39 protein-coding genes and 1 pseudogene (2 of these 40 cut by a window edge) are annotated in these 57,671 nt (G+C 39.6%); 11 read left to right on the top strand and 29 right to left on the bottom strand.

All coding sequences use genetic code 11. The features are described from left to right. The 6 genes from OVA16_RS09260 to OVA16_RS09235 all read right to left on the bottom strand — a co-directional run. Positions 1 to 1,290, bottom strand: partial view of a hypothetical protein gene (locus OVA16_RS09260; RefSeq protein ID WP_267765074.1) — the start only. It extends 1,824 nt beyond the left edge of the window; 1,290 of the gene's 3,114 nt are visible here — the first part of the coding sequence; it begins with the start codon at positions 1,288 to 1,290; its stop codon lies beyond the left edge, outside the window. A 286-nt stretch (positions 1,291 to 1,576) separates the two neighbouring features. Further along, positions 1,577 to 5,875: a beta strand repeat-containing protein gene (locus tag OVA16_RS09255; RefSeq protein WP_267765072.1), complete on the bottom strand. Its 4,299-nt coding sequence runs from the start codon at positions 5,873 to 5,875 to the stop codon at positions 1,577 to 1,579. After that, a complete protein-coding gene (locus tag OVA16_RS09250; RefSeq protein ID WP_267765070.1) occupies positions 5,865 to 6,074 on the bottom strand; it encodes a hypothetical protein in 210 nt (69 codons plus the stop codon). The genes OVA16_RS09255 and OVA16_RS09250 overlap by 11 nt, the downstream gene beginning before the upstream one ends. Before the next feature lie 641 nt (positions 6,075 to 6,715). Further along, on the bottom strand, positions 6,716 to 11,353 hold the full coding sequence (locus tag OVA16_RS09245; protein WP_267765069.1) for an immunoglobulin domain-containing protein: 4,638 nt from the start codon (positions 11,351 to 11,353) through the stop codon (positions 6,716 to 6,718). Positions 11,354 to 11,476: 123 nt separating this feature from the next. Next, positions 11,477 to 13,498 (bottom strand): hypothetical protein, encoded by a 2,022-nt coding sequence (locus tag OVA16_RS09240; protein ID WP_267765068.1) that lies wholly within the window; start codon positions 13,496 to 13,498, stop codon positions 11,477 to 11,479. Between the two features lie 111 nt (positions 13,499 to 13,609). Then, positions 13,610 to 15,067, bottom strand: a complete 1,458-nt coding sequence (locus tag OVA16_RS09235) for a hypothetical protein (RefSeq protein WP_267765067.1) — start codon at positions 15,065 to 15,067, stop codon at positions 13,610 to 13,612. A 436-nt stretch (positions 15,068 to 15,503) separates the two neighbouring features. Here OVA16_RS09235 and OVA16_RS09230 point away from each other — a divergent pair, with 436 nt between their 5' ends. Further along, a complete protein-coding gene (locus OVA16_RS09230; RefSeq protein ID WP_267765065.1) occupies positions 15,504 to 15,965 on the top strand; it encodes an SRPBCC domain-containing protein in 462 nt (153 codons plus the stop codon). A gap of 328 nt (positions 15,966 to 16,293) precedes the next feature. On the opposite strand, the gene OVA16_RS09225 is transcribed toward OVA16_RS09230, so the two are convergent. Further along, positions 16,294 to 16,899, bottom strand: a complete 606-nt coding sequence (locus OVA16_RS09225; protein ID WP_267765064.1) for a MarR family winged helix-turn-helix transcriptional regulator — start codon at positions 16,897 to 16,899, stop codon at positions 16,294 to 16,296. 156 nt (positions 16,900 to 17,055) lie between these two features. Here OVA16_RS09225 and OVA16_RS09220 point away from each other — a divergent pair, with 156 nt between their 5' ends. The 4 genes from OVA16_RS09220 (at position 17,056) to OVA16_RS09205 (ending at position 21,357) form a co-directional block, all read left to right on the top strand. Then, complete coding sequence (locus OVA16_RS09220) at positions 17,056 to 18,003, top strand: fasciclin domain-containing protein (protein WP_267765063.1); 948 nt, start codon at positions 17,056 to 17,058, stop codon at positions 18,001 to 18,003. Between the two features lie 115 nt (positions 18,004 to 18,118). Continuing rightward, positions 18,119 to 18,577, top strand: a complete 459-nt coding sequence (locus tag OVA16_RS09215; RefSeq protein ID WP_267765062.1) for a carboxypeptidase-like regulatory domain-containing protein — start codon at positions 18,119 to 18,121, stop codon at positions 18,575 to 18,577. Further along, on the top strand, positions 18,577 to 20,553 hold the full coding sequence (locus OVA16_RS09210) for a TonB-dependent receptor plug domain-containing protein (protein WP_267765060.1): 1,977 nt from the start codon (positions 18,577 to 18,579) through the stop codon (positions 20,551 to 20,553). The genes OVA16_RS09215 and OVA16_RS09210 overlap by 1 nt, the downstream gene beginning before the upstream one ends. A 45-nt stretch (positions 20,554 to 20,598) precedes the next feature. Beyond that, positions 20,599 to 21,357 carry a hypothetical protein gene (locus OVA16_RS09205; protein WP_267765059.1) on the top strand — a complete coding sequence of 253 codons (759 nt, stop codon included), beginning with the start codon at positions 20,599 to 20,601 and terminating at the stop codon, positions 21,355 to 21,357. A gap of 327 nt (positions 21,358 to 21,684) precedes the next feature. On the opposite strand, the gene OVA16_RS09200 is transcribed toward OVA16_RS09205, so the two are convergent. The 3 genes from OVA16_RS09200 to OVA16_RS09190 all read right to left on the bottom strand — a co-directional run bounded on the left by OVA16_RS09200 (position 21,685) and on the right by OVA16_RS09190 (position 24,859). Then, the gene (locus OVA16_RS09200) at positions 21,685 to 23,655 is read right to left on the bottom strand and encodes a M1 family metallopeptidase (protein ID WP_267765058.1); all 1,971 of its coding nucleotides are present in this window, start codon (positions 23,653 to 23,655) and stop codon (positions 21,685 to 21,687) included. A 73-nt stretch (positions 23,656 to 23,728) separates the two neighbouring features. Then, positions 23,729 to 24,448 (bottom strand): hypothetical protein, encoded by a 720-nt coding sequence (locus OVA16_RS09195; RefSeq protein ID WP_267765057.1) that lies wholly within the window; start codon positions 24,446 to 24,448, stop codon positions 23,729 to 23,731. Between the two features lie 60 nt (positions 24,449 to 24,508). Beyond that, positions 24,509 to 24,859, bottom strand: coding sequence for a Spx/MgsR family RNA polymerase-binding regulatory protein (locus tag OVA16_RS09190; protein WP_267765056.1), 351 nt, complete (start codon positions 24,857 to 24,859; stop codon positions 24,509 to 24,511). Between the two features lie 143 nt (positions 24,860 to 25,002). Between OVA16_RS09190 and OVA16_RS09185 the strand changes: the two genes are divergently transcribed. From OVA16_RS09185 to OVA16_RS09165, 5 genes are read left to right on the top strand one after another with little or no spacing between them, the layout of a single operon-like run. Then, entirely contained in the window at positions 25,003 to 28,494 is a 3,492-nt protein-coding gene (locus OVA16_RS09185) for a response regulator (RefSeq protein ID WP_267765055.1), read from the top strand. 10 nt (positions 28,495 to 28,504) lie between these two features. Then, the gene (locus OVA16_RS09180) at positions 28,505 to 28,675 is read left to right on the top strand and encodes a hypothetical protein (protein WP_267765054.1); all 171 of its coding nucleotides are present in this window, start codon (positions 28,505 to 28,507) and stop codon (positions 28,673 to 28,675) included. A gap of 59 nt (positions 28,676 to 28,734) precedes the next feature. After that, the gene (locus OVA16_RS09175) at positions 28,735 to 29,103 is read left to right on the top strand and encodes a CheR family methyltransferase (protein ID WP_267765053.1); all 369 of its coding nucleotides are present in this window, start codon (positions 28,735 to 28,737) and stop codon (positions 29,101 to 29,103) included. Further along, positions 29,040 to 29,327 (top strand): CheR family methyltransferase, encoded by a 288-nt coding sequence (locus tag OVA16_RS09170; protein ID WP_420712343.1) that lies wholly within the window; start codon positions 29,040 to 29,042, stop codon positions 29,325 to 29,327. Before OVA16_RS09175 ends, OVA16_RS09170 begins: the two co-directional genes overlap by 64 nt. A gap of 12 nt (positions 29,328 to 29,339) precedes the next feature. Beyond that, entirely contained in the window at positions 29,340 to 30,929 is a 1,590-nt protein-coding gene (locus tag OVA16_RS09165; RefSeq protein WP_267765052.1) for a response regulator, read from the top strand. 446 nt (positions 30,930 to 31,375) lie between these two features. Here the strand turns inward: OVA16_RS09165 and pth are convergent, their stop codons facing one another. The 3 genes from pth to OVA16_RS09150 all read right to left on the bottom strand — a co-directional run bounded on the left by pth (position 31,376) and on the right by OVA16_RS09150 (position 33,725). Beyond that, positions 31,376 to 31,936: an aminoacyl-tRNA hydrolase gene (gene pth, locus OVA16_RS09160; protein ID WP_267765051.1), complete on the bottom strand. Its 561-nt coding sequence runs from the start codon at positions 31,934 to 31,936 to the stop codon at positions 31,376 to 31,378. 183 nt (positions 31,937 to 32,119) lie between these two features. Beyond that, positions 32,120 to 32,701, bottom strand: a complete 582-nt coding sequence (locus OVA16_RS09155) for a 50S ribosomal protein L25/general stress protein Ctc (RefSeq protein ID WP_267765049.1) — start codon at positions 32,699 to 32,701, stop codon at positions 32,120 to 32,122. Positions 32,702 to 32,783: 82 nt separating this feature from the next. Continuing rightward, entirely contained in the window at positions 32,784 to 33,725 is a 942-nt protein-coding gene (locus OVA16_RS09150) for a ribose-phosphate pyrophosphokinase (protein ID WP_267765047.1), read from the bottom strand. Between the two features lie 392 nt (positions 33,726 to 34,117). Between OVA16_RS09150 and OVA16_RS09145 the strand changes: the two genes are divergently transcribed. Beyond that, entirely contained in the window at positions 34,118 to 37,237 is a 3,120-nt protein-coding gene (locus OVA16_RS09145; RefSeq protein ID WP_267765045.1) for a protein O-mannosyl-transferase family, read from the top strand. Between the two features lie 373 nt (positions 37,238 to 37,610). On the opposite strand, the pseudogene OVA16_RS09140 reads toward OVA16_RS09145, so the two are convergent. The 16 genes and pseudogenes from OVA16_RS09140 to OVA16_RS09065 form a co-directional block, all read right to left on the bottom strand. Beyond that, positions 37,611 to 38,574: pseudogene (locus OVA16_RS09140) on the bottom strand (acetyl-CoA carboxylase carboxyltransferase subunit alpha). Positions 38,575 to 38,597: 23 nt separating this feature from the next. Further along, complete coding sequence (locus tag OVA16_RS09135; protein WP_267765044.1) at positions 38,598 to 38,807, bottom strand: hypothetical protein; 210 nt, start codon at positions 38,805 to 38,807, stop codon at positions 38,598 to 38,600. Between the two features lie 263 nt (positions 38,808 to 39,070). Then, a complete protein-coding gene (locus tag OVA16_RS09130; RefSeq protein WP_267765042.1) occupies positions 39,071 to 40,645 on the bottom strand; it encodes a S10 family peptidase in 1,575 nt (524 codons plus the stop codon). A 114-nt stretch (positions 40,646 to 40,759) separates the two neighbouring features. Continuing rightward, positions 40,760 to 42,016: an ectonucleotide pyrophosphatase/phosphodiesterase gene (locus OVA16_RS09125; RefSeq protein ID WP_267765041.1), complete on the bottom strand. Its 1,257-nt coding sequence runs from the start codon at positions 42,014 to 42,016 to the stop codon at positions 40,760 to 40,762. Between the two features lie 126 nt (positions 42,017 to 42,142). Next, positions 42,143 to 43,108: a TonB-dependent receptor plug domain-containing protein gene (locus OVA16_RS09120; protein WP_267765040.1), complete on the bottom strand. Its 966-nt coding sequence runs from the start codon at positions 43,106 to 43,108 to the stop codon at positions 42,143 to 42,145. After that, a complete protein-coding gene (locus tag OVA16_RS09115; protein WP_267765039.1) occupies positions 43,092 to 44,312 on the bottom strand; it encodes a TonB-dependent receptor in 1,221 nt (406 codons plus the stop codon). The genes OVA16_RS09120 and OVA16_RS09115 overlap by 17 nt, the downstream gene beginning before the upstream one ends. Before the next feature lie 86 nt (positions 44,313 to 44,398). Then, positions 44,399 to 44,704 (bottom strand): hypothetical protein, encoded by a 306-nt coding sequence (locus OVA16_RS09110; protein ID WP_267765038.1) that lies wholly within the window; start codon positions 44,702 to 44,704, stop codon positions 44,399 to 44,401. Between the two features lie 90 nt (positions 44,705 to 44,794). Next, positions 44,795 to 46,693, bottom strand: a complete 1,899-nt coding sequence (locus OVA16_RS09105; RefSeq protein ID WP_267765037.1) for an alpha-amylase family glycosyl hydrolase — start codon at positions 46,691 to 46,693, stop codon at positions 44,795 to 44,797. A 36-nt stretch (positions 46,694 to 46,729) separates the two neighbouring features. Further along, positions 46,730 to 48,097 (bottom strand): MFS transporter, encoded by a 1,368-nt coding sequence (locus tag OVA16_RS09100; protein WP_267765036.1) that lies wholly within the window; start codon positions 48,095 to 48,097, stop codon positions 46,730 to 46,732. A gap of 24 nt (positions 48,098 to 48,121) precedes the next feature. Beyond that, positions 48,122 to 49,891, bottom strand: coding sequence for an alpha-amylase family protein (locus OVA16_RS09095; protein ID WP_267765035.1), 1,770 nt, complete (start codon positions 49,889 to 49,891; stop codon positions 48,122 to 48,124). A 10-nt stretch (positions 49,892 to 49,901) separates the two neighbouring features. Next, the gene (locus OVA16_RS09090) at positions 49,902 to 52,220 is read right to left on the bottom strand and encodes a glycoside hydrolase family 65 protein (protein WP_267765034.1); all 2,319 of its coding nucleotides are present in this window, start codon (positions 52,218 to 52,220) and stop codon (positions 49,902 to 49,904) included. A gap of 19 nt (positions 52,221 to 52,239) precedes the next feature. Then, positions 52,240 to 52,650 (bottom strand): HAD-IA family hydrolase, encoded by a 411-nt coding sequence (locus OVA16_RS09085; protein ID WP_267765032.1) that lies wholly within the window; start codon positions 52,648 to 52,650, stop codon positions 52,240 to 52,242. Beyond that, complete coding sequence (locus tag OVA16_RS09080) at positions 52,647 to 52,913, bottom strand: HAD hydrolase-like protein (RefSeq protein ID WP_267765030.1); 267 nt, start codon at positions 52,911 to 52,913, stop codon at positions 52,647 to 52,649. Before OVA16_RS09080 ends, OVA16_RS09085 begins: the two co-directional genes overlap by 4 nt. Then, positions 52,913 to 54,757, bottom strand: a complete 1,845-nt coding sequence (locus OVA16_RS09075) for a glycoside hydrolase family 13 protein (RefSeq protein WP_267765029.1) — start codon at positions 54,755 to 54,757, stop codon at positions 52,913 to 52,915. Before OVA16_RS09075 ends, OVA16_RS09080 begins: the two co-directional genes overlap by 1 nt. A gap of 3 nt (positions 54,758 to 54,760) precedes the next feature. After that, positions 54,761 to 57,262, bottom strand: a complete 2,502-nt coding sequence (locus tag OVA16_RS09070; protein ID WP_267765028.1) for a glycoside hydrolase family 31 protein — start codon at positions 57,260 to 57,262, stop codon at positions 54,761 to 54,763. A 22-nt stretch (positions 57,263 to 57,284) separates the two neighbouring features. Next, positions 57,285 to 57,671, bottom strand: partial view of a SusE domain-containing protein gene (locus OVA16_RS09065; protein WP_267765026.1) — the final stretch only. Its footprint extends 1,383 nt past the window's final position; the window shows 387 of its 1,770 coding nt (coding positions 1,384-1,770); the start codon falls outside the window, past its right edge — the gene reads right to left on this strand; the stop codon is at positions 57,285 to 57,287.

Genomic DNA, 57,671 nt, shown 5'->3' with positions numbered 1-57,671 from the left:
CGCTACCGAGCCTAAACCAGAAGCCGTGTTTCCTGTACCAAAAGCTACAGAGTTTGCACCTACTGTGCCAGACACCACACCTGTTCCTTGAGTTGAACCGCCACGCACTGCACCTTCCACATCCAGTGCTGCACCGGTTTGCACGGCGTTTTTGCCAATAGCTACGCTACCTGTTTGGTAAATATTATCAGTATTTGATGTTGCTTTTTGCCCCGCATTAGCTTGGTTAAACCAAGGTTCTACGGCTAACGCCGACTGATCTATTTGTTTAAGTACTCCTGTTGTAGGATCGGAAACTAAGATTTTATCTGGTGTTGCACCTGTAGTTACCCCTAGTTGTAAACCTGCAATGGCTAACGTATTGCTACCTGCCGTTGTGTTGGTAGTAATTGTTGTAACTGGGCGTGTTAAAATACCTCCCAATTGAATGTTTGTTTTGGCGGGGTCAGAAAACTCCAAACCATTGTCTACCGTAGCTACAAAAGTTCCTGTAGCGCCTGTTGCACCAGTTGCTCCCATTGGACCAACCTCGCCTTGCGCACCAGTAGCACCTGTTAAGCCTTGGATGCCCTGCGGACCTTGCGCTCCCGTTGCTCCCATTGGGCCAACCTCGCCTTGCGCACCTGTTGCACCAGTTAAGCCTTGGATACCCTGCGGACCTTGGGCGCCTGTTGCTCCCATTGGGCCAACTTCGCCTTGCGCACCAGTGGCACCTGTTAAACCTTGGATGCCCTGCGGACCCTGTGCGCCCGTTGCTCCCATTGGGCCAACATCGCCTTGCGCACCAGTAGCACCTGTTAAGCCTTGGATGCCCTGCGGACCTTGCGCTCCCGTTGCTCCCATTGGGCCAACCTCGCCTTGCGCACCAGTAGCACCTGTTAAACCTTGGATGCCCTGCGGACCTTGTGCGCCCGTTGCTCCTTGTGCTCCTGTATCTCCTTTTATTCCCTTTGCACCAACCCAGCCAGTACCATCCCAATAATAAAGACCAGTTCCATCTGGCAATAACGCTGGATAAGTTGCTGTTCCTGTAAAGCCGGCAGCTGTTGTTTTAATATTATACACCACCATACCAGCCATTGGCACACTACCTGCAGCCAAGCCCCAAGTAGTGGTATTGGTAAGGTTTACCCTTGGAAATAGCAAGCCTTTGCTGTTATGCTCTAACTCAAGAATAGCAGCTTTGTTAATAGTTGTTGGGTTGTCGCCAATTTTAACCTGCGCATTAACTGTTTGCAAGCCTGCAACCGAGAATAAAATGCTTGCTATAATTTTTATGTAATTCTTCATAATTATGGAAGTTTTGCTAAAACACTGATATAGCCATAGCCAATAGTTGTACCAAAAAAAAATCTTTTAAAACGGTGTGATATAGCGTTACAAGGCAATTTTTAAAAAGTAAAAATTCCCCATTTTGAGCAATAGTATACTCATAAGCCCCTTGATTACTACTCAATTAATCCGTTTTAACTTTCAACAAACTAGAAGAAATACTTTCAAAATTAACCGTAGGCATGTACTTAAATAGTAAACCCAAATTGTTTTCCCTATGTTGCTGTTAAACCCAATTGAGTTGCTATTTTATTGCCCTAGCCCTGATAGATGGATTGACTAACGCACAATTTTCTAACCTTACCGTTATAGCAATTCTATCGCTCTCACAGCCGTTTACGGTTTGTGTAGCATAATACGTAGCGCCATTTACCAATAAAGTACTTGTAGGCAATGCCGTTGTGCTTGTTGCATCGGCGTACCACTTTATATCAGTTCCAGTAATTGTAATCTTAGCGAGTGTAGTATGCACCGTTGCACATATTTTTTGGTTGGCTGCCGCCGTTGGCAATACCTTTGGTCTAACGGTTAACACCACATTCCTAGTGCTAAAACAGCCAGTAGCGGTTTCTACAACCCTAACATAAATAGTTTTGCTGGTACTTACATAAGCCAACGATAACGGATTGGCATTTGCAATGGCATCAGCCGATGTGGCGTGATAAGTAAAGCTATAGTTGCTGGGATTAGATACCAACAGCGCATTAGCATCACTTAAACTAAAAGTACCACTACCCGTTCCAGTGGTAGTCTCGCAAGCAAAAATCTCTGCTGCATTTAGCACCGGACTAGGTGTTAGCCCTAGCGTAATGGCATCTGTTAAATTACAGCCAGACCCATAAGTAACCGTTACACTGTAAGTACCCGGACCAGTTACATCATAGGTTGCATTGGTTGCACCTGCAATTGGCGTTGCACCATTAAACCATTGGTAAGCGGTAGCATCTTGGTTAAAACTTGCGGTACTTAAAGTGTATGGGTATTGGTTACAGGTTAAAACTTGGTCTGCCCCTAAATATTCGAAACCGCTAACGTTAGAAAATGTCCAATTGCTGTTACCACCCGCATCATCCCCTATTACCTTATTTTGTGCAGACGTACAAGTACCACCAGCGGTAATGTCTGTTAAACGGGCAAATTTAATATCAAAATTACACAACGTGGATATCAAAGTTGCAGGTGTACCCGCCGTACCCGATCTAAACCTGATAGGATTACATGGCGTACCATTTGCAGTTAACGTATTGGTAACGGTTACTGTACTGCCTGCTCCAATTATATTATCAGAAGAATTTGTATAACGTAAATTATCTACAATAAAACGACCACTAAGCATACTGGTTGGTCTTAAAAAATTGAGATTGGTAAACTTTACAGTCCCGCTACCACTACTTAAATTAGCCAATATACTTTGGTTCACATTCATAGTACCGTATTCGATAGTTACTCCTGCTGGAACCGAAATCGGAATACCCCTAACATTTACATTAATTGTACTACCTGTAGCATTCCAATTGGTTGTTGAGCTATGAGCTGCGACATAGGTATTTGTCCCGTCAGTACCATTTAATGTAATTGTGGAATTTGAAATATCTGCACTGTTACTACTCGTAACCTGCAAATTTAAAGATGTCGCTGTAATATTGTTTCCATTGGCATAAAACTGACCAAAAAGAAACCTAATGTTACGATTAGAATTATAACTATCCAAAACATCGTATCTACCACCTCCATCTAGCAACAGTATGCTTCTTACCGATACACCATTGGTAGTAATGGCATTAGCGTTTACTGCCAAAGAGTTTCCTCTCATCACCCATACACCTTCAAATGGAAAAGTCATATTAGGCGCTAGTGTAACCGAGCCATAAACGTACAAGTTTAAGCCATTAACGCCAGCAAAAATAGGTGTTCTTGCGCTAACTGTATTTTCCCAAAGCATGTTTCTGCAACTGGCATTATTGTCAATGGTTACAGTTTGGCTATTGACTGTAAATGAGTTTGAATCAAAGAAAACATCATCACTCAAACCAGGAATACAATTGTTGATATTTGTTACAGCAGGATTGCCACCAGAAACATCGATACTCCAATGCGCAGGATCGGTCCAATTTCCTGTACCACCTACCCAATAAAAATTTTGTGAGGCATTTGCAGTGATAGCTACATTTAGGTTATTGCCCAAATCTTCTCCACCCGGAACACTTAAAGTTACACCTGTTGAGTTGATGTCTTTTAAAATCGCATTGTTCACTGTAAATGGCAGAGCTGCCTTATATAACTTCACTCTTCCACCAGCTGTTGAAGACTGCAAGGATATTTTGGGAGCGCAACTACCTACACTGTTGCTATTGATGCTATTTACAACCGTATATGTAGGCGCAGCACTAGATGTAGAAGAAGAAAAAGTATATACTCGGCCTGCAGTAAAATTGTAATTATTTACGCTATGCGATGCCGTTGTTCCATTCATTTGACCAATTCTGCCATTGGAATTAAAACTTACGTTATTGGCAGAAAAATTAAGCACGCCCGCATGAGAAAATAATGGGTTACCTGTAGTAGCCGTAAAATTAAGATCATTAATAGCTAGGCTAGTTAACATAACTGTACTATTATTAACATAACCATTAATAATAAACTGTGGATTGTCTGCGCTGGTGATATTAATGACAGAACCTGTGGCGTTAAATGAACCTAAATAGGCTGTTGACAATGTAAACGGACCTATACCTGATGCATCGCCCCTGCTAAAAGTTAAAACAGAATTAGAAAAATCAATATGCCGTAAATTATTAGCAACAGCAGGTAATGAACTGCTTGAAAATCTATCGGCAGTGATGGTTTTGCCATTACTATTAAAAGTACCAGCAGCAATTTGTAGCCCTGTATTTGATCCGCCAATTAAGTTGTCTGTTAAGGTATAAGTACCTGTTCCAAAAAACTGCATTAAGCCTGAGGTGTAAACCGTATTGCCAGATTTTATGGTGTGGCTACCACCACCCACATACACTAAAGCAGCCGCTACAGCTGTACTTCCAGAAAAATCTGCACTACCATTAATGTTTAATGCACCGCCTGTTAATCTTCCTCTAATATTTGGATCTATCCAGTAAACATTACGGGCATAAGCTTGATTACTGCTCGTACCGCCACCGCCTATGGTTACGGTTTGGCCTGCCGTAGTAAACGAAGCGGCATCAAAATATACATCATCATTGTAAGTGGGCAAACAGCCAGCAGTAGTTTGTGCGGCACCCCCACTTCCTAAAATAGACCATTTAGTGGGGTCGTTCCAATTTCCGGTACCGCCCACCCAATAAAACGAGCGTGAAGTGGCTGTTGCCGTTGTGGTATAAGTACCCGTATTTAAGCCCAAATCATTATTGATAGGCATGGTAAGCGTACTCCCCGAAAAAGCTACGCTTTTAAAACCAATATTTGAAGTATTGATAGGGGCCGTAGCATTGAAAGCAATAGGCGTAGCACCTTCTGAACGTAAACTTGATTGCCCTACACAACTAGCCACTTCGTTAATTGCATTTACGTTTAACTTTAAAGCACCTGTTGATGCAATATCTACAGGCTTTTGCAAATTAAGGTTGGTAATATTGAGCATTAAACCATTGCCGCTGGTATTAAATGCAGCTACGTTGATGTTAAAATCAGTTACGCCAAAAACAAAGTTAGAATTGTTGCGAATATGTTCTGATGCAATACCTGGGGTGGTTTCGTTAAAAGTTATGGATTTAATGCCGTTAATTATCGTACCATTGGTTGTTGAATTACTGCCCGTATTGATAAATGTGCTGTTACCTGCTTGGTTAATATAAATTTCTGCATTTGCCCAGTTGTAGCTGGTGGTGGCTGGGCTTGCGCCAAAAACTAATGCGCCAACGTTACTTGCACCTCCATTTACGCTTAGCTTACTATTGGCTAAATTAATGGTTTTAGTACCAGTAATAGTAGGTGAAATTGTAAACCGATTTACCTGTATCCAAAAACCGTTGGCCACAAACGTGGTATTGCTAATTGCGATGGCTGTACCCGGCAAATTCAAATCGCTCAATAACGTATAGGTTCCTGTTCCGTTAAAAGTAATAGATGCAGTTGTACTATGAGCGGCATTATCACCCATATTTATAGTATGGTTATCGGCACCTAAAAAATTAAAACCAACTCCGCCAGTAAACATGTGCTTACCATTAGAAGTGAAGTTGCCGTAAACACTTATTGCGTTAGTAGTAGTAAAAGTAATTACTCCCGTAGCCAACACATTGAAATTTCTCGCCGCCGCTCCAGCTACCATATTTACAGTTTGCGTTGCATTACCTACCGGGAAATAAACATCATCTGTAGATTGTGGTGCCAATGCTCCATTGGCAGGTATACCAGAACCAGGTGCACTCTCCCAGTTGGCTGCATTGGTATAGTTTTGATCGGCACGGCCGGTGCTTTTCCAGTAGAAGTCAATAGCAAAAGCAACTTGCGTTAAAAGTAAAAGCAAGCCAAATAAGGCCGTTTTTAATAAGTTAATTTTCATAGGTAGATGAATAATTTGGATTTTTTGGCAGAGGGTTAAATTTTAAACTAGGTAGCACTAAAAGAGTATAGACATAAGGATACCATAACCTATTGTCGTACTCGGAAAGACCTGTAAAACTAGGGTAGCGACTTAAATCAATAATTAATTGCAGCGAAGCCCTTAAAATGGTTTCTTTTTTATCAATAATGTTTTTCATAGGTATAGGCTATATTTAACTTTGAGATCTAATGCAGACGCCACAAGTGTAAGTTTTGTTTCAATAAACAAAAGCTATACCTATATAGCGACAACGGGGGCAAACAGCTAAAAAACACTGAAAATCAAATATTTAAAGCCACAATCATCTTTAACCAACGAAACAATACCCTAATTAATTGGGGAAAATTGAGGAATTTCAAGGATGTTGACGGAGTAGATATTTATCATATTCTTCTGAAATGAAATGTTTAGAAAAAAGATGAAATGAAGATCAAAAAACCAATTTAATTCAGCTAAAGTTCAATGTAATTTAGTTAACTTGAATTCTGGACGTTTTTAATTGATTATCTATTCATTGCATTAAGAATTGAGTGAAAATGGTCGTCATTTTCGACGATAGGAAAAATCTTTGGAATAACTTTTACCAAAGAAACCTATTTAAAGATTTACTTTGCAGATCATTAGCATCCACTCGCTACCGATAAATCGATACGGGGCACGCTGCGTTCTAAAAGAAGAATTTACACCCATATTCAGATTACATTAAAAAAGAGTTAAGATTTCATAGAATTAGCTATTCCTAAAATCTTAACTCTTTTTATCAATTAAATGTAATTGCGATATCTGCGAGAGTTTGGCCTACTGCATAGCTCTGCTTCTTATAGCTGGGTTAGTAGCCACCCCTTTTACAATAAATAATTTTACCTCATCTGCTACCATACAACCATTGTTGTTTACGCTCCATCGTAGCTCTACTTTATCTCCAGAAGTAATAGTTACCGAGGTGTTATAGGCAGATGGGTTGGCAATAGTTGCGCTACCTGTAACTACCGACCAAGTCCCTGTACCCACAGCTGGTTGATTGGCGACCATGGTAAATACAGTATTAAATCTACGCTGATCTGGGCCAGCATTGGCCGTAGGTTTCGCATAAAAAGTTACGGTTACGGGTGTTCTAATAGCGCTATAACAATTATTTACAGACTTTAAGCTAGCGTAATACATTCCGTTTGTTAATGGAGTATTGCTTGCTAATGGTGATCCGCCAGTGGATGCTGCATACCATTCTAGTATTGCACTAGTACTCGTCATAAAACTGGTAGTGGCAGGATCTATTTGCAGATTGCCAATGGTGGGAGTGGCATCATCGCAGAAGGCCAAATTATCGGCACCTGCTGAAATACCTACAATGTTAGGCGTATAGCTTACGGTTATTTCATCAGCTTGCGGACATCTCTCGGCCACTACTGGATTTAAAGGATCGTATAATAATTCTACCCTATACACCCCATCATATCCAAAATTGCGAACATCAATTGCTCGGGTGGTACTTGGTAAGTTTAGATTTTGAAACACGCCCCCCATTCGTTTATACCACACAAAAGTAGCTTCGGGCCCGGCAGAAAATTGATCTGCGGTAATCGTATAAGTGCTGGCATTAGCCGGATCAATTACCTGACAGTTTACATCTGGGCCTAAGCCTACTAACCCTGGCATACCTGCAAGATTTTCTACATTGGTATTTAAGCCCAATTGGGTAGCATTTACCTGCAAAAATAATTTAGAGTTACTTGCGTTTATACCACCAACACGCACATAATCAAAGGTATTACCTACATTAGCAACTGTTGGTGTGGCATTGGTATAGTTGATAGTAGCTATTGCCGAGGCCTGTGTAGCGCCTGTTTCGGTACCGGCTCTTAATACATTTGTTAAACATGGCGTACCACTTAAGTACAAGTGCTCAGTAACGGTTTGGGTAGAGTTATTACCTAACCATAAGGTATAGCCCCTTGGTTTTAAAAACAAGGTTCCGAAGGTATTATTATCCAATATCGATTTAGAATGGTTAACCACCACTCTATTAGCTTTAATACCACCCCTTAAATACCAAGCAGAACCTGCTCCGTAGGTGGTTTCTCCTGTTTCAATAGTGCCATACTCATGACCGCTTTGTCCCCAAAAGTTTCGGCCAAATTTAATGGTTGAGCCAGTAGCTTGCAAGGTAGCACTTGCCAAATTGTAATATAACCAATCTACCGCTACCGTGATGTTTGAGTTACGGATATCTAAAGAACGTGCGTTTGCTGTAGCATTGTTTCCTGCTCCAGAAAAAATATCTGTTAAAGTCATCGTTAAATCTGAAGCTTTTAACGCTCCTTTAGTTAGTATGATCTGGTTAGCCGTAACTGTTTGTACATTCAAATTTAAAGCGATACCATTGATTTGTATATTCCCACCAGTCCACGATGTACCATTTACCGTTACCGTTGCACCTATTTGGGAATAGGTACTGGTTACCCTTGTATTACCCGTAAACACCCAATTGGCATTGGCATTATTTACAGTAAGGTGACCAAAAGCGGAAGTACCATTATTAATTAACTGTCCGTTGTTCGCATCGCCCATCAAATTCAATCTCACAAAGGTCATGTTTGGTGCCATTTGTATCAAATTACCGTAAGCATAGCCTTCGATACCCAATACAGAAGTAATGGTAATACCCGATGGAGCATCGCTATGACCAATTAGGTTATTGAAATAAGCGGGTTGATCTAAGATATTAATTGGCAAATTACCCGTTGAAAAACTATTGAAATGCACATTATCGTATTTGGTAGGCACACATCCGCCAGGAGAAGGCACACCATTACTGTTGGTAGTCCAGTTTAAACCGTTGTTCCAATTGTTATCGGCTACACCAATCCAATACAATTCTTTGGCTGGCGGCACGGTAAAGGTCCAATTGGTTACATCGGTATCTTCTAAACCAGTTGCAGTGTAAGTGGCGCCCGAAGTTAAATCGGCACTAACGCCCGTCATCCAAACATTGGGTACAAAAACATTATTGGCCGACCGGAACCTAAAAAACTGACCAGGAGTTTTGCCGTTTACATACATTTCCATTAAACCTTGGCAATCTAAGGTATGGGTAATAAAATTCTGATTAACGGTAACCAATACATTATTGAAAGCTCTAAAAAGCCCATTTTTTTGAATTTCTAAAATATTGGTAGTTACCGAACCTCTAAACAATAAACTAGCTCGCAACTGCACTGGCATGATCCTAATTTCGTTGGCGGTAATGGTATTCTGAAAATCTGCCAATTGATTAAAAACATGGAAATTATGGTAAGTAACATTTGCACCAAGAATAGTAAGACTGGTGGTAGTTGTTGGTGTTGGTATGTTAGAGGTAACGTCATAATACACATGATTGGCAAGTGCATAAAACTGGTCTCCATTTCTTAGCGTAATGTGAGATGTACCTGCATTTAAGGTATTAACAGTTGCATTATATAGCCATTGTGTTACCAAAGAAATTTGTGAGCTACCTAAAATTAAATTTCTGGTAACAGCGGGAGTAATTGTCTCATTACCAATAAAGTTGCCACCTATAAAAACCGTTTGGTTGTTGGTGTTTAAGCTAGCTCCTCTAAAATACAGGTGGTAATTATTGTTAGCTTGCGTTTGAAAGCTGTCTTGAAATGTCCAACCACCTAAACCTTGAAAATAAGTGATCCGAAAAAACGAACCATTACTGGTAATAGTTTCGCCCATATCAGCAGAGCGGAACTGGACATTATCTACAGCAACTACCATACCCGAACGCATGTACCAAGAACCGTAGCAGGTCATATTTGTGGCACCAGTACCGCCACGCACAAAATTGAATACTGGTGCATTGTTTTGTACAGTAATGTCATGAAAGAAAGCATTGTTTGCGGTAATTTTCACTGAGCCCGATGCAACTACCGAATTATTATCGAAGATCACATCGTCGTATTGTGTGGGTAAACAAAAACCTCCTGCACCACCAGAAGTTGCCGACCAATTGGCCTGATTGTTCCATTCATCATCGCCAGCAGCACCCACCCAATAAATGGTTTTTGCAGGTGGCTCTACAAAATTTAAGGTAGTACCAATGGTAGAATTGTTGCCATTATCAACCCCCACCACATTAATTACCCCATTGGTAACATTAATACGGGTTAAAATGGCGTTTTCTAAGTTAATTGGATTACCCGAGGCATTGTTAATGCGGGCAATAAATGCTGTTTCGCTACTGTAAATCTGCCAAAAAGGTTGGCAGTCTGGTGTGCTGTCTATAATGTTTTCTGTAATGGTAAGCATACTATTACGGTAAATAGTATACGCTCGTGAAGGAGCTAAATACAATTTACCAATGGTCATTCCGTTTTGAAAGTAACCATTTGAACTTACAAAGTGTAATTCATTGATGGTAGAACCTGTGCCATAAATATTCGCAGCAGTTGTAGCAACAGGGTTTTCCATAAACACTTTATTTACTGCCGTAGCGGCCTTTGTACGAAACTCCGTGCCCTCTACATGAAACTCGGAAGTACCAGCATTGAGGTTTCCCACAAAACTCCAATTACCTCTGGCGGTTACCACAGTAGCGTCCGGAATAGTAATGGTAGCGGTAGCTGTGCCTGGTGCCATATTGGCAAACTCCCAGGTTTTTAATGCTGGTAAGTTGAGATGAACATTGTCCAAAATAGAAATCGTATTATTATTTGCTCCTGTTCTGATCCAATGTTCAAGCAGGGGTGCATTAAATTGAGCCGTACCCGAAATCTGTACGTTACCTCTGGTATCTAAATTGGTGAGGTTGGGTGCATTTAAGATGGCGCTGTTTACTACAGTTAGCGAAAAACTTGCTAAACCAACGTTAAAAGTTGCCGTAGGTGCTAAATAATTTGCAATACCTTGTGCAAAGTTATATCTGCCACTGGTAATTACACCGTTGATATTTAAGGTACCTGCCCCTCCTTTACTAAATAAAGGGACTACTGCTCCGTTTAAGGTTAAAGTAGTTGTGGTAGCCACTACTGGCTCCATGGCTATGGCAAATGATGCATTAAGTATAGAAACACCAGCTTGCAGGGTTACATCTTCGGTTACACGGATATTAAAACCGTTGCTAATTCTTGGATTGGCGGTTGCGATACTCGCATCAAAAGTTAAAGATCTAATTACTACCTCAGAACCTAAGGTAACGGTGCGTGCCGCCAACTGAGCAGTTGTTGTACCTGTTGCATTTAAACCCGAGTTACCATCAAAAATTACATGGGTATCGGCAGTAGGTACAGATGAAGGTAATCCCAACGTAGGGTGCACCCCTCCACCAGATTGAAACGACCAATGCGATAAATCGTTCCAGTTTCCTGCTCCCCCGAACCAATACATGGTTTGTTGTGAGAAAGCAATTTTGCTTACCAACAAACAAAAAATTACTAAAAGTATCTTTTTCATTTAGTTACATTTTTTTTGACTGACTAAATCTCTCTCCACAGTCCAATTTTATTAGGTTTTGTTAATTAAAATTCCTGCAAGCTTTAAAACTTACAGGAATTAAACCTAGTCGATCTATTAAGGTTATTTTATTTTAAACACAATATTCATATACGTTTTTTCAGTAACCGCGGCCGAACCCAAAACCTGATAAGTTAAAATACCAGCGTCGGATAATGTAATGCTATTTGGATCAAATACGGTATTATCGAAATAAGTTACAAAATATTCTAAGGCAGCAGCCCCAAGTGCTGGCAAAGTAGTTGCCGAAGCACTTTTAATTGCCGAACGCGTTGGGCCAGCCACATTACCTGTCATCCCGAATTGGTTAGCATAAACGGCGTGTAAGTCTACCGTAAATGTACCACCCGCAAAGGTTACATAGCTTGGCAAATCGGTACTAGTTGTTGGCAACACCAATGATGGGGTGTAGAAAAATTGAGGTGCAGCTGCGGTAGCCGTTTTTAACACGCCATTGGCATCGGCTACAACTATTTTATCTGCAGCATTGGTACTGGTATAAGCAGCCGAGTTGATGTTTCTAATCCTTAAACCACCACTACCTATATTGGCACTACCACCTAAATCTAATAATTCTGTTGGCATCGCCAAGTTTCCAGCTGCAGAAACCCCGAAAACTGCTTTACCATTGCGAAGTAAAGTTAATGCATTTGACCTATCACTTTGAGTACCATTACCTACTTGTAATATTGGATCATTTGGTTCGACAGAAGTTGAAGGAAATGCTGCTGTTATGGCATTAAATCTACCAAACACTAACTGACTGGTTGCCGATGCCTTATTGCCAAAACCGAACATTGTACCTAGAAGCCCTTCGTTTTCGTTAGACCATCCGTAAGTTGTAGTAAGAAAGCCTGTTGATTTATTGTATTGTCCCCAAGCCATAGAAACGTCACCAGTTATTATATTCTCTTGACCAAAAGAACTAGACACATCTGATGGAACCTTATTATGAACTCCAGTAGCAATAGAGTAATTACCTACAGGCGATGAGCCATTCAATTCATCAGCGTGAGGCAGTCCAACACGTAGCGTTCCGTTACCACGAATATCTAAATCAGCAATAGGGTTAGCCGTAGCGAAATTACCAATTCCTACTTTACCATCTTGATAAATATTCTGAGTATTAGAAGTTGCTTTGGTAGTAGCAGTTGTAGCTTGGTTCCAAGGTTCTATAGCTAAACCGGTTACGTCAGTAGTTTTCAAAACGCCATCAGCATCGGCTACTATTATTTTATCGGCGGCATCGCTACTGGTATAGGCGGACGAATTGATATCCTTAATCCAAAGCCCGCCAGAGCCGATATTAAATGTTTCTTTAAAAACATTATCAGTCGGTGAACTATAAAAATAATCACCCACCAAGGTTCTAGCTTTACCTGTATTGCTGTCATATAAACCATATAAAAAATTGCCTATTCTTAAACTGTTAGAAAGCGTAATTGCATTGCCTCCACCATCGGTACCGCTTAAGGAAGCCATTGAATTACCAATAATGATGTTATTACTTTCGTTCTGAAGATAACCTCCGGAGTTATTTCCAATTACAATATTATCGTTTCCATTTTCCAAATCTCCAAGAGAACTACCTATTGCAATATTTCTACTACCCGCTGCAATAAAGCGCATTGCCGACCTGCCTATGGCAATATTGTCTTGCCCTGAGCCTAGGCTTGTACCATTTTCGTTAACTCCGGCGTCTTGTGTTACGTGGTTGTTTCTTCCTACAAAGCGTAAATCTTGCACAGGCTCTTTATCCAATAACCTGATCCATTTATTATCAGTAGCACTCCAGTAGTAATAACCTGGGATTACATTATTTGGCGCCACACCATTAAAGGCCGTATTAAAAACCGTTAAGGCGTCTGCAGGGTTGGCAATGGTAGTTACATCTGTTAAACTGGTTAAAGCTACCCTAGGCAATAACATCCCTTTGTTGGCACTTTCAACTTCAAATACTGCAGAAGGCTCTTTAATGGTAGGGTTTGTACCCACTTTTAACTCTTTATTTTGTGCGTTTGCGCTATAGCCAGCCATGGTTATTAGGGCTCCACATAGTGCTGTTCTCAACGTATTATTTTTCATCGTTCCTTTGTAATGGTTTGAACCAATTGATTATTAAAAAGATTAGGAGTAGTTATAAGTTATGCATTGCAGGAAGCCCTGTGTGTGAAGGCAACCTGCAACTGATAACTTCTAGTCGATCATATACCAATCAGTACCATCGCTTTGGATACGGATTGTTGTACTATAATTTACGCCTGTAAAAGTATCCACCTCATTTAATTTGATGGTTTGGCTAAACGTGAGCAGGTTGGAGGTAACATCTACCTTACGGATGGTTATAATTCTGCCCGCACTGCTTGCTGCCGTTGGTATGGTTAAAGTAAAAGGAGCTGAGGTTGCATCAGCTAATATGGTTGCATCATCTGCCAAAGCACTGTAAGCTGTATTAATTTTTACCACTTTGCTGGCATTGGCATCTTTAACCCTTAAAACTCCAGTTGTAGCATCAGCCACTACAATTTTATCTGTAGTATTATTGCTAGCCTGTAAACCAGCGATAGCTAAAGTGTTACTACCAGCAGTTGTGTTTGTAGTTATTGTTGTGATTGGTTGTGTTAAAACACCTCCCAATTGAATATTGGTTGGTGTAGAGAAATTTAAACCATTGTCTACCGTAGCTACAAATGTACCTGTTGCACCAGTTGCTCCTGCTACGCCAGTTGCACCTTTAATGTTTCCAGTTACGTTCCATGTAGTACCATTATAAGTATACACATCGCCGTTGGTTACATCTATATAGCTATCGCCACTGGTACCCGTTGCACCTGTAGCACCCGGTGTACCTGCACCGCCAGTTACCGATTTACCATCTGCACCGTTAGCGCCAGTAGCGCCTTGAGGGCCAGCAGCGCCAGTTGCACCTTTAATGTTTCCTGTTACGTTCCATGTAGTACCGTTATAAGTATACACATCGCCATTAGTAACATCTATATAAGTATCGCCATTGGTTCCTGTTGCACCTGTAGCACCTGGTGTACCTGCGCCGCCAGTTACAGATTTACCATCTGCACCGTTAGCGCCTGTAGCGCCTTGAGGGCCAGCAGCACCAGTTGCCCCAGCAGCACCTGCACTACCGTTAATATTAGTCCAAGTATTGGTTGTAGGGTTATAAACCCATGTTCCTGTGTCATTAGTTACAATGGTAATGCCCGCCGCTGGCCCTCCCGGTGTACCTGGAGTACCTGGTGTACCAGTTGTGCCCGGCATACCTTGCACTCCTACTACACCTGCGTCACCTTTCATTCCTTTTGCAGCAACCCATCCATTACCATCCCAATAATAAAGGCCGGTACCATCTGGCAATAATGCCGGATAAGCTACAGTTCCAGAAAAACCAGTAGCCACAGTTTTAGTATTATATACCACCATACCAGCAACAGGCGTACTGCCCGCGGCCAAGCCCCAACTGGTGGTATTGGTAAGATTTACCCTTGGAAAAAGCAAACCCTTACTGCTATGTTCTAACTCAAGAATAGAGGCTTTGTTAACGGTTGTTGGATTGTCGCCAATTTTAACCTGTGCACTAACTGTTTGCACACCTATTGCTAGCATTACGCATAGCCCAAAACTTAATAAAATTTTTTTCATACTTGCTCTATATAAAAACTAGGTGCAAGCGAACCCGCACACGTTAACTCCTCTTTGCCAAATTTTGTGCCTTTATAAAATTTATGTGATTTTACACCACAAAGCCACTTTTTATGCTTGGCAAAAAAATTCCCCAAGTATAATTGCGTTGTCATTTTTACCCAATTAGAGTAAGTAGATGCACAAACTATTGATATGATACTGTAATTGTTACATCGCTTTTTATTTCATAAGAGCCGCTAAAAAACCATCAAAAGGTTTCATTTGCTCAGCATAATATAGCGCTAACGGCGTCAATGATGATGTTTTTGAGATGATAAAAGAATATCTTTTTATGAGAGTTAAATTTTAGATGATGAATAAAAATTTTAAGTTTGAAATTAAACAAGTGACAAATACCTGCAACAAGAAAAGTGTTTACAGTTAACAAAAAGCTATGAATGAAGAAACAAGCTTTGAAATATACAGCTCTAGAGTGCTAAACGCACCCTTAGAAACAGTTTATGAAGCATTTGCCAATCCTTTGCATTTAAAAACGTGGTGGGGACCAGAAGGATTTACGAACACCATACATGAATTTGATTTACGCCCAGAAGGAAAGTGGCTACTCACTATGCATGGTCCCGAAAAAGGCAACTATGAAAATTCTTCTATATTTAAAACTGTAATACCCAACCAACTGGTAGCTTGGACCAGACATTCTAAACCCTTTTTTGATATGGAAATAGGTTTTGAAGCAACTACCCCTTCCACATCTTGTATTTCGTTTCGTATGATTTTTGCCACGGCAGAGGAGTGCGCCAAAATGAAAAATTTCGTAATCCCCAAAAACGAAGAAAATTTTGACCGATTGGAAAGAACGCTAATGGAAATGTTAAACGGTGGACATACCCGCTAAGTAGGCACTATTTTAATGGATTCTGCTGGCTGATGTTATCATCAATCTACCTAGCCACAGAAACTAATTGGTTGGAAATAGAGGCTAATTTTTCAAGGATCATTACGTTGCTATTTTTATACAGCTGGTGTAAAATCGTAGCAAGGCGGCTAATGCGTTGATCAGTTGGTTGGTTTTTTGGGTTTTGGTTTTTTGGAGATTTGCCTAGCCTCCCTATCATCGAACTTTCAGACTTCCCTGACTTTCGGACTATTTAAAAATTTGCCTAGCCGCGTTATCGTCGAACTTTCAGACTTGCCTAACTTTCGGACTTCCCTAACTATCAAGCCTAAACACGAAATTTACCTTCATGAAAGTCTTCCAATTTAAGCAGTAAACGAATTAGCTCTGCTTTTTCTATTGCAGTAAGTGGTTCTGTAACAAGTTTTGAAGCTACACGCATTTCATTTAAGCTATTATCGATGGCAATTTGTCCTTGTGCTGTAAGTTGGATTAGCCTGCTACGCTTGTCTTTTTCATTTGCCTCTTGAATTACAAATCCCGCTGAAATTAACCTATTGATAATTTGAATTCCGGCAGATTTTTCATGTACGTTATCTTTAATTAAGGTACTTTTAGTCATTGCACCATTGTTAGCTAGGCTAAGTAGGTAAAACATCTCGTCGGGAGTAGAAAAAGCAGATCCCGAAATGGCCTCTTTTGCATAAAGTTTGGCATACCTATACAAATGTACTAATGAAGTATTGATCACACCATCGGCAGAACGACCTTGGTGTTTGTCGGCCAAATTTGGCTCTTCCATTTGCACCAAGTGGGGTCTTCTTTGTTGCAACCACGATAAAAAACCGTTTAAATTATGTCGTGATGAAGGAACTTCTTCGCCTTCAAAAATTTCTAGCAACGAAACTATTTCTTTAACCAAGCTGTAAGACATTCCCTTAAAGTTTAAATTCAAAAGTAGAAAAATAGTACAATAAAAAACCATTAAGCTGTGAATTATACTTTTTTTCAAAAAAATTAGTGTAATAAAAAACTTTTTAAAACCATTATTGTTGTTGCCATAGTACAAAATAAAACTAATTTAAAAAATATGAAAACACTTCAATTCTCTAAGTTTACGGCAGTAGTACTACTATGCTTTTTTGCACTATTTACTTCTTGCAAAAAGAACAATGACAACCCTCAAGACCAAACCATTACTGGTGTGGTTGTTGGTAATGCAGATTTCTCTCTTCTAGAAGCAGCTCTTATAAGAGCCAATCTTACTGCTACCTTACAGGGTAATGGGCCATTTACGGTTTTTGCCCCAAACAATGCCGCTTTTGTAGCCGCTGGGCTAGATACCGAGGCAAAAATTAATGCGATGCCGGTAGAAACACTAGCAAAAATTTTATTGTACCACGTTCTACCTAATCGCACACCTTCGTCTGCCATTCCTATGGCAAGCAACACCGCTGTAGCTACCGCCGCAAACCTTAATGTGTTTGTGACGAAAAACTCGTCGGGTGTTTTTGTAAACGGAGCGGCAGTAACTACAGCCGATATCAATGCTAGCAATGGCGTTATCCATGTAATTAACAAGGTAATTATGCCGCCAAGTGGCAACATTGTTGAAACAGCTCAGGCAAACGAAAATTTTAGCTTTTTAGTTGCTGCAGTTTTAAGAGCTAGCCAAGGCAATACCAATGTAGCGCAGATACTTTCTGGCGCAGGCCCTTACACTGTTTTTGCACCAACCAACCAAGCCTTTATTAATGCAGGCTTTGCCTCTACTGCCGCTATAGCTGCCGCAGATCCAGCAGTACTTGCCAATATTCTTACCTATCATGTAGTGGCAGGTAGAGTATTTTCTAGTGATTTAACAGAAGGTGCAAGACCTACTACTTTACAATCTGGAAATTTAACGATTACCTTAACTGGCGGTGCCAAAGTTAAAGGAAACGGCAATCCCTCTGCATCTACCATTACATCAGCAAATTTAGTTACTACCAATGGAGTAATTCATGTAATTGATCAAGTATTATTACCAAGCAATTAACTAAAAAATATTTAAGGCTGATATTTGCCGGAGTTGGGGCTTAATCCTGCTCCGGCTTTTTAGCGTTGGCCCAAATGCTTTCCTATATTTGTAATTCACTTTTATTCCATTTAAGTTGACTACTAAAAAGATTATCGTTTTTGTACTATTGAGTTTTAGCCAACTGGTAAAAGCCCAAACTAACGGCCTAATTACTGGCAACGTTCAGAATGCAAACACTAGTTTTGGTATTGCTGGCGCAACAATTCTAGTGAACGAAATTAATTTAAAAGCTGTTACCGACAGTGCTGGCAATTACAAACTGCAGGTGCCAGTAGGTACTTATAGGGTGTCTGTAAGCAGCATTGGCTTTACCAGTCAAATTAAATACAACATTGTGCTAGGTAGTGGCACGCCACAGATCGTTAACTTCGAGCTACAGCCAGAGTCAAAAAACCTACAAGAAGTAAATATTAAATTCAGCCGTCAAAAATCTGCGGCAGCAGCCGATTTGGTAACACCGCTATCCGTACAGCAACTTACTACCGAAGAAATCAAGGCTAATCCGGGGGCAACTTTGACGTATCTAAAGTAGTGCAAACTTTGCCCGGGGTAGGCATTAGCAACGGTACCGGCGAACGAAACGACATCATTATTAGAGGTGGTGCGCCTAACGAAAATGTCTACTATCTGGATGGCATTGAAATCCCTGTGCTCAACCACTTCCAAACTCAAGGCAGTTCGGGCGGAGCCCAAGGCATTTTAAATGTTTATTTTATTGAAAGTTTAAAGTTAAGCTCTTCTGCTTTTGATGCACGCTATGATAACCCACTGGCCTCTACATTTGTAATTAAACAGCGAGATGGCAATTCGGAACGTTTGTCTGGAAATGCCCGGGTAAGTTTTACAGAAACAGCGCTAACTTTAGAAGGTCCGCTATCTAGAAACACCACTTTTTTGGCCTCTGCCCGCAAGTCTTATCTCAGTTTTTTATTTAAGCTGATTGACCTACCCATTCGCCCAGATTTTGATGATTTTCAATTCAAGGTTAGCCACAAATTCAATGAAAAAACCAAGCTTACCGCAATTGGCTTAGGCGCAATAGATCGCTTTCGTTTTGCGCCAACCAAAAAATCGACACTAGAAAATACTTACGTACTACGCTCTACACCTTACATTAACCAATGGAACTACACCTTCGGTCTCAATATCAACCACAAAATAGAAGATGGATTTTTAAACTTTACGCTAAGCAGAAATATGTTTGACAATAGCTTAGATAAGTTTGAAGACCAGGTAATGGATGAATCTAAACGCGTACTAAAGGTAGAATCGCAGGAAGCAGAAAATAAATTTAGGTTTGACTACAACAAGTTTGTGAATGGTTGGAAAATTGGTGCTGGTGTAATGGCACAGCTAGTGGGCTACAATGCTGATTTGTTCAATAAATTAGCCAATGCCGTTTACGATGGCGGCGGCAATTTAATTAGCCCAGAGCGTACCATTATATTTAACAACAACATAGATTTCTTGAAATATGGCGCTTTTTTTCAGGCATCGAAAAACTTGTTTAACGAACGTTTATTGATTTCTGGCGGCATTAGAACCGACATGAACTCGTTTACCAACGGTGGTAACAATCCACTCAGCACCTTGTCGCCCAGGTTATCTTTAAGCTACCATTTAAATCCAAAATGGGATATCAATGCTTCAATTGGAAGTTATTTTAAAATACCACCTTACACTACCCTCGGTTACCTAGATGCGAGCGGTACAGCTAGCAATAAAAATTTAGACTATATCCAGTCTACACATTATGTATTAGGTACGCAGTTTTTGCCAAAGAGCGATCTTAGGTTTACGTTAGAAACTTTTTATAAACGTTACAGCAATTACCCCGTTTCTAACAATAACGGAATTTCGTTAGCCAACCAAGGCGCAGAATACACATCATTTGGCAGTGAACCACTATCGAGCATTGGCGATGGGCGCACCTACGGTATTGAAGTATTTGCACAACAAAAATTAATGAAGCAATTGTTCTACGTGGCGAGTTATTCGTATGTAGTAAGCAAATTTTCTGGTGCTGATGGTCGTTTGGTATCATCATCATGGGACAATAGGCACCTTTTATCGCTAACGTTGGGCTACAAGTTAAAAACCAACTGGGATTTTGGGTTAAAATACCGTTACGCGGGCGGTACGCCTTACACTCCGTTTGATTTGGTGGCTTCTCAACTTAATTACCTTAGTCTGGGCACTGGCGTAGCCAATTTTAGTCAGCTAAATTCGCAACGTTTGGGGGCTTTTAGTCAGCTAGATTTTAGGGTAGATAAACGCATTAACTTTAGGCGAACAGCCATTAATTTGTACGTGGATATACAAAACGTGCTAAAATCTAAAAATGATGACTTGCCTAAATATACTTTTCAACGTACGGCAGACAATGGCAACTTCTTAACTACCGACGGCCAGCCAATTAAAGCCGATGGCGCAAATGCAGTTCCTTTTATCCTGAATACAAGCTCTGGAAACTTAATCCCTTCGTTGGGGGCAATTTTCGAATTCTAACAAATTTTAGACCTAATGGTGATCAATGATATCAACTTAAAAATGATGAAAAAAACACTAGCAATTGTTAACGGTATTGCCCTAGTAAGCACTATTTTTATAAATTACCTTTCCAACACTGGCGCCTTTAATGGCAATACCATGAAAACTGTTTCTGATCGGTATTTCAATCTTTTTACGCCCGCTGGCTATGCGTTCTCTATTTGGGGGCTAATTTACGTGGGTTTACTTGCATTTACGATATACACGGGCAAAAATTTGTTTAACAAGCAAGAAACGCACCCTGCGTTAGCTAAAATTGGATGGTGGTTTTTAGTTTCCTGCTTGGCCAACTCTTTTTGGGTACTGGCTTGGTTGTATAACTACACTTTACTAAGTGTAGTTTTAATGACAGTTATTTTAGTTTCATTACTTCGCATCGTGTTAAACTTGAATATCCGCTTAACGAAACAGATTAAATTAGACTATATTTTTATTGGCCTTCCTTTTACGATGTATGTTGGTTGGATTTCGGTAGCGATTATTGCAAATATGGCTGCGTTTTTAACAAAAATTCAATGGGATGGTTTCGGTATTAACGCTACTACTTGGACTGTAGCGATGATCGTAATTGCCGGACTAATTAACATTTACATGGTTGCAAAGCGTAACATGATTGCTTACGGCATGGTAGGCATTTGGGCATTAATTGCCATTGCCGATAACCAGTCTGCCGATACAAAAACTATAATTTACAGCTGCTACGCTGTGTCTGCGGCCATTCTACTTGCTATTTTTGCCAACTTCAGGAAAGCGTTAATTTAACCTAAAGAAAAACCAACGAAACTACTGCACTAAAGCTACCAATTGCCGAGCGCTATGGCCTAGTTAAGTGAAATTAGGCTTTATTCGAAACCATTTTTCACAGCAAAACCTAAACTTTAGCAACTTGAAATTGCAAAAACTAGGCGCCGTTTCGGTATTGTTGCACTGCCCAAAGTTAACTAGACCTAATTGGAGCGAGCATGCAGCCCATGTAATGGGCAAATAAAGCGGAAAGTAGGACCGAATTAAAATCGTTGAACTGCAAGTGCTCTTCAAAAAAAATCCCGTAAAGTTTAACCTTACGGGATTTACTCTTTATGGGGCTAACTAATTAGCAGTCCATTTATTGTTCTCTGTATTGCTATCTGGCAATACTTGCTGCGGATCTAACACCACTTCTACCACTTCTTCTGTTGTTGGGTAATTAACCAACCAACTGGTATTTTTCATCCAAACATCTGCAGCTATTTTTACGATTTCTGTTTTACCGCTTTTTGTTTTGATGCCCAAGATGATTGGCATTGGCATTTTATCTAAATTATCTACCTTAATGGTGTAAGCCGAAATAGTACCATTGTTTTTAACTGCTTTTACATCGGCAATACCTTGGTCCATTTTCCAGTTGTTTAAGAACCAACTTTTCCAGAACCAGCTTAAATCTTCTCCAGCTGCATTTTCCATGGTACGGAAAAAATCCCAAGGTGTTGGATGCTTGTAAGCCCAGTTGTTGATATACTGTCTAAATGCAAAATCAAAACGATCTTTGCCTAAAATTTGGTCTCTTAAAATGTGTAGCCCCCAACTTGGTTTATAGTATAAGTTAATCCCAATGTTTGCCTCGGCCATTCCATCAGGCATTAACATGATGTTTTCATATTTCGGATTACCAATTACCGCTTTACCTATGGCATTCATGTTCATTGGACGTGGCTTGTACTCGCCGTTGTTAAATTCGGTGCTCGATAAATCGTTGATGAAGGTATTGAAGCCTTCGTCCATCCAACCGAACTTGCGTTCGTTAGAGCCCACAATCATTGGGAACCAAATGTGGCCAAACTCGTGGTCTATTACGCCCCACGCATCGCCTTTTTTAGCTTGCCAACCACAAAATACAATACCAGGATATTCCATACCACCAATATTAGTAGCCACATTTACGGCCATTGGGTAAGGATATTCGTACCACATTTTAGAGTAGTGCTCTATAGAAGCTTTTACATACTCTACCGCTCTTCCATAGCCATCTACGCCATTACTCTCTACCGGATGGGCAGAAACAGCTAAAGATTTTTTTCCGCTCGGCAAATTGATACGTGCAGCATCTAATACAAATGCTTTTGATGAAGACCAAGCCGCATCACGGGTGTTGGTCATTTTAAACTTCCAAGTTAATTTATCTTTTGCAGGGCGAGATTTTGGATCAGTTACTTCAGCCTCTGATCTGATGTGTACCGTTTTGTCGCTGCTTTTTGCTTCGTTCCAACGTTTCAGTTGTTCTGCGGTAAACACTTCTTGCGGGTTCAATAATTCTCCAGACCCCATTACAATGTGATTTCCGGGTACGGTAACATCAAAGGTAATATCGCCATACTCACAGTAGAACTCGCCAGCGCCCCAATAAGGCAAAGTATTCCATCCTAAAACATCATCGTAAACACTCATGCGTGGAAACCACTGTGCCACTGCAAAAATTTCGCCGTTTTTGGTTGTCAAGTGCCCTGTTCTGTCTGATCCTAGTACCGGAATTTCGTAAACATAATCCATCTTAATAACTACCACATCGCCATTGGCTGCCATAGGCTGGTCTAAACGGATTTGCATACGGGTATCTTCTACCAACGATGTAAATTTTACCGCCTTAGCTTTTTGCGAAACAGACAGGTTGGTAATGTTGTAACCGCCCATAAATTTTTCGCCCTGCGCACCGTACCTACTTTTAGCTGGTGTAATAGCCAAGCCACGAGAAGTAGACTTAAAAGAATTTTGATCTAATTGCAACCATAAGTATGGTAATTTCTCTGGACTGTTGTTTTTGTAAGTGATGGTAATGGTAGCCTTAACTTTGTTGGTAGCTTCGTCTAAATTTGCACTAATGTTATAATCTACCCTATTTTGCCAATATTTTGGACCTGGCGCACCACTGGCAGAACGATATTCGTTACCGTTTTGGGTGTAAAACAAGGGGCTAAAAGCCTCTTCGGGCACATATTTACCAGTTAATTTTTCTTGGGCAAAAGCAATTTGCCCGTATAAAACGGTTAGCACAACCGCTAAGGTTTTAAAAAATGTTTTTTGCATGTTTGATGATTTTAATGCTAAGGTAATTTGAAAAGCAATAATTTTCAAAAATAGCACACTAATATTACCAAAATTAAGGATTGCCTTTTAGCTTAGGTAAAGCGGGCATTTTTCTTGATTCTGCCGGCAGCTTTTTCCATTCGTTAAAAGTGGTGGCAATATAATAGGTATAATTAAAAGGTGTTTCTGTTTTAACTTGCGCTACGGTTGGGCGGTACATCCCAATATAATCGTCTAAATCTTTTTCTTTATAGTTTACTAGTTTCTGAATAACCGCTTTATTGAAGTTTTTCGAAATTTCCTCATTAATATCAGCAGCTTCTTCCAACTCAGCCTCTTTAGCCTGTTGCCTACGCCATTTGCCATAGCCTAAGTTTAGGCGTAAACCTCCTCTATTTTTAGAGGCATCTACCCTTTTTGCTGCCACCGCTTCTGGATCTTTTGTGTCTAACAAAGGCGAAACCTTTGCTGTAGTTACATTGACAGTATTTAAGGTGTTTACTGCAGCCCTTAAATAAATGTTTTTTGCAAAAAGATTGGTTAGATAAACCGTATCTGTTTGGTAACCAGACAAGCCAAATGAAATTACATCGCCTTTTTTAGCAACTAATGCAAACCGCCCATTTTTATCGGTAACCGCCAATGCTTTGGTGCTTAAATTCCTAACGGCAACGTCTTGCAAAGCCAAACCTCGTTGCTCATTATCAAAAACATTTCCAGTAATGTAGGAGTCCTGTGCCCATACAACTAAAGGCAACAGCAAAAAACCCAATAAATATAGTTTCTTCAACATAATCAAATGTAAGGCACTTTAGCCGCTATATTATCCTTTTAACAAAATTTAACAAGCCTATTATTTGGCTAATAAAACTTGGTATTCATCTTCTTTAAAACCTAACAAAACAGGTTTACCATTAACCTCGGCAACTGGCCGCTTTATTGCGCTAGTGTTGTTTATTAAATAAGCAAGGGCAGTATCGGCAGAGTTAATAGCGGCTTGTTCTTCTTTACTCAATTTTTTAAAAGTTAAACCTGCCTTATTTATCACTTTTTCCCAACCAAAGGTATTAAACCATTCGGTTAACTTTTCGGCAGTAATTCCCTTTTTCTTAAAATCATGAAATTCAAATTCCTTTTCGTTGCTCTTTAGCCAATCTTGCGCTTTCTTAACTGTATTACAATTTGGGATGCCGTATAGTTTCATTATTTTTTATTCTTTTGAGTGCATAAAGTTAATAAAAACAACCACTTTATAACCCTTTAAAATACAGATACAATTATCATGTTATATTTTACTCCTTTATTGATTATCTTAGCTGCAATTTTCCATATTAATTTAGAGTTTATATGCTCAAACTTTCCTTTAAGCAACAATTACTTACAGGCTTTGCTGTTACTTTAATTTTTGTACTTATTTCTGCGGGTGCATCTTATTTAAGTATCAAATCGTTAAACGAAAGCTACGCTTGGGTTGACCATACGCAAAATGTGGCAAAAACAGCCGAAAGATTAGAAATAAGGCTACTCCACAGTGAGGCGTCTTTAAGAGGTTTTATACTTACCGAAAAAGATAGCTACAGAGCACCTTACGATGAAAACATCAACAAAATTTTACCAATGGTAGATGAGTTGATTAAGTTGGTAAATGATAATCCGGAGCAGCTAAAAAGGTTAGACAGCATTAAATTTTATGCAGTTGAAAAGGTTTCTGACATGAAACAAATTGCAGCAAAGGGAATTGTAGGAAATTTTGCTGCCGCTAAACAACAGTTTTTAACAGATAAAGGCAGGGTAGATAAAATCAAATTTTTAGGCTTTACCGATCAATTTATTGATGTAGAATATCATTTATTAAAACAGCGCCAAGAAACTAGCACCGCACGTGGCACGCAAACGATCTCCATCATCATCATTACTTCGCTCATCATTTTTGGGTTAGTCTTATTTCTGCTGAAATATATTCGCCAAACTTTTGATCAGCAGAAAGAGAGCGAAAGACAAATACTGCTTGCCAACAAAGAATTGGAAGCTTTATCGGCCAAAAACGAGCAACATAACTGGATTTTAAGTGGAGAGGCTAAAATAAACGAAACCATAAGGGGCGAGTTTGAAATGGACGACCTCGCAAGAAACGTAATTACGGCAATTTGCGATTTGTTAAACTACCCGGTGGGTGCTTTTTATTTAGCAAACAGAGGTCAAAAAACCTTAAAACTAAGAGGAGGTTTTGCCATTGACAATTCGATGCAAGGCAAAGCATATCGCTTTGGCGAAGGCTTAATTGGGCAGGTAGCATTAGAGAAAAAAACAAAGATCCTTCATCCGGTTCCCGAAAATTATTTAAAAATTACTTCGGGACTGGGAGAAAGTAGACCTACCCATATCATTTGCTTGCCCGTTTTATTTGAGGACGAAACCATTGCTGTTTTAGAAATGGGACTTCTTTCGGCACCTACAGCTGTTCATTTAGATTTCTTGGCTGTAGTAGCACATGATGTTGGGGTGGCCACAAATAGCATGGTTGCCAAAGTTAAGCTACAGGCTTTGCTAGAAAAAACCCAGCAGCAAGCAGAAGAATTGACCAGCCAGCAAGAAGAGCTGAGGGTAACTAACGAAGACCTGATGCACAAAACAGAAGAACTACAGGCATCTGAAGAAGAACTGCGGGTACAACAGGAAGAACTACAGCAGGCCAATTCTGAACTGGAAGAAAAAGCACAGCTGCTAGAAGAGAAAAATATCTCTATTAACCAAGCCAAAGAAGCCATTGGCTTAAAGGCCGAAGAACTAGAGTTAAGTAGCAAGTATAAATCTGAATTTTTGGCCAATATGAGCCACGAGTTGCGTACGCCTTTAAACAGTATCTTGATATTGGCCAGAATTTTAAAAGAAAACAAACAAGCCAATTTATCAGAAGAGCAAATTAAATATGCTGGCGTAATTCACAATGCAGGCTCAGATTTGTTGGCTTTAATTAACGATATCTTAGACCTTTCTAAAATAGAATCTGGCAACATAGATTTGGTAATAGAGCAAGTAAGACTAAGCACCATACAAAGCCATACCAAGGCACTATTTAGCGAAGTTGCCAATCAAAAAGAGATTAATTTTGAATTTAACTTGGCAAACAACCTACCAGAAACCATTGCCACAGACCAAACTCGCTTAGAGCAGATCATCAAAAACCTATTATCCAATGCTTTTAAATTTACTAAAGCAAAAGGAACAATTACCATTGAAGCTGGCTTGGCCAGAAAAGATCAAATTAAGCAGAACAAATCTTTAATTGATGATGAACTAGACCCAATTTATTTTTCGGTTACGGATACCGGAATTGGCATACCAAAAGACAAGCTACAGGTTATTTTCGAAGCTTTTCAGCAAGAAGACGGTTCTACCAGTCGCAAATATGGTGGTACTGGCTTAGGTTTATCTATAAGCAGAGAATTAGCTAATTTACTTGGCGGCGAAATCCAACTAACTAGCGAGGTTGGCGTAGGGAGTACTTTTACGTTGTTTATTCCGCAAAGTTTGGGCAGCAAAAAAGACAGCAAGCCTGCCGTAGAGATTGAAAAAGAAGCTGTAGTTACCTACCAAGAAAGAAAAGCTACTACCCCAGAAAACACGCCTACGCCAGTTAAAAGCGGCGAGGGTAACAGACTGCTTATTGTAGAAGACGACGAGAATTTTGCAGAAATATTAAAAGCCTACGCCATAGAAAAAGGTTTTGAGCCCATTTTAGCGCATAGCGGAGACGATGGCTTAGAACTGGCAATTAGCGAACTGCCCGATGCCATTGTACTGGATGTGATGTTGCCGGTAATGGATGGCTGGAGCATCTTAAAACAGCTTAAAGCCAATCCGGCTACGCAGCACATTCCAATTCACATGATGTCTGCCGGCGATGAAAAAGCGAGTAAAGCCAAAAAAGAAGGCGCTATCGGTTTCCTTAAAAAACCTGTAGACAAAGAAAAATTAGACCATGCTTTTGAGTTGCTTTCTAACCAGTATACTTACGATTTCCATAACGTTTTAGTTATTGAAGACCAAATCTTGCAAAGCAACGAACTTACCGAGCAACTAATTAAAAAAGGAGCCAAAGTTTCGCAAGCTTACACTGGTGCCGAGGCTAGGCAAATGTTAACGGAAAGCATTTTCGACTGTATCATTCTGGATTTGAAACTTCCAGACATTTCTGGTTTCGATTTGTTGGACGAAATTAAATCAAACCCCGAAACCAAAGAAGTTCCGGTAATTATTAATACCGCCATGGAGCTTGATAAGGATAAAATGGCCCACATTATGCGCTACTCGCAAGCCATGGTATTAAAGAGCAACAAATCTAATGATAGGCTGTTAGACGAGGTAAGTTTATTCATGAACAAGCTACAGGCTAATGCCCCTAAACAAGATCAGGCAGTAAAAATTAACAAAGAGCCAAAAAACTATGCGCCAACCATAGAAAAGGCACTACAAAACAAAACCATTTTAATTACTGATGATGACATGCGTAATATTTTTGCGCTATCTTCTGCCCTTCAAGATTACGACATCAAAGTAATTATAGCCAACAACGGTGTAGAAGCGCTAGAAAAATTGGAGGCACACCAAGAGATTGATTTGGTATTGATGGATATTATGATGCCCGAAATGGATGGCTATGAAGCCATGAGACAAATTAGAGCCAAAAGGCAGTGGGCTAACCTGCCCGTAATTGCTCTTACCGCAAAAGCAATGAAAATGGATAGAGAGAAATGTATGGAGGCAGGCGCTAGCGATTATATTTCTAAACCTGTAGATATAGACAAGCTTTTATTCTATGTTAAGAGTGTGGCTTAGTTAAGCATTTATGACGAAAGATTTAATAACAGACGAGCAAGTAGAAGAAATAGTAGTAATTACAAGAAATATCTACGGATTTGATTTTGAAGGCTACTCTAGAGCGTCATTAAAACGAAGACTAGACCGAGTAATGCTCTTAAAAAGGATGGATTTTTTTGATCTGAGAAGCTTACTTTAACCAACAACAGTGATTTTTTTCATGATTTTTTGAACGAAATTACCGTAAACGTTACAGAAATGTTCAGAGATCCAAAATTTTTTAAATCACTGAAAGAAAATGTGATACCTTACTTAAATTCTTATCCGCATATTAAAGTTTGGAACGCAGGTTGCTCTACGGGAGAAGAACTCTACTCTTTTGCCATCTTGTTTGAAGAACTAGGGCTATATAATCGCAGTTTCTTTTATGGAACGGATATTAACCACAAAGTATTAGAAACCGCTAGAGAGGGCATTTACGACCTACAAAAAATGAAACAGTACTCAGAGAACTACCACGCCATAGATGGAGGAAAGTCTTTAGCAAACTATTACACTGCAAAATACGATGCCGCTTCTATTGCCAGACCTTTAAAAAAAATGTACTGTTCTCTATGCACAACCTAGTATCCGATGGGCCATTTAATGAGTTTCAGGTAATTTCTTGCCGAAATGTACTGATTTATTTTAATCCAGAGTTACAGCGTACAGTAATTAACCTTTTTTACAATAGCCTTGCTAACTTTGGCTTTTTATGTTTGGGTGGCAAAGAAGCAATTAGAGATTATCAGATTGCTAAAAAATTTAAAGTAGTAGATAAGAAGAACAACATTTACCAAAAAGTAAGCTAATTCCCATACCTAATGAGCAAAATCAATCTTTTAATTGTTGATGATAAGCAGGAAAACATTATTGCTTTAGAGGCACTGCTAAACCGCAACGACATCAACATTATTACCACAACTTCGCCTAACGATGCACTGCGTATTTGTTGGGAAAAAGACATTGCCATTGCTCTGGTAGATGTTCAAATGCCCGAAATGAATGGTTTCGAATTAGTAGAGATACTGAAGAACAACGTTCGCACCCAAGATATACTGATCATTTTTGTAACTGCAATTTCTACAGAAGCTAAATATGCTATTAGAGGTTTAAGTGCTGGTGCGGTAGATTATTTGTACAAACCTTTAGATCCTTATATTACTTCTGCCAAAGTAGATTCTTTTATACAATTGGTTAAAACCCAAATTGAAATTAAAACTAAAAACCAACAGCTAGAGAAAATACAAGCAGATTTAATTAAAGCTAAAGAAGAGGCCGAACAGGGAAAAAGAGCGAAAGAAAGCTTTATGGCTAACATGAGCCATGAAATCCGTACGCCTATCAATGGCATTATTGGTTTGGTAAACCTTCTTCAAAAAGAGCAACTAACAGAGAGCCAAAAAGAAATTGTAAGCTTACTAGAAATATCATCAAACTCTTTATTGGGTGTAATTAACGATATTTTAGACCTTTCTAAAATTGAAGCTGGCAAGTATAAAATTAGTTTTGCAGAAACCGATATTAAAGAACTGGTAACCCAAGCAGCCAACCTACTTAATATCAAAGCAATTGAAAAACACGTTTTCTTAAAGCTGGTTATAGACCCAAATGTACCTCGGTTTATTATGGCAGATTCGTTACGCTTAAACCAAATTTTTATGAATTTGCTAAGCAATGCCGTAAAATTCACGAACGAAGGCGAGGTTATATTTAAAGTAGAAGCGCTCGAAGAAAAAGCCAACACCACGTTAATTAGATTTTCTGTAATTGATACGGGTATTGGCATTCCAGAAGAACATATCAAAACTATTTTCCATTCTTTTGAGCAGGTAGAAAATGTACATACCAGAGTTTATGGCGGTACTGGCTTGGGCTTGTCTATTGTTAAAAAACTGGCAGAATTAAAAGGTGGCGAACTAGATGTACAAAGCCAACTGGGTAAAGGAAGCACGTTCTCTTTCTCTAAATGGTACAAAACCGTAGAAAAAGAAACAGAAATTAATATTTCTAAAGCACCAGAAACACTTCCTAACTTAGAAGGCTTACGCATTTTAATTGCCGAAGATAACTCTATCAACGTTTTCTTGATTGTAAAAATACTAAACGATTGGAAAGTGCAATCTACGGTGGTTACCAATGGTGCAGCAGCTTTAGAAGCTTTGGCAAAAGAAAGTTTCGATTTGATATTGATGGATACTTACATGCCTATTATGAATGGTTTGGAGGCAATCCAGAAGATTAGAGAAGGACACATACCTGGCAAAGAAAACATTCCAATTATCTCATTTTCTGCAGGTGTGTTAGATTCGGATCAAGAAACCGCCAGACGTGTAGGTGCCGATAATATTATTGGAAAGCCATTTAAAATAGGTGCGCTACACGAAAAAATTACAAGGTTAGTTAAAAAATAGCCTGAATTAATTGATGCAGATAAGGCTTTTTGTTATTTCCGATTTGCAATCCTCTCTAATTTATGGTATGGATTAATAGGTTGGGAGTGTTAGGAACCTAATATTCGAGTTGGTTTTTATAGGAGGCTGTATCAAAATAGAAAGAACATCATTTTAAAGAATTAAATTGGGCACTATCGTCATTCCCGCGTAGGCGGAAATCGTAAAGCGGTTTAAATTAAAATAAATTTTGCTTTACTACGTTCAGGAGAACTGGGCATGGCAACTTTCAAAATACTATTTCGCTAGCAAGTTCATATCATCATTTTTGATACAACCTCTTCTTAGATGTTTAAAATAAGCTTTAGCAAAAGTTGCTTTAATTTGGCTAAAGCCTTAACATCTAGTTTCCAATCCGTTGGCTAAAGCCAAACGGAAATAAAAATACACTCTTCCACTAATTGGGGTTACTTATTAAACAACGTCATAGTTTGAGCAGCACCAATGGTGGCAAAGCTCTTAATCATGCTTACTGCCCTATTTACCAGTACGGGCAGTTCTTTTTTCTCGTTCTTATCAAACTGGCCTAGCACAAAATCTGCCTGTCTACCTTTTGGAAAATCATCGCCAATACCAAAGCGTAAACGAGCATAGTTTTGTCCGCCACATACCTCTTCAATACTTTTTAAACCATTGTGCCCAGCACTACTGCCTTGCAATTTCATTCTCAACTTACCTAAAGGCAAAGCCAAATCATCTACCAAAACCAACACATTTTCTGGTGCTATTTTCAGTTCTTTCATCCAATAGTTAACCGCCTTGCCACTCAAATTCATGTAAGTTGTAGGCTTAATCACATGTAATTTTTTACCCTTGTGAGATACTTCTGCATGATAAGCTAACCTACCGTGCTCAAAACTTCCTTCTAAGCTGCCAACTAACTCATCGGCAATATCAAAACCTATATTATGCCTAGTGCCCACGTATTCGGCACCAATGTTTCCTAAACCTACAATCAGAAATTTCATGGCGCAAAGGTAAATGCTTAAAGCTAAAAGACCAAAGAATAGTTGGCAGTTTACAGTTTGCAATTGGCAACTGCACAACCTGTATTAGGGATTAAACCATATAAAATTTTAACATAAAAAAAATGGCATCCCATATTGGAATGCCATTTGATCTTGTAAATCAAGAAATCCTTAAATCCTGACTTATTTTTTACCTTTAGCTTCGTTTTCAGCTTGTTTTAACGCTCTAGACATACCTACTGAAACGATAGTATCTTCTGGCGTGTTAGTAACAGCATACTCACCTTTTGCTAAATCGCGAACACGGAATAAGTTACCTACTTCTAATTTAGCAATGCTTACTTCTACTACTTGAGGCATGTTTTTAGGCAATGCTTTAACACGTAGTTTACGTAATTTTTGAACTAATTTACCACCCATTTTAACACCTGGAGAAGTACCGGTTAATTTAACTGGAATTTCCATATTAATTTCTTTATCATCAAACAATTGAAGAAAATCAACGTGTAATAATAAATCAGTTAATGGATGATATTGAGCATCTTTTACGATAGCTTTAACAGCCTTACCATCAATAGTAATTTCAACAAAACTAGCTTCCGGAGAATAGATAGCATCGTTTAAATCAGTTCTTGTGATAGCAAAGTGCACTTGCTCTTTTCCACCGTACAATACCGCAGGAACCTTACCTTCGTAACGAAGCTCTTTGGCATCGCGTTTCCCTACGTTCTCTCTAAGAGAACCGCTAATAGCGATTGTTTTCATATTATTTATTTATTTGTTATTAATTATTGTTTGGCGAATAGGGCTTGGCGTTTAAAACGCTCAACTCCAAACGCTTAACGCATTACACTTTAAAAAGCTCACTAATTGAGCCATATTCGTTTACGCTAGCAATGGCTTTGGCAAACAATTTGGCTGTGCTTAATTGTTTAATTTTAGGGCTTTGCTGTTTCAATGGAATTGTATCTGTTACAATTAACTCTTCCAATACCGAATTTTCTACTGTTTCGTAAGCTTTACCAGACAAAACAGCATGGGTACAAACTGCTCTTACACTTTTTGCGCCGTTATCCATAATTAACTGTGCAGCTTTAGCTAAAGTTCCAGCAGTATCGCAAATGTCGTCTATTAAAACGATATCTTGCCCAGTAACATCACCAATAATAGACATCGATTCTATTTCGTTGGCACGTTTACGACGTTTATCGCAAATGATCACTTCAGCATTAAAATACTTAGCGAAAGTTCTGGCTCTATAGGAACCGCCCATATCTGGCGAAGCAATAGTTAAGTTCTGTAAACCTAAGCTTTTGATGTAAGGCACAAAAATTACCGCTCCATCTAAGTGATCTACAGGAATATCAAAAAAGCCTTGAATTTGAGCCGCATGCAAGTCCATAGTCATGATACGATGAATACCCGCTGCCTTTAACAAGTTGGCTACCAATTTAGCACCAATTGCTACCCTAGGTTTATCTTTTCTGTCTTGACGAGCCAAACCATAGTAAGGAACAACTGCTGTAATGTAATGTGCAGATGCTCTACGAGCGGCATCAACCATTAACAAAAGTTCCATTAAATTATCACTAGGTTGGTAGGTAGACTGTACTAAGAAAACATCACATCCTCTTACCGACTCGTCGAATGAAGGCTGGAATTCGCCATCGCTAAATTTACTTAAAGTAACATTACCAAGAGGTTTTCCATATTCTTCGGCTATTTTACTAGCTAAATCTCTAGTTCCACTCCCAGGAAAAATTTTAACGGGATTAAATTGCAATGGCATGATTTGCGGGTATCAATGCTTGTTAATAAAAAATCGGGTTGCGGTTTTATTCACAACCCGAAGTGATTTGTTGTCCGACCTGGATTCGAACCAAGACAAACAGTACCAAAAACTGTCGTACTACCCTTATACTATCGGACAATCTCCTCTTTCTAACGCTCTCACAAGCGTGTTGCTGAAAGGGAATGCAAATGTACGCACATTTTTGAAACTTGCAAATATCTTGCACAAAAAATTTTAAAATATTTTCTACCCCTACTGAGTGTCAAGCAGATTTAGTTATTTTTTGTTAAATAAGGTTAATCCCTAACTCCTATATCAATCTATTTCTTTATTTTCGGCAGCATTTTAATGCACCAAACTAAGGTTTAAGAAATCATCATATCACAAATATGAACTATTCAAAAGTAAACAATATTATTGGCTGGGCTTGTTTTTTTATAGCCACCCTCACTTATGTTTTAACGCTAGAGCCAACGGCAAGTTTCTGGGATTGCGGCGAGTTTATCGCTTCGGCCTACAAAATGCAGGTAGTACACCAACCGGGTGCTCCCCTATTTTTAATGATAGAGCGTTTCTTCTCTTTATTGGCCATGGGCGATAAAAGTAAAATTGCCTATTTCATGAACTTTGGTTCGGCGGTAGCAAGTGGTGCCACCATTCTTTTCTTATTTTGGACCATTACAGCTCTCGCTAAAAAAGTAATCGTTAAAAAAGCAGAAGAAATTACCACCGCAAACCTAATTACCATTATGGGCGCAGGTGTGGTTGGTGCTTTAGCTTATACTTATTCAGATAGTTTTTGGTTTTCGGCGGTTGAAGCAGAGGTTTATGCACTTTCTTCGCTGTTTACAGCTATTGTATTTTGGGGTATCTTAAAATGGGAAGCCGTTGCCGATGAGCCTAAAGCAGATAGATGGTTGCTATTTATTGCTTATATCATGGGTTTATCTATCGGTATCCACTTGTTAAACCTATTAACTATACCAGCAATTGCGTTTGTTTACTACTTTAAAAAAGAGCCAAAACCAACTACATCAGGCATATTTAAAACACTTGGTGTTGGTATCTTAATTTTGGCGGTGGTACAATATGGCATTATTCAATATTTAGTATCGTTTGGTGCTTATTTTGATCTTTTCTTTGTAAACACTCTAGGGCTGGGCTTTGGAACCGGCGTGTTGTTTTTCGCTCTTTTATTAATTGGTGGCCTTGTTTGGGGCATCAGGTACTCCATCAAACACCAAAAGAAGATCTTAAACTTAGCACTATTATCTACCGTGTTAATCATATTTGGTTACGGTTCGTTTGCCATGATTATCATTAGAGCACAAGCAAAACCTAACTTAAACAATAGTGATCCGGACAACGCTTTCTCTTTTTTAAGCTATTTGAACCGTGAACAATACGGAGATAGACCACTGCTTTTTGGACCTAACTACAATTCTATTCCTAAATACAAGGATGACGGCTCTGCCCCTGTTTATGTAGAAACTGGGAAAAGTTACCGTAAAGGAGACACCAAATATGAGGTTTCTGGAACAAAAACAAAACGTATTTATGGCGAGAATGAAACCTTTCCTGATAGTATCCGCAGGTTACAGCATGAGGTTTTGTTTCCTCGTATGTACAGCGACGACCAAAGACACGTAGACTATTATAAAGACATGATGGGAATGAGTGACGAGCACTTCCCTAGTTTCTTTGATAACTTAGGCTTCTTTATGCGCCATCAGGTTGGTTTTATGTATATGCGCTATTTCTTATGGAATTTTGCCGGCCGCCAAAACGAAGAACAAGGCCAAGGCAGCTTATACGAAGGCCAATGGATTAGCGGTTTAAAACCCATTGATGCCATGCTTTACGGAGATCAGAGCAATTTACCTCCATCTATTAAAGAAAGTAATTCTTACAACCGCTTCTACTTCTTACCGTTAATTTTAGGTGTAATTGGTGCAGTTTGGCATTTTGGCCGCCATCCTAAAGATGCTGGCATTATTGGTTTACTGTTTTTCTTTACTGGTTTAGCCATTGTGCTTTACCTTAACCAAAAACCTATGGAACCACGAGAGAGAGATTATGCGTACGTTGGCTCTTTTTACGCCTTTGCCATTTGGATTGGCTTAGGTATTATTGCAATTAAAGAGTGGCTACTCAAGAAAATGGATCCAAAAACTGGAGCCATTGCCGCTACTGTAATTGGCTTACTTATGGCGCCAGTATTGATGGCCAAAGAAGGCTGGAACGACCACGACAGATCTGAGAAAACACTTGCCCGAGATATTGCCATTAGCTACATGGAATCTTGTGCACCAAATGCCATTTTGTTTACCTACGGCGATAACGACACTTACCCACTATGGTATGCACAAGAAGTGGAAGGCATTAGGCCCGATATTAGACTGGTAAACTTGAGTTTGTTTGATACCGACTGGTACATCAATGGTATGAAACGCAAAGTTCACGAATCGGAGCCATTACCAATTTCGATGACAGAGAAGCAATACGTATCTGGAGTAAGAGATGTAATGTACCATAAAGATATGGGCATTGCTGAGCCCGTGGAGCTGAAACAGATTGTAGATCTATTGTTATCAGACGATACTGACGACAAACTACCACTGCAAGATGGTTCTACCACCAACTTTATTCCAACTAAGAAATTTAAGCTAACTGTTAATCCGCAGGATGTAATTAATACCAAAACCTTACCTGCAAACCGTGCTGGAGAAATTGTGCCGAGTTTAGAATGGACTTTTAACAAAGAGTATGTTACCAAAGGAACTTTGGCAATGCTAGATATTTTGGCTCATAACAATTGGAAACGCCCAGTTTACTTTGCTAATGCTGTGCCTTCCGATCAGTTTAATGGTTTAGATAATTACCTGTACAGCGAAGGTTTGGCGTTAAGGTTGTTGCCTTTGGATCCGGCAAAACGAGGAGAAGAAGAGCAGCCTGTTAACCTAGAGCCAATGTATGAGCATGTGATGAACAAGTTTAAGTGGGGTAATATTAAAAATGCTAAATACTTAGATATTCAGTCTGCTGATGATATTTCTATCTTCAACAATATCTTTAATAGCTTAACTACCGGCCTAATTAAAGCTGGCAGATTAGAAGATGCTAAAAAGGTAATGAAAAGGTATGATGAGGTTATCCCTACTAAAATTTATGGTATGCGTGCTGCTATGGGGGCAGCAACAATGGCGCAAAACCTTTACATTTTAGGCGAAACCGATAAAGCTAACGCCTTAATTAAAAAATATGCAGATTATGTTGGTAAAGAAGTAACCTATTTAGGCGACGTATCTAAAAGTAAAAACAGGTTGGTTGGCCAACAGCAAATACAAATTGGTTTGTTTTACGGTTTAATGCCAATGGCGAAAGTGGCAGCACAGTACAAACAGCCTCAATTAGCAAAGGAGTTAGAAAACCAACTTAAATCTTTATTTGATAAAGGTGGCTTTGCCCAATATTTCGGCGAATTACCTCCAGATTTTATGAATATGTAAGCAATCTATAATCCATTAAAAAGCCGTCTCGATTAAAATCGGGACGGCTTTTTTTTAATACCCGCTCTGCACTATTGCGCATCTCTCACAAAGGAAGAGAGTGGCATCATTCATCGTTTTTCTCTCCCTTCGGAAGAAATGGCGTAGCTAGAGAGGGCTTCGACTAAAATAACATTGGTAAAGGTAACAGGCGACCTAAAAGCGCCAACCTGGTTTTAACCGTAGAAAATCGGATGGAAAAAATAAGCAAGCCATGTATAGACTTAGTGTGCTCAGTTATGAACCCACAAAAAAGCACGACCTTGATTGATCGTGCTTTTTATATACTTTTCGTATACAGATTAACGCCTGAATACTGGCATCTGCCTATTGATTACTCATTAACTACACCCATTGCACAGAACTTATCAATTCTCGCGGCAATTAGTTTTTCAGCATTGGTTTTCTTCAGTGATTTTAAATCAGTTAAGATTTGAGCTTTTAAGGTTGCAGCCATTTCTTCTGGGTTTTGGTGCGCACCACCTAGTGGTTCTTTAACGATACCATCAATTAACTTGTTGGCATACATATTTTCGGAAGTCAATTTTAAACATTCCGCAGCTTTCTCCTTAAAATCCCAGCTTCTCCATAAGATAGAAGAACAAGACTCCGGCGAAATTACCGAATACCAAGTGTGCTCTAGCATATAAACTTTATCGCCTATGCCAATACCTAATGCACCACCAGATGCGCCTTCGCCTACGATGAAACAAAGAATTGGAACTTTAAGAACCGACATTTCTAACAAGTTACGAGCAATAGCTTCGCCCCTGTCCACGTTCTTCTGCCTCCAAACCTGGGTAAGCACCCATGGTATCGATGAAAGAAATTACAGGCTTATTGAATTTTTCTGCCAAACGCATTAAACGCAATGCTTTACGGTAACCTTCTGGGTTAGCCATACCAAAGTTACGATACTGACGCTCTTTAGTATTTTTACCTTTTTGGTGACCGATTACCATTACAGTTTCTCCGTTGATGGTAGCGAAACCACCAACGATCGCTTTATCATCGCCAACCGTTCTATCTCCATGCATTTCGATAAAATCATCGCAGATTAGGTTGATATAGTCTAATGTTTGCGGGCGCTCTGCATGACGAGACATTTGAACTTTTTGCCATCCAGTAAGGTTAGCATAAAGGCTTTTGCTGGTATCATCAGCCTTTTCTTCTAGCTCTGCCAATGTAGCCGACATGTCTACTTTAGTCTTATCGGCAATTTGCTTAACCTTTTCGATTTGTTGGTACAAATCTGTCAAAGGTTTTTCAAAATCAAAAGATGTTTTTAATTGTTCCATAGTGGGGCAGCAAAATTAAGCATTTATATGGAAACAATTAACAATAAAAAAATTAATGCGGCTTCTTTTTTAAGTACCGACTTAACGGTAATATAGGCTAAACCTGCAGCTAACGATAAGCAGCCAAAACCAAATAAAACAAATGTATGATCTTCACGACGTATAAAATCTATCCCTCTAACGGCTGCATAAATTGCAAAAACTAAGCTCAGAAAAGTTAAAATAATTTTCATCTTTCAATTGAATTACGCCATTTTAAGATAGCCATTTTTGTTAAGTTTTCGAGGCGCTAACGCTAATTCTTAATTTGCCCCTAGCAAATTCTTGGAACAATAGCCCTGATTGAAACGAAAATACTTTTTGGTGTAGGTGCGGTAATTGAAACTTCGTAAGTTTTTGAAACTTACGAAGTTTGTTTGGATGCTTTAATAAAAAGATTGTAGTGAAAAGCAGGACTGATGTTGGATATTAGCACTGCTTTTGCGCTTCAAAAAAATTAAAACTTAGCTGATTGGCCAGGTTTTGGAGTTGATTTCTTAATAAACTCACGAATATGATCGTTTCCTAAAGCTAAATCTACTTTGCGCAAGTACATCATGTGGCCGCTTTCGTAACCTTCCCAGCTCATTCTATCTTTTAACTTACCGCTTGGATCCATTTGCCACATGTTATATTTAGCGTTGAAATAATCGCAAGCACCATCGTAATACCCAGACTGTACCAATACATGCAGATACGGATTTTGCGCCATAGCTGCTCTTAAATTTTCGCCGGTATTATCGCCTGTTCTATCCCAAGGATTTACCGGGCCGAACATATTGTACTTCAAATCGGTTTTGTAGTTTAACTCGTTGCGCAAATACATATTGATAGCTGGCGTGAAAGAATGTAGCCAAGAGGTAAGCTCGGCATTATAATCAGGGCGTTCGCCGCCGTCAGATTTGTCAATTCCTTTGTATCGAGAATCTAAGCGACCAACGGTAAAACCTTTGTCCCTCAACAATTCTTTCCAGAATAAATTGGTAGAAATATCTAAGTTGTTTTGTAGAATTACTTTCTCTGAAAGGCCAGAGAAACGAGCCATTTTAGCGGCTATCTTCTTTTTTTCTTCGGCGGGAAGAAAGCCTCCCTTTGCCATTGCAGGCACTAGCTCGTTAATGGTAAATGTCTCTACCTCTGGCAGCATATCGGTTAATTTTTTCGATTGCAAATCGTTAGCCAAAGCTTTGTGATACCACGCTGTTGCCGCAAAATAAGGCAAACGCAAAGCTGCATCCATTGCAGTTCCGCGTTCTATACCGAGCTCTGTTGGCGATACTAAAATTACGCCATTCAAATACATCCAATGGCTGCTTTGCAGTTCTAGCGCTAAGCCCGAAACACGGGTAGTACCATAGCTCTCTCCTATCAGATATTTTGGCGAAGCCCAACGATTAGTACGAGTTACAAAGGTGTTGATCCACTCTGCCAAGTATTTGATATCAGCTCTTACGCCAAAAAACCTATTGGTTGGCACATCTTTACTTACGGTTCTAGAATAGCCAGTATTTACAGGATCGATATAAACAATATCTGCCACATCTAGTATCGAAGTGCTATTGTCTTTGTAGCCATAAGGCTGAACAGGATAACCTTCGTCATCTATTTTTAACACTACCGGACCGGTGTAGGCAATGTGCATCCATACCGATGCTGAACCTGGACCGCCATTGAAGGAAATGACCAAAGGGCGACTTTCTTTGTTGCCTACATCGGTTCTTTCGTAATAAGTATAGAATAAACCAGCGAGTGTTTTACCTTCCTCGTCCCATACTGGCAAAGTACCCGCAGTTGCTTTGTAAGGCACTGCTTTTCCGTTGATGGTTACCGTATGATTGGTTACCACCGAACTTTCGGGAACAATGTTTCTAGAGGCGATGTTGGTGTTTATTTTTGTTTCTTCTTTAGTTGGTGTTGCTGGAGCAGGTGCTGAACCAGCTTTTGGGGCAGTGCCTTGTGCCTGTTGCCTTTGTGCAAAAACAGTAGCAGAAATCAACAATGCAAAACTAATGATGGTAAAGGTTTTCTTCATTTTTATATGTTTAGGTTTGTTAGATATAAATATCTGTAATGTAGCTGGCAACACCTAATTAGCACTAAAATGTTACGCTGAAAGCTTTTACCCACCAATACAAAAGTGGTAATGCTACCTCAATATCGGCGCTAACACCTTTACATCTCCGTCAATTTTATGTCCATAAGATAAACCCAAAATTTTAGCCAGTAGCGGATAGACATGAACATTTTCGAATGAATTGATAGTCATTCCCGCTTTAAAATCTGGACCCCAAGCGTAAAAAGTTGCTTGCATATCTGGCATATCATTGTCAAAGCCATGCTTACCAATATTTGTTGGCCTACCCGTAAGATTAAATATCTTGGGCAGGCGTGGAATAAGAATGATATCTCCTATTCTACCGTCTTTATTGTCCTTTGCCCGGTAATGCCAACGTTTCGGCATGTTACGGGTTAGGTAAACATCGTAATCTTTTCCTTCGGCTTTAAGCTTTTTATAAAGCGGTTTGATATCTCTCTTATCCTTCGCATAAATTTGGATCAGCGCATCGCCATTAGGCACAATAAACTTGCTGGTATCAATAAGCGATGGCAAATCCAAGGTGTTTTTATTATCCGCTTCGGTCATTCCGTGATCTGATACAAAAACAAAGTTGACATCTAATCCCACTTCTTTGGTAAGCTCCACCATTTCGCCCACCGCATTATCTACTAATTTTACCGCAGCAGCGGTTTCTTTTGAATTACTACCAAAATGATGTCCAGCTACATCTACTTCTGGAAAATAGAAATTAATCAAGTGCGGACGCTTTTCTTCTGGCAACTGCAACCAATTTTTCACGGCATCAATACGTGTATCCATAGGGATTTTAGTATTGAAATTATACCAATAGGTTGGCCTCACGCCTAGAACGGCAGTCTCAGACCCTAACCAATAAAAAGCAGCGGTAAGCATTTTTTGTTGCTCGGCCAACACCCAAATCGGCACGCCGCCATACCAAGTGCTATCGCTTACGGCACTGCGGTCTGTTTTTACGTACATTTCCTTCCGTTTAGGATCGTAAAACGAATTGTTCACGATACCGTGATGCGAAGGGTACATTCCCGTAGCCAAAGTATAATGATTAGAGAAAGTAACTGATGGATAAGAAGGTTTCATTGCCGTAGCCTGAACACCTTTTGCCCTTAACGCCAATAGATTTTTAGCTTGATATTTCTCCGCATAATCGTTTCTAAAACCATCGGCAGAAATGTAAATAATGTATGGCTTTTTAATTTGTGACGGATCATTAAACCTTCCAGCTACTATTTGTTGCGAAAGGTCTTGCGCCACTACTACTTGAATGAAAACCAGCAGCAAACCAATAAATAAAATTATTTTTTTCATTATAGCATTCCCTAGGCAAAAATACTGGAAATTAAATATCTGTATGTAAAATTACGGTAACCAAATGGTATTACCTCGTGATAAAAAAGACTTACGAAGTTGCTAGAACTTCGTAAGTCTGAAAATTTATAACCTAAACTTTATTCCTCCGTTAAATACAAAACCATCTAAAGGGGCATAAATATCCCTAAACTGAGGGTTGCTAATGGCACCGGTGTAAATATTGTCGAAACGGGTTTGGCGACTATCCGTAAAATTTTCGAAGTTCACGTAAATTGAAAAGCGCTCCCATAGTTTTTCGACCATAAAACCCATGATGGTATATTTTTTACCGTAACTACCATCATTTAATAACTGCTTGCTGAAAGTATAAGCCTCTAAACCTACTTTCCATTCGTCGTGCACCTCATACATCAATACCGAATTGATCCTATGCTTAGCCGTCAAGGGGTTATCAAACCTCAAAGTTCCTTCATGTCGGTGAGCATCGGTATAAGTATAGCCTAAAAACAATTTGAAGTCATTATAACCTAATTTTACATTGGTTTCAGTTCCTTTGGTTTCTATGTTTCCTGCTACGTTTACAAATTGGTAAGCGCCCGAAGTTGTTGGCAATAACTGTAAAGGATCATTAATGCGAGTTAAGAAAAATAAATGATTAATGGTAAAGGATACTTTTTCGTCAAACAAACTAGTCCGATAATTAAAATCGAGGTTTGCGCCATAGCTCTTCTCTAATTTATTAGCCTGCGAGTTCAAAGCCAAAACGTCTCGATATTGCAAACGTTCACTATCTTCGGTAAATAAAGTGGGAGCTTTGTAACCTAGTCCGCCACCTAAACGCGAAGTAAATTTATCGCTAAGCTTAAACAAGGTTGATAAACGAGGTAAAAAAGCCGTTCCGTAATCTACTACATGGTCGGCCCGTAAACCCGTTTCTATATGCAACCAATTATTTGCTTTGAAAGTATTTTGAAAAAAAGCACCAAAGGTGGTTTGGTTATAATCTCGCAAAGCGGATGTAATTTGCTTTTCTTTAAAGCTATCAGTCCAAAGGTTGGCGCCCGCCACCCATTCAAATTCCTTCACCATGACTGGCGTAATTGGCTTCTGTAAAAGTAGAATATTGTGTACCGTTAAATACATAACCTGGCATAAACAACTTCCTATTAAAATAACCGACACTGTTTTTGAAAGTAACGTGACTACATTTTCCAAAATCATGATCTAATGCAATTTGAGAACTCAAACGTTCGGTTTTATTCTGTTCGAAATAACTATGCGATGGGTCATTTCCATCGTTAATGTAATGCATATCGCCACCTACCCGATCCTCGAAAGTAGAGTTCAAACCCATCATCAACTTTGTTTTAGCTGTTGGATAATAGTAGAACTTAGGATTGAAACTGTAACGTTTAAACTTTGGAATAGCCGACAGATCAATATCCGCTGGATCATAAGCAGCATTACTTTGATAAGCCGCAAAAATGGTAGTGCCTACTTTCTCATTTCTCTTGCCATAAAAACCGTTTAAACTTAAGCCTCTAGCGCTGGTGCCGTCTAAGTGAAAATTGAGTTCACGTTCCATTTTAGGCGTTTTTGAGATGAAGTTTACCAAACCTGCAATTGCGCCACCGCCATACAAGGTAGAAGCCGAACCTTTAATTAGCTCCACCTGCTTTAAATCTAAGGGCTGAATTTGCAACAAGCCCAAACCACTAGCAGCACCTGCGTATAGCGGAAAACCATCTTTTAGAATTTGAGTATATCGGCCATCTAAACCTTGAATTCTAATGGCTGCATTGGCAGAGGTTGCAGAAGTAGTTTGTGTTTGAATACCTGTACTCTCACTCAACACCATCCTTACGTCGCCAGGTTTCATGTTCGATTTTTCTTCCAATTCTTCTCCAGCAATAAACTCTACCCTAGTAGGAATATCCCTAATAGTTCTAGAGCTTCTGGTTGAGGTAATGACCACTTCGTCCAAATCGTCTTCATCATGTTCTAATGCTACTGTTGTAGGTTCAGTCTGATTTAAAGGAAAAACCAAACTCAACGTTTTTTCTTGATGGCCAATAATTTTAAAACCAATAACCTGTGTTCCATTCGGGATGTTTTGCAAGGTAACTAATCCCTTTTCATCTGTTTTTGCGATAAGGTTTGTTCCTTTTACGTAAACCGTGACCTCGGCTAAAACCTCTTTGTGATCTGCGTCTATCACTTTACCCGTCCAAGTATTTTGGGCAAAAGCATAGCCGCTAAAAAATAGCGCCAAAAATGGCAATAAGAATTTCATCTATAAAGCTTTTTATCATTAATATTTAATAAGATTTTCTATTGGCAAACAAGCATTGCCAACATCGGTAGTACCGATATTAAATATTAAGCGAGCTTAGGCGGTTGCCAGATGTTTTGGCTCAATAGCTCTAAATAAAATTGATAATCCTTGATGGTATGGTTATAGAACTGAGGAGAGGTTTGGACACGAAACCCAAGCTGTTCTACAGCTATCATACGCTGACCGCAACAAGCACACATACAGATTGAAGAGCAGTTCTCTTCTGAACTTTCCTCATGAGACAATTGATAAGCGCTAGTGGTTTCATCTGTACAGCCTACCTCATCAGTGCAGGGCAGCATGGAGATTAGAATAACAAATAAAAGCAAAAAAGCACCTATGTTTTTCACATTGTAAAAATAATAGGTTTAGGCTAAAGGTACAAATTTGTTACCCACGCTATTCCAAAGGAGGTAGCGCAAACCAAGTAAACCTTTAACTTAATTATTTAAAGGCTGCTTACTAAAAATGTGGTACTCGCCCGCCCCTAAGCTTTGGCTATAAACCGAACTACCCAAAGTGATATTGCTACCTACAGCATTATACCAAGTGCCAACACTTCCAAAATCTATGTTGGCTGTCTGTGGCGCTACATCAAAATTACCTACTACTACCACCGTATTATTGCCGTCGGTAAGTTTAATGTATTTAATCGCTTTCGAAAAGTCGTAAGTAATGTTGCTTGTTCTAAACACACTGTTTTTTAGCTTCATCCTAATCAGCTTGGCAAAGGCGTTGTATAGTGCTTTACGGTTCACATCATCAAAATAATTCCATCGTATAGGTTTCTCTCCTGTACGACCGTTAAAATCAATATTCACATCGTAACCTAACTCACCAAATTGCCAAAGCATTTTTGGGCCTGGCATTGCAAATAAAAAGGCAGCAGCCATTTCGTTACGTTTCAAAGATGTTGCCAAGTTACCCTTGATTACGTAGCTGCCGTTTACATTACCGTACATCAAGTTTTTATAAGTTAGGCGTTCTTCGTCATGACTTTCGCCATAGCTTACTAAGCCTTCTGAAGAAGTAAACCCATGCGTACCAAACATCCCTCTCGAGAAGTCGGAAGAATTTAACCAGCCCATGGTTGCTTCATTCATTGCATGGTTAAGGTTATTCCACATCATCATCCCTTTAGTAGCATAAGCCTGCTCTTCACTGTCATTTGCAAAAAGTTCTAAAATGATATAAAAATTGGGATCTATGCTTTTCATGGTTGCTAAGTAATCATCCCAAATGGCAACCCTACCAGCATCAAAAGCCGAAAAAGCGCCATCATCATTACTTTGGCGTTGGGTAAATCCTTTGGCCAAATCAAACCTAAAACCATCTACTTTGTATTCCTGCATCCAAAACTTAATCACATTTTTTGTAAAAGCTCTGGTAGCGCCACTCTCATGATTAAAATCGTAGCCCACATTAAAAGGATGTTTAGCGTCCACGTTATACCAAGGATTGTTGGCTGTTGGCTTGTTGCCATCAAAATATAACTGCACCATTGGCGATTGGCTAAAAGAATGATTGAGTACCATATCTAAAATTACCGCAATACCTCTGCCATGACATTCGTCGATAAATTTTTTCAAATCGTTTTTTGTACCGTAATATTTATCTGGCGCAAAATAGAATGATGGATTATATCCCCAGCTTAAATTACCCTCGAATTCGTTTACGGGCAATAATTCGATGGCATTGATACCCAAGCCCGCCAAATAATCTAATTTTTGTATCGTTGAATTATAGGTATGTTCAGTGGTAAAATCTCTAATCAGCAACTCGTAAATAACCAGATCGTTTTTAGCAGGGCGAACAAAAGCATTGTTTCTCCAGGTATAGCTAGGCTGATTGGCCTGCATAACACTTACAATGCCTGTGGTTTTACCCGTAGGATAAGCTTTTAAGTTTGGATAAGTAGCCGCAGTAATGTACGGATCGTTTACTGGATCTAAAATCTTTTCGCAGTAAGGATCGGCAATTCTCAAATTATCATCTACCAAAAACTGGTAGGCATATTCTGTATTAGGATTGATGTTATCTACTTTAGCCCAAAAATAGTTACCATCTGGCGTTTTGGTCATTTTTGCGGCAGTGGCCGACCAATCATTAAAATCACCCATTAAGCTAACGGAATTTTTTCCTGGAGCATACAAGGTAAAAATGGCTGAAGTGCCACTATTTGTAAACACGACACCTTCTTTAGCACCTGCAGGTAACTCGGTAGAGATAGGTGTAACTGGAGTTGGAGGTGTAGGACTAGGCTCTTCACCACCTTTACTTTTTTTGCAAGAAAAACTGATACAGCAAGCCAAAAAAAGGACTAAAAAATTTCTTTTCATATCTATATAAATTCCACCACTTATGGCGCTGATTTGTTAAACACTTCTATGTTCTTCTACTGCTAATTCGGCTGCTAATCCTGCATCCAACTTTCGCTCATCTTTCACTAAAAGATAACATAAAATGGCTGCTAAAACCATTAAACCTCCACCTAACTGTACCGCCAACAGCCTATCATTATTAAGCACGTTACGCATTAGCCAGCCAAAACCAAGAGACGCAATAATTTCTGGCAGCACAATAAAAAAGTTGAATATGCCCATGTATATGCCAATTTTAGCTTTTGGTAGGTGTCCGCTCAGCATCGCATAAGGCATAGATAGAATACTGGCCCAAGCAATACCTATACCCGTCATACACAGGTAGAGCATATTTTTATCGTGTACCCAAGCCACGCTGATAAGGCCCAAAGCACCGCAGAGCAGGCAAAGTGAGTGTGTAGTTTTTCGACCCAGTGTATCGGCTATTTTTGGTAAAATGAGTGCAAACAAAAACGTAACCACACTGTAGAAGGCCAAGGTTAAACTTCCGAAATCGGCACCTGCTGCGTACACGGGATCGCTTGCATCTTTACCGCCAAAAACGTTTACGGCTACTGCAGTAGTGTAATAAAACCACATTAAAAAGAGGCCAGGCCAAGTAAAAAACTGCACCAAAGAAATTACCTTCATTTGCTTCGGCATATTTCCAATAGCAGATACCATCTCCGAGATACCACCAAAGAAGCCAGCACCCTTTTTATTTTCCTTGATTTCTTCTTCTGTTGGAGGATATTCTTTACTAGTTAACACCGTATAAAGCACTGCAGAAAAAAAGAAGAAAGCACCTAGATAAAAGGAATATTTTACGTTTTGCGGCACACCACCAAAAGCAGCCACATTACTTACTTTGAACCAGTTGTTAAATATCCAAGGTAAAGCCGAAGCAATACTACCACCCAAGCCAATCATCATACTTTGCATCACAAAACCACGGTTAATTTGGCTTTCTGGTAGTTTATCAGCTACAAAAGCCCTGAATGGTTCCATAGATACGTTGCCAAACACATCTAAAATCCAAAGTAAACTTGCCGCCATCCATAAAGCACTACTGTGCGGCATGAAAATTAAAGCTATAGAACTAATTAAGGCACCGATGAAAAAATACGGCCGTCTACGCCCCCAAGTAGGATGCCAAGTGCGATCGCTGAGGTAACCAATAATGGGCTGCACAATTAAACCAGTTAAAGGCGCAGCTAAGAACAATAACGGCACATCGTCGGCATTGGCACCTAAATTTTCGTAAATGCGCCCCATGTTAGCACGTTGCAAATCCCAGCCAAACTGTATCCCAAAAAAACCAACGCTCATGTTGATGATTTGCGAAATGCTTAGCGCAGGTTTAGTATTTTTTTGAAGGTTCATACGGTTTTTTGGTTAGTTTTTTGGTTAAAATTCGATGATTTGTGCTGATGAAGGCAAAACCTCGACGGAAATTACATTCTCTTTGACAACTGCCTGATGAGCTGAAAGTAAATCTTTAGCTTGGCTCACTTTACGGGACTTTAGCAGTTGAGCCGGGATTTCAATGCTTGTCTGCAAATTTTCTTTACGGTTAAAGTTGGCTACCACCAAAATACGCTGTTTACCGCTATGCCTAACGTATGCATAAGCTTTTGGAAACCCATTCAACGGAATTTCCGTCATTGCTCCATTAGTCACAGCGTCGCTGTTAGCTCTAACACTGGTTAACTTCTTATAAAAATCACGAATTTGTCTTTCTTGAACATGGAGTTGGGCACCATCAAACTTGCCTCCATTTACCCAGCGTTGGTGGTTCGGTACACCCCAATAATCGAAGATGGAGGTGCGGTTGTCATCGCCACCAAAACCTTCTACGCCTGCACCCGGCTCGCCTACTTCCTGGCCAAAATAGAGCATTAAAGGCCCCTTACCTAAAGTAGCCGAGATTACCATGGCTGGAAAAGCCAACTTTGCATCGCCAGCAAAGCCTTTAGCAGCAATACGCTCCTCATCATGGTTTTCTAGAAACCGTAGCATTTGATGATCAAATCCTTTGCTCTCGATTTGCCATACATGCTGAATGTCTTTTATGTTGGCATTAGCTTCATCTTTAACGAAACGTTTCAAACCATCGTAGAGGCCTACTTTGTCATATAAGTAGTCGAACTTACCTTCAGTGAGATATTGCGCATACACCTTTGGATTATAGGCTTCGCCAATAAAAATCAACTTAGGGTATACCTTTTTAACTTCTGGAATTACCCAGCTCCAAAATTCTACAGGCACCATTTCGGCTACATCACACCTAAAACCATTTACACCTTTTTTAGTCCAATACACCAAAATATCTCGCATTTTTAGCCATACAGGAGGCATTGGCTCCAAATGTTTGATCTCTTTGCCGTCTTTAAATTCAACGCCATAGTTAAGTTTTACAGTTTCGTACCAATCGTTTACCGAAGGTTGCGCTACAAAAACATTATTTCCTGTAGCTTTAGCCGGACTTTCAGCAAATTTACCATCTTGCAAAGTCGCTAACGAGCCACTTGATTTTGAATTAGCAGGCACCATAAAATCTTGGCCAGGGAGGTAGTAAAAGTCGTTAGTTGCGCTGTAGGCAACAGTTTTGTCATCTTTGTCACCAAAATCTTCCACTCCATCTGGTTTAGCCACAGATTTGTAACTTCTGGCTACATGGTTGGGCACAAAATCAATCAATACCTTTAGCCCTTTACCATGTGTGCGTTTAATTAGGGCTTCAAATTCGGCCATACGCTTGTTTACATCCACTGCCAAATCGGGGTCTACATCGTAGTAATCTCTAATGGCGTAAGGCGACCCTGCCCTGCCTTTTACTACATCGGCATCGCCTGTGGCAATACCAAATTTGCTATAATCGGTAAGGCTAGCGTGGGCAATTACACCAGTGTACCAAACGTAATCTACGTTTAGCTCTTTTAAACCATCAAGCGCCTTTTCGCTAATATCGTTAAACTTACCGCAACCATTTTCGGCAATGGTGCCAAAAGGCTTATTGGTGGTGTTGGTATTGCCAAAAAGCCGCGGTAATAACTGATAAATGATGATGTTATCTTTCTTGTCGATATGCTGTGCTTCTTTAGTTGACCTACAAGACATTGTTACCAAAACTAGTAAACCTAAACAAAAACAGAAATTAGCGTTCAATTTATTCATCTTTTGAGTTTTAGGCCATTACCCCGTTTGAGATTTGTAGTTCGGCGTTCGCTTCTAGTTGATAATCTTTATCGTGCACTTGTAAGGCTACCGACTGATTGGAAGTATTAACGATATGGATTTGCGCCTTACTGATTTGTAACTTGACCGTAGCTCCTCTAAAACCAATGGTAAACGAAAATGATTGCCATTTTTGTGGTAAAAACGGGTTAAAAATCAATTTATCATTACGTACACGCATTCCTGCAAAGCCTTCTACTACACTCATCCAAGTGCCCGCCATAGAGGTGATATGCAAACCATCTTCGGTGTCGTTATTGTAATCATCTAAATCTAAACGCGAAGTACGGAGATAAAACTCGTAGGCTCTAGCCTCGTCGTGCAGTTTGGCAGCTAAAATACTGTGTACGCAGGGCGATAAAGAGCTTTCGTGAACCGTACGAGGCTCGTAAAAGTCGAAATTGCGCTTGTGGGTATCGAAATCGAAATCGTCTTCGAAAAAGTAGAAGCCCTGCAATACATCGGCCTGTTTAATAAAGCACGAACGTAAAATTCTATCCCAGCTCCATTTTTGGTTTAAAGGTCGATCCTCAGCTGGCAAATCTTTTACCAAAATTTGTTCTTTATCTAAGTAGCCATCTTGTTGCAAGAACACTCCAAGTTCCTCATTATAAGGGTAATACATGTGGTCTACAATGTGTTGCCAAGCAGTAAATTCCGCTACAGAAAAATGTAGCTTAGTATTCAATTCTTGATAACGCTGTGGCTGATTATCTTGCACCCATTTAGCCGCTTCTTGGGTATATTTTAGGCACCAAACGGCCAAGTAGTTGGTATACCAGTTATTATTGATGTTATTTTCGTACTCATTTGGGCCTGTAACACCAAGCATTACGTACTGTTTTTTGGCACCGCTCCAGTTTACGCGTTGTTTCCAAAAGCGAGCAATACCCATTAACACTTCTAAACCATATTGAGCTAAATACTCGACATCGCCTGTGTAGCGGATATAATTGAAAATAGCATACGCAATGGCTCCATTTCTATGAATTTCTTCGAAAGTAATTTCCCACTCATTATGACACTCTTCGCCGTTAATGGTTACCATTGGATATAAGGCTGCACCATTTGTAAAGCCCAATTTCTGTGCATTTTCAATGGCTTTATCTAGTTGTTTGTAACGGTAAATGAGTAAATTTCTGCTGACTTCTTGCGGTGCGGTAGCCAAGTAAAAAGGCACGCAGTAGGCCTCTGTATCCCAATAGGTGGAACCGCCGTATTTTTCTCCAGTAAAACCTTTAGGACCGATATTTAAACGATCATCGGCACCGGTATAAGTTTGAAACAACTGATAAATATTAAAACGAATGGCTTGCTGTGCAGCCACATCTCCTTCAATGACAATATCGCTTTCTTGCCATTTTTGGGCCCAAGCTTGTTTTTGCTCATTCAATAACTGATCAAAACCTTTTGATACAGCATTTTCTAGGGATTGCTTAGCAGCAGCTAACAGCTGGCTGGCTTCATAATTTTGAGACGATAAAATTACCGCTGTTTTTATGAATGCAATTTCATCGCCTTTGGCTAAAGATAAAACAAATTGTTGACCAATGTATTTCTCTTTGCGAATGGTTGCTAAACTTAGTTCTTGAGAGATACTATTTTTATAGCTTGCAATATGTGCAGCAGTACAAACTTCGAAGCCACTTTTTTTGGTCTTTAAAGTTAAAAAACAAGCATTTTGCTCTTCGGCATCGGCTACAAAATTCCAAAACTTTTCGTCGTAATTGCTATCTTGGTTCTTAATGTCTCCATCTAGGTATGATGTTACAGTCAACTGCCCATCAAAATTTAGGGCTTTAAGCTGATAATGGATAGCGCCAACCTCATCATCAGCAATGCTGCAAAAACGTAATACCTTTACCGCCACCTGATAGCCATTTGACAAAGTTGCCTTAAAACTTCGCTCCAAATACCCTTCTTTCATGTTTAGCACACGCGAGAAATCGGTAACATCAGCTTTTGCTAAGTCTAATTCCACGCCATCAATGGCAATAGCAATACCAATCCAATTGGTGGCATTAAGCACTTTTGCAAAATACTCAGGATAGCCGTTTTTCCACCAGCCTACACGCGTTTTATCAGGGTAATAAACACCAGCTACGTAATTTCCCTGAAGCGTATCGCCAGAATAGCTTTCCTCGAAATTGGCTCGTTGCCCCATCCGTCCATTGCCTAAACTAAAAATACTTTCAGAAATCTTGTTCAAATGTGGATCAAAACCTTCTTCCACAATGTTCCACTCATGCGCTTTGATATAATTCTTCATTTTTATTGCTGATGCTTTTTTACAATTCGTTCATTTGTAGTAAATGCGCAACTGACAGTTTACTTAAATCTTCTACTACCAAGGTAGCTTCTGTTAATATTTCGGCTTGGCCAATACCCACACTTCTCATGCCCGCTCGTTTGGCAGCTTCAATTCCAGCTATCGCATCTTCAAACACTAAGGCCTCTTGAGGTTCCACGCCCAAAAACTCGGCTCCTTTTAGAAATACTTCTGGATCTGGTTTAGATTTGCTTACTGTATTACCATCTACAATGACATCGAAAAAGTGTGTTAAATTGGTTCTTTCTAAAATAATTGCGGAGTTTTTACTAGCCGAGCCTAAGCCAACTAAATAACCCTCTTTCTTGATCGCTGTTAAAAAATTGACTGTACCCTTAAGTACTTCTGCAGGCGTCATCTCGTTAATCATAGCCACATACCAATCGTTTTTTTCTTTGCCAAATTGAGCTTTTCCGCTTGTGTTTTTTCTTGCTTTCCCCAAGCCAAAATTTTATCTAAACTCTCCATCCTACTAATTCCTTTGAGTTGTTCGTTTTGCACTTCCGTAAAGTCGAAGCCTAAGGTATTAGCCAGTTGCTTCCAAGCTTTGAAATGATAAACTGCCGTATCTACTAGCACACCATCTAAATCAAAAAGGCAAGCTTTAATTTTCATTTGATATTTCGTTGTCATTATTGTAATTCTAAAACTAATGTGGTTTTTGCTGGAATATTGATTTGAGTAATATCATTCAACACCTCTTCTGTGATCACATTTTTCGCTTTGTTTTGATCCAAAATCATTTCTTTAAACCTCGCTGTCTTCAATGATTTGGCTTCGGCATTGCCATTCATTACCATCATTATTTTCTTATCGTTATTGTACCTGAAGTAGACATAAATTCCATCTTCTGGAATAAACTGCATCATTTTACCAGTTTGCAATACTTCATTATTTTTACGATAGTTGGCTAGCTTCTTCACATAGTTAAAAGCCTCATTCTCTTTTTCGGTTCGCCCAGAAGACACAAACTTATTGAGTTTATCACTTGGCCACCCGCCAGAAAAATCGCTACGTACCAAGCCATCTGGGTTGGCATAGTTTTTCATTAAAATTTCGGTACCATAATAAAACTGCGGGATACCTCTAGTAGTTAGCAACCAAGCAATTCCGGATTTGTATTTCTCAAAATCCTCGCCCACTACGGAATAAAATCTGCTGATATCGTGGTTATCAAGAAATACCACATTACGGGTAGCATCTTCGTATAGGTAATCGTTAGTAAGGGTGTTGTAAAGCCGCACTACTCCGTCTGTCCAACCAAACTTGCCATTTAACGCTTCGTTAATACCCCAAAGGGTTTGAAAATCGGTAACACCTTGCAATCGAGTATCCAAGCCTTGGTTAATTTTATTTCCTTTGGTAAAAAAAGCCTGATTTGGAACACCGTGTACCCAAGTTTCTCCGAAAAAGGTAAATTTTGGATATTCTTCCATGATACGTTCGCCCCACTCTGCCATAAATTTCGCATCATTGTAAGCATAGGTATCTAACCTAAATCCATCTAAATCGGCATATTCTATCCACCAGATATGACTTTGTGTAAGGTAATTCTTTACAAATGCATTGTTTTGGTTAAGATCTGGCATGTGCCTGTCGAACCATCCATTTAGCATTAAATCTTTGTCGCCTTTTGCCGCATACGGATCAAAATGCACTTGCTCACGATAGGTGGTTTTGGTATAACTTGGCCATTGGTGCACCCAATCTTTGGTTGGCATATCTTTGATAGTGAAATGCTCCGTGCCAAAATGATTGTGTACCAAATCTTTAATCATTTTGATACCGCGTTGGTGGCAATCTGCAACCAATTGACGGTAATCTTCGTTGGTACCAAAACGAGGGTCGATCTTGTAATTTTCGGTATTGGCATAACCGTGGTATGAGGTTTTAGGCTGGTTGTTTTCTAACACTGGATTTAACCAAAGTGCAGTTACGCCGAGTTCCTGCAGGTAATCTAGTTTCGAGGCAATGCCTTTTAAATCTCCGCCGTGTCTATAGTACATACTATCCCGATTTAGGGCGGTTTCATTCATTGCTTTTATCACATCATTTTTGGTATCGCCATTGGCAAAACGATCTGGCATAATGAGGTAAATAAAATCTTTATTGGTAACGCCTTGAAACTGCTGTTGACTAGCATTCCTAGCTTTTAGTTCGTAACTGTATTGAGCGTATTTTTTACCATTTTGGCTGAATAAAATCTCGAACTTTCCGGCTTGGGCATCAGCAGAAATTAACAGATCTAAAAAAAGATAGTTAGGATTATCTACCTGATTTACTTTACTTAAAGTTACACCAGCATGGCTAATTTTCACCTCTGTTTTACCTATATCTTTTCCGCGTACTAACAACTGCAGTTTCGGATTTTTCATACCTGCCCACCAAAAGGCAGGCTCAATTCTTTCGAGTTTAGGTAGTTGCGCAACAAGCCCCAGTGGAATTGCCAAAACAAGTAGAAACAAGACTTTTCTCATGAACTAATATTTAATTTCAAATTGGGTTGGATTATTGGCTAAGATTATGCTTTTCACTTTGCAGCCTATGATTGGGTTAGCGGTACCTTGCGGATCGAACCTGGAGATGGGTGCTACAAAGGATACAAAATCATCTTTTACACCGGCCGAAGATTGAATTTTATCTTTTTCATCGAATCCGTGAAACACCAGTTTAAGCTGGTTAAATTTCGATTTAAAACTTCCTTCAACTTTATTAAACACAATTTTACGTTGCGCCACATCATAGCTGATTTTGCGTTTATAATAATCGCCTTTTTCGTAATTGTAGGTTTTACCATCATCTTCGTAATACACGAAACTATTATTTTGGTTGCCTTTATAAATATGCAGCACCAGCGTATCTGTTGGTTTTTCGGCTGTAGTTTGCACTAGTGATTGCATGGGTACAATGCTTCCGCCCTTTACAAACACAGGCAGCTGTTGTAAGTTTAAGCGAAAAATCTTTTCACTTTCTCCAACTTGAGCTTCGTCATTGTATAAATGATACCAATTGCCTTTTGGAAAAAATACCGCTCCGTATTCTTTTGTACTTTCGAAAGGCGCTACCAAAAATGCGTTGCCGAACATAAATTGGTTTTGATATTTCCCATCGTAAACCTTGGGTTCGTGGGTATTTTCTAGCGCCAAACTTCTTACCACTGGCATTCCGGTTTGAGTAGCCTCGTTAAAGGTTGAGTATAGATAAGGCAATAAACGATAACGCAGGTTGATGAAATTTCTAGCAATCTCGGTTACCTCTTCTCCGTAAGCCCAAGGCTCAGAAGATTTGGTGTTTACCGCGGTGTGGTTACGGAAATAAGGATTAAAAGCTCCAATTTGTATCCAACGGGCGTATAAACTTACCGAAGGATTGCCGGTAAAACCACCAATATCCATTCCGGTAAAAGCAACGCCACTTAGTCCTAAGCTGTTGAGCAAACGTACACCCAGCAACATGTGATCTTCTTCAGAACGGTTGTCGCCGGTCCAAATGGCGGTATAACGCTGCAGACCTGCATAACCTGCCCTTGTTAAATTGAAAGATCTTTTGTTGGTAGTTTGCACCATACCTTCGAAACTAGCACGAGCCATTTGCATACCGTACACATTGTGTGCCTGTTTGTGACTAGACAAAGTACCATCGTAATTAAAGATGACGTTTGATGGCATTTTTTGTCCCCAGCTGGCAATTTCGTTCATGTCATTCCAAATCCCATCTACGCCAGAGCTGGCGAAAAACTTGATTTTTTCTTGCCACCAGCTTCTGCCTAACATAGACGTGAAATCAGGGAAATGGCACCAGCCCGGCCAAACCTGAGCGGTAAAATTGGTACCATCGGGATATTTGACGAAAACATTTTGCATCACGCCATCTTCGTAGGCATCGTAACCTTTTTCTACCTTAATGCCTGGGTCTACAATTACGGTAGTTCTAAAACCCATACTATTTAGTTTTTTGTTCATGGCCAATGGGTCACTAAATCGTTGCTTATCCCAAGTAAACAACTTGTATTGGTCCATGTAATGGATGTCTAAAGTAATACCATCAGCTGGGATTTTTTTCTCCCGCAAGGTTTGCGCAATACGCATTACCTCTGTTTCTGGATAGTAGCTGTAACGGTTTTGCTGATAGCCCAAACTCCAAAGTGGTGGCATTTTCATCCTTCCAGTTAGGGCGGTGTAAGATTTCACAATATCCGCCAAATGCGTGTGATAAATGAAGTAATAATTAAGTTCGCCACCTTGTGCAGAAAACGAGGAAAAGCGATTATTACTTGCACCGAAATTAAAATCTGTTTGGTAGGTATTATCTAAAAAAATACCATAATTTAAATTGCTATGAATGCCAATGTAAAATGGAATAGAGGAGTACAAAGGATCTTGGCCAGTAGAATAGCCGAAGGCATCGTAGTTCCAATTGGTGTAACCATTTCCCCTCCTATCTAAATTGCCCGTTTTTTCGCCCAAACCCACAAAACGCTCACCTTGTTGCATTTGTTTATAGGCGGTAACTTCTTCTGCCACCCACGAGTTTGGCAAACCTTGTTCGTCTTGGTTAATCAATTTTCCGTCTAACGTATAAAAAGCTACCGAAAAAGGTTTCTTTTTAATAATTGCCTTTACAGAATCAGTTAAAAGCGTAATTTCATTTGCATCTTGATTGATTTTTACGTTTGTTTTTTGAGGCTGTGCAATTACGGCGTATGAAAAATCTTTCCCTAATTGCTTTTTATCTATACGTACCCTAATCACATTGGCCGAATATGCCGTAACCTCACCATAAGCACAGTTCGTTTGAAAACGCAAGCCTTGTGCTACAGGGTTTACTGTAGTAATATCGCCAACAGAAATTATGGGGTTTTGTTGAGCAAAAATAGAGGTAACTGAAATAAAAAAAGAAGTATAGACAGAAATGACCTTGACATATCGGCAAAAAAATGGAGAAAAAAAGTAAATACCACCTACAGCATTTTTGTAATGCACTGCAGGTGGTATGATTTGAAAATTAATTTTTAACTACGCTGTACGTTCTGGCAAACTCGTTGAGTGTAACGGTGTAGCTTCCAGCTGTTGACACACTCATATTGCCCCCTCCATCGGTAATGGTGCCTGCAGCAGTTCCCGGACCATAGGTGTAATCCCAAGTGCCTTTTTGCAACAAGAACTTAAATTCGCCTGCGGTAAGGTTAGTGGTTACACGCCAAACTCCATTTCCTTGGTAAGTCATTGCTGGCAAAGCTGCACTGTTGTTATCCCAGCCGCCAGCAGTAGCTGCACCAATCAGGAATACAGTTCCGGTGGTAATTTGGTACTTTAGGTTTTTGATATTGGTACCATCCCAAATTAAGCGATACAAACCTGTTGCCCCTGGCACGGTCATGTTATCAGCATC

The sequence above is a fragment of the Pedobacter sp. SL55 genome (assembly GCF_026625705.1).
Taxonomy (GTDB): domain Bacteria; phylum Bacteroidota; class Bacteroidia; order Sphingobacteriales; family Sphingobacteriaceae; genus Pedobacter.
The sequence above is the reverse complement of the archived record's forward strand: the minus strand, read 5'-3'. Positions and strand labels throughout refer to the sequence as shown.

Bases quoted from the DNA above. Each gene is read 5' to 3' on its own strand.
- OVA16_RS09205 (WP_267765059.1), top strand. From the start codon at position 20,599: ATGAAAAAAACACTAGCAATTGTTAACGGTATTGCCCTAGTAAGCACT.
- OVA16_RS09175 (WP_267765053.1), top strand. From the start codon at position 28,735: ATGTTCAGAGATCCAAAATTTTTTAAATCACTGAAAGAAAATGTGATA.
- OVA16_RS09130 (WP_267765042.1), bottom strand. From the start codon at position 40,645: ATGAAGAAAACCTTTACCATCATTAGTTTTGCATTGTTGATTTCTGCT.
- OVA16_RS09230 (WP_267765065.1), top strand. From the start codon at position 15,504: ATGAATGAAGAAACAAGCTTTGAAATATACAGCTCTAGAGTGCTAAAC.
- OVA16_RS09190 (WP_267765056.1), bottom strand. From the start codon at position 24,859: ATGAAACTATACGGCATCCCAAATTGTAATACAGTTAAGAAAGCGCAA.
- OVA16_RS09115 (WP_267765039.1), bottom strand. From the start codon at position 44,312: ATGAAATTCTTATTGCCATTTTTGGCGCTATTTTTTAGCGGCTATGCT.
- OVA16_RS09155 (WP_267765049.1), bottom strand. From the start codon at position 32,701: ATGAAAACAATCGCTATTAGCGGTTCTCTTAGAGAGAACGTAGGGAAA.
- OVA16_RS09245 (WP_267765069.1), bottom strand. From the start codon at position 11,353: ATGAAAAAGATACTTTTAGTAATTTTTTGTTTGTTGGTAAGCAAAATT.
- OVA16_RS09220 (WP_267765063.1), top strand. From the start codon at position 17,056: ATGAAAACACTTCAATTCTCTAAGTTTACGGCAGTAGTACTACTATGC.
- OVA16_RS09135 (WP_267765044.1), bottom strand. From the start codon at position 38,807: ATGAAAATTATTTTAACTTTTCTGAGCTTAGTTTTTGCAATTTATGCA.
- OVA16_RS09150 (WP_267765047.1), bottom strand. From the start codon at position 33,725: ATGCCATTGCAATTTAATCCCGTTAAAATTTTTCCTGGGAGTGGAACT.
- OVA16_RS09240 (WP_267765068.1), bottom strand. From the start codon at position 13,498: ATGAAAAATAATACGTTGAGAACAGCACTATGTGGAGCCCTAATAACC.
- OVA16_RS09255 (WP_267765072.1), bottom strand. From the start codon at position 5,875: ATGAAAATTAACTTATTAAAAACGGCCTTATTTGGCTTGCTTTTACTT.
- OVA16_RS09145 (WP_267765045.1), top strand. From the start codon at position 34,118: ATGAACTATTCAAAAGTAAACAATATTATTGGCTGGGCTTGTTTTTTT.
- OVA16_RS09100 (WP_267765036.1), bottom strand. From the start codon at position 48,097: ATGAACCTTCAAAAAAATACTAAACCTGCGCTAAGCATTTCGCAAATC.
- OVA16_RS09250 (WP_267765070.1), bottom strand. From the start codon at position 6,074: ATGAAAAACATTATTGATAAAAAAGAAACCATTTTAAGGGCTTCGCTG.
- OVA16_RS09225 (WP_267765064.1), bottom strand. From the start codon at position 16,899: ATGTCTTACAGCTTGGTTAAAGAAATAGTTTCGTTGCTAGAAATTTTT.
- OVA16_RS09080 (WP_267765030.1), bottom strand. From the start codon at position 52,913: ATGACAACGAAATATCAAATGAAAATTAAAGCTTGCCTTTTTGATTTA.
- OVA16_RS09085 (WP_267765032.1), bottom strand. From the start codon at position 52,650: ATGATTAACGAGATGACGCCTGCAGAAGTACTTAAGGGTACAGTCAAT.
- OVA16_RS09185 (WP_267765055.1), top strand. From the start codon at position 25,003: ATGCTCAAACTTTCCTTTAAGCAACAATTACTTACAGGCTTTGCTGTT.
- OVA16_RS09165 (WP_267765052.1), top strand. From the start codon at position 29,340: ATGAGCAAAATCAATCTTTTAATTGTTGATGATAAGCAGGAAAACATT.
- OVA16_RS09120 (WP_267765040.1), bottom strand. From the start codon at position 43,108: ATGGTGAAGGAATTTGAATGGGTGGCGGGCGCCAACCTTTGGACTGAT.
- OVA16_RS09095 (WP_267765035.1), bottom strand. From the start codon at position 49,891: ATGAATAAATTGAACGCTAATTTCTGTTTTTGTTTAGGTTTACTAGTT.
- OVA16_RS09075 (WP_267765029.1), bottom strand. From the start codon at position 54,757: ATGAGAAAAGTCTTGTTTCTACTTGTTTTGGCAATTCCACTGGGGCTT.
- OVA16_RS09090 (WP_267765034.1), bottom strand. From the start codon at position 52,220: ATGAAGAATTATATCAAAGCGCATGAGTGGAACATTGTGGAAGAAGGT.
- OVA16_RS09235 (WP_267765067.1), bottom strand. From the start codon at position 15,067: ATGAAAAAAATTTTATTAAGTTTTGGGCTATGCGTAATGCTAGCAATA.
- pth (WP_267765051.1), bottom strand. From the start codon at position 31,936: ATGAAATTTCTGATTGTAGGTTTAGGAAACATTGGTGCCGAATACGTG.
- OVA16_RS09195 (WP_267765057.1), bottom strand. From the start codon at position 24,448: ATGTTGAAGAAACTATATTTATTGGGTTTTTTGCTGTTGCCTTTAGTT.
- OVA16_RS09200 (WP_267765058.1), bottom strand. From the start codon at position 23,655: ATGCAAAAAACATTTTTTAAAACCTTAGCGGTTGTGCTAACCGTTTTA.
- OVA16_RS09125 (WP_267765041.1), bottom strand. From the start codon at position 42,016: ATGAAAAAAATAATTTTATTTATTGGTTTGCTGCTGGTTTTCATTCAA.
- OVA16_RS09180 (WP_267765054.1), top strand. From the start codon at position 28,505: ATGACGAAAGATTTAATAACAGACGAGCAAGTAGAAGAAATAGTAGTA.
- OVA16_RS09105 (WP_267765037.1), bottom strand. From the start codon at position 46,693: ATGAAAAGAAATTTTTTAGTCCTTTTTTTGGCTTGCTGTATCAGTTTT.